At 61.1% G+C, this 44,593-nt stretch carries 44 protein-coding genes and 1 pseudogene; 17 read left to right on the forward strand and 28 right to left on the reverse strand.

Annotated elements, in window-relative coordinates; all coding sequences use genetic code 11:
• From HX786_RS19040 to HX786_RS19060, 5 genes are all read right to left on the reverse strand, one after another.
• The coding region (locus tag HX786_RS19040; RefSeq protein WP_102651177.1) for a hypothetical protein at positions 1-735 on the reverse strand (735 nt) is incomplete at its 3' end.
• Positions 736-1,072: 337 nt separating this feature from the next.
• Complete coding sequence (gene tcyN / locus HX786_RS19045) at positions 1,073-1,819, reverse strand: L-cystine ABC transporter ATP-binding protein TcyN (RefSeq protein WP_134325540.1); 747 nt, start codon at positions 1,817-1,819, stop codon at positions 1,073-1,075.
• Positions 1,820-1,822: 3 nt separating this feature from the next.
• Positions 1,823-2,488, reverse strand: coding sequence for a cystine ABC transporter permease (tcyL, locus tag HX786_RS19050; RefSeq protein WP_003211857.1), 666 nt, complete (start codon positions 2,486-2,488; stop codon positions 1,823-1,825).
• A complete protein-coding gene (gene tcyJ, locus HX786_RS19055) occupies positions 2,488-3,282 on the reverse strand; it encodes a cystine ABC transporter substrate-binding protein (RefSeq protein ID WP_003211859.1) in 795 nt (264 codons plus the stop codon). The genes tcyL and tcyJ overlap by 1 nt, the downstream gene beginning before the upstream one ends.
• Before the next feature lie 231 nt (positions 3,283-3,513).
• The gene (locus tag HX786_RS19060) at positions 3,514-4,506 is read right to left on the reverse strand and encodes a D-cysteine desulfhydrase (protein WP_003211860.1); all 993 of its coding nucleotides are present in this window, start codon (positions 4,504-4,506) and stop codon (positions 3,514-3,516) included.
• A gap of 166 nt (positions 4,507-4,672) precedes the next feature.
• On the opposite strand from HX786_RS19060, the gene epsC reads away from it, so the two are divergent.
• On the forward strand, positions 4,673-5,599 hold the full coding sequence (epsC, locus tag HX786_RS19065; protein WP_003211862.1) for a serine O-acetyltransferase EpsC: 927 nt from the start codon (positions 4,673-4,675) through the stop codon (positions 5,597-5,599).
• 449 nt (positions 5,600-6,048) lie between these two features.
• A complete protein-coding gene (gene betT, locus HX786_RS19070) occupies positions 6,049-8,010 on the forward strand; it encodes a choline transporter BetT (protein ID WP_003211865.1) in 1,962 nt (653 codons plus the stop codon).
• 3 nt (positions 8,011-8,013) lie between these two features.
• Here the strand turns inward: betT and HX786_RS19075 are convergent, their stop codons facing one another.
• The gene (locus HX786_RS19075) at positions 8,014-8,262 is read right to left on the reverse strand and encodes a hypothetical protein (protein ID WP_003211868.1); all 249 of its coding nucleotides are present in this window, start codon (positions 8,260-8,262) and stop codon (positions 8,014-8,016) included.
• A gap of 177 nt (positions 8,263-8,439) precedes the next feature.
• Positions 8,440-9,171, reverse strand: a complete 732-nt coding sequence (locus tag HX786_RS19080; RefSeq protein ID WP_008435807.1) for an SDR family oxidoreductase — start codon at positions 9,169-9,171, stop codon at positions 8,440-8,442.
• Between the two features lie 119 nt (positions 9,172-9,290).
• On the opposite strand from HX786_RS19080, the gene HX786_RS19085 reads away from it, so the two are divergent.
• From HX786_RS19085 to mgrA, 3 genes are all read left to right on the forward strand, one after another.
• Positions 9,291-10,181, forward strand: coding sequence for a LysR family transcriptional regulator (locus HX786_RS19085; RefSeq protein ID WP_102367887.1), 891 nt, complete (start codon positions 9,291-9,293; stop codon positions 10,179-10,181).
• A gap of 161 nt (positions 10,182-10,342) precedes the next feature.
• Positions 10,343-11,671: an OprD family outer membrane porin gene (locus HX786_RS19090; protein WP_080673292.1), complete on the forward strand. Its 1,329-nt coding sequence runs from the start codon at positions 10,343-10,345 to the stop codon at positions 11,669-11,671.
• A gap of 109 nt (positions 11,672-11,780) precedes the next feature.
• Complete coding sequence (mgrA, locus tag HX786_RS19095; RefSeq protein ID WP_003211877.1) at positions 11,781-12,818, forward strand: L-glyceraldehyde 3-phosphate reductase; 1,038 nt, start codon at positions 11,781-11,783, stop codon at positions 12,816-12,818.
• A 130-nt stretch (positions 12,819-12,948) separates the two neighbouring features.
• On the opposite strand, the gene tauD is transcribed toward mgrA, so the two are convergent.
• From tauD to HX786_RS19130, 7 genes are all read right to left on the reverse strand, one after another.
• Complete coding sequence (gene tauD / locus HX786_RS19100; RefSeq protein WP_003213162.1) at positions 12,949-13,785, reverse strand: taurine dioxygenase; 837 nt, start codon at positions 13,783-13,785, stop codon at positions 12,949-12,951.
• Positions 13,786-13,806: 21 nt separating this feature from the next.
• Complete coding sequence (tauC, locus tag HX786_RS19105) at positions 13,807-14,643, reverse strand: taurine ABC transporter permease TauC (protein ID WP_178912469.1); 837 nt, start codon at positions 14,641-14,643, stop codon at positions 13,807-13,809.
• The gene (gene tauB / locus HX786_RS19110) at positions 14,640-15,419 is read right to left on the reverse strand and encodes a taurine ABC transporter ATP-binding subunit (RefSeq protein ID WP_023659332.1); all 780 of its coding nucleotides are present in this window, start codon (positions 15,417-15,419) and stop codon (positions 14,640-14,642) included. Before tauB ends, tauC begins: the two co-directional genes overlap by 4 nt.
• Before the next feature lie 18 nt (positions 15,420-15,437).
• A complete protein-coding gene (gene tauA / locus HX786_RS19115; protein WP_003213167.1) occupies positions 15,438-16,415 on the reverse strand; it encodes a taurine ABC transporter substrate-binding protein in 978 nt (325 codons plus the stop codon).
• Positions 16,416-16,661: 246 nt separating this feature from the next.
• Complete coding sequence (gene gshA / locus HX786_RS19120) at positions 16,662-18,245, reverse strand: glutamate--cysteine ligase (RefSeq protein ID WP_178912470.1); 1,584 nt, start codon at positions 18,243-18,245, stop codon at positions 16,662-16,664.
• A 214-nt stretch (positions 18,246-18,459) separates the two neighbouring features.
• Positions 18,460-18,843: a PaaI family thioesterase gene (locus tag HX786_RS19125; RefSeq protein WP_003213170.1), complete on the reverse strand. Its 384-nt coding sequence runs from the start codon at positions 18,841-18,843 to the stop codon at positions 18,460-18,462.
• On the reverse strand, positions 18,843-21,167 hold the full coding sequence (locus HX786_RS19130) for a Tex family protein (protein ID WP_003213172.1): 2,325 nt from the start codon (positions 21,165-21,167) through the stop codon (positions 18,843-18,845). Before HX786_RS19130 ends, HX786_RS19125 begins: the two co-directional genes overlap by 1 nt.
• Positions 21,168-21,523: 356 nt before the next feature.
• On the opposite strand from HX786_RS19130, the gene ompR reads away from it, so the two are divergent.
• Together ompR and HX786_RS19140 are read left to right on the forward strand one after the other, a co-directional pair.
• The gene (gene ompR / locus HX786_RS19135; RefSeq protein ID WP_003213175.1) at positions 21,524-22,264 is read left to right on the forward strand and encodes a two-component system response regulator OmpR; all 741 of its coding nucleotides are present in this window, start codon (positions 21,524-21,526) and stop codon (positions 22,262-22,264) included.
• A gap of 116 nt (positions 22,265-22,380) precedes the next feature.
• The gene (locus HX786_RS19140) at positions 22,381-23,694 is read left to right on the forward strand and encodes an ATP-binding protein (protein ID WP_177049464.1); all 1,314 of its coding nucleotides are present in this window, start codon (positions 22,381-22,383) and stop codon (positions 23,692-23,694) included.
• Positions 23,695-23,818: 124 nt separating this feature from the next.
• On the opposite strand, the gene rimK is transcribed toward HX786_RS19140, so the two are convergent.
• The 3 genes from rimK to HX786_RS19155 are packed head-to-tail and all read right to left on the reverse strand — an operon-like array spanning position 23,819 to position 25,999.
• Positions 23,819-24,724, reverse strand: a complete 906-nt coding sequence (gene rimK / locus HX786_RS19145; protein WP_003213178.1) for a 30S ribosomal protein S6--L-glutamate ligase — start codon at positions 24,722-24,724, stop codon at positions 23,819-23,821.
• Positions 24,721-25,185, reverse strand: coding sequence for an ATP-dependent zinc protease (locus HX786_RS19150; protein WP_371132397.1), 465 nt, complete (start codon positions 25,183-25,185; stop codon positions 24,721-24,723). The genes rimK and HX786_RS19150 overlap by 4 nt, the downstream gene beginning before the upstream one ends.
• A gap of 34 nt (positions 25,186-25,219) precedes the next feature.
• Positions 25,220-25,999 (reverse strand): EAL domain-containing protein, encoded by a 780-nt coding sequence (locus HX786_RS19155; protein WP_134325546.1) that lies wholly within the window; start codon positions 25,997-25,999, stop codon positions 25,220-25,222.
• A gap of 116 nt (positions 26,000-26,115) precedes the next feature.
• On the opposite strand from HX786_RS19155, the gene HX786_RS19160 reads away from it, so the two are divergent.
• On the forward strand, positions 26,116-26,523 hold the full coding sequence (locus tag HX786_RS19160; RefSeq protein WP_003213184.1) for an RNA-binding S4 domain-containing protein: 408 nt from the start codon (positions 26,116-26,118) through the stop codon (positions 26,521-26,523).
• Between the two features lie 42 nt (positions 26,524-26,565).
• On the opposite strand, the gene HX786_RS19165 is transcribed toward HX786_RS19160, so the two are convergent.
• A complete protein-coding gene (locus HX786_RS19165; RefSeq protein ID WP_134325547.1) occupies positions 26,566-27,366 on the reverse strand; it encodes a phosphatase PAP2 family protein in 801 nt (266 codons plus the stop codon).
• Positions 27,367-27,491: 125 nt separating this feature from the next.
• Here HX786_RS19165 and hslO point away from each other — a divergent pair, with 125 nt between their 5' ends.
• Positions 27,492-28,394 carry an Hsp33 family molecular chaperone HslO gene (gene hslO, locus HX786_RS19170; protein WP_102367891.1) on the forward strand — a complete coding sequence of 301 codons (903 nt, stop codon included), beginning with the start codon at positions 27,492-27,494 and terminating at the stop codon, positions 28,392-28,394.
• Positions 28,395-28,573: 179 nt separating this feature from the next.
• Positions 28,574-30,115 carry a phosphoenolpyruvate carboxykinase gene (locus tag HX786_RS19175; RefSeq protein WP_003213191.1) on the forward strand — a complete coding sequence of 514 codons (1,542 nt, stop codon included), beginning with the start codon at positions 28,574-28,576 and terminating at the stop codon, positions 30,113-30,115.
• Between the two features lie 57 nt (positions 30,116-30,172).
• Here HX786_RS19175 and HX786_RS19180 read toward each other — a convergent pair whose 3' ends face one another.
• On the reverse strand, positions 30,173-31,024 hold the full coding sequence (locus tag HX786_RS19180; RefSeq protein WP_087692724.1) for a DMT family transporter: 852 nt from the start codon (positions 31,022-31,024) through the stop codon (positions 30,173-30,175).
• Positions 31,025-31,045: 21 nt separating this feature from the next.
• Here HX786_RS19180 and HX786_RS31950 point away from each other — a divergent pair.
• A pseudogene (locus tag HX786_RS31950) lies at positions 31,046-31,168 on the forward strand (outer membrane lipoprotein carrier protein LolA); the annotation flags it as partial.
• Here the strand turns inward: HX786_RS31950 and HX786_RS19185 are convergent.
• The 4 genes from HX786_RS19185 to HX786_RS19200 form a co-directional block, all read right to left on the reverse strand.
• Positions 31,146-31,499: a DUF1493 family protein gene (locus tag HX786_RS19185; protein ID WP_178912471.1), complete on the reverse strand. Its 354-nt coding sequence runs from the start codon at positions 31,497-31,499 to the stop codon at positions 31,146-31,148. The pseudogene HX786_RS31950 and the gene HX786_RS19185 sit on opposite strands and share 23 nt — an antisense overlap.
• A 169-nt stretch (positions 31,500-31,668) precedes the next feature.
• Complete coding sequence (locus HX786_RS19190; RefSeq protein ID WP_178912472.1) at positions 31,669-31,998, reverse strand: hypothetical protein; 330 nt, start codon at positions 31,996-31,998, stop codon at positions 31,669-31,671.
• A gap of 442 nt (positions 31,999-32,440) precedes the next feature.
• On the reverse strand, positions 32,441-33,034 hold the full coding sequence (locus HX786_RS19195) for a putative adenosine monophosphate-protein transferase Fic (RefSeq protein ID WP_008435782.1): 594 nt from the start codon (positions 33,032-33,034) through the stop codon (positions 32,441-32,443).
• The gene (locus HX786_RS19200; RefSeq protein ID WP_003213201.1) at positions 33,034-33,204 is read right to left on the reverse strand and encodes a YhfG family protein; all 171 of its coding nucleotides are present in this window, start codon (positions 33,202-33,204) and stop codon (positions 33,034-33,036) included. Before HX786_RS19200 ends, HX786_RS19195 begins: the two co-directional genes overlap by 1 nt.
• Before the next feature lie 209 nt (positions 33,205-33,413).
• Here HX786_RS19200 and HX786_RS19205 point away from each other — a divergent pair, with 209 nt between their 5' ends.
• The 3 genes from HX786_RS19205 (at position 33,414) to HX786_RS19215 (ending at position 36,815) form a co-directional block, all read left to right on the forward strand.
• On the forward strand, positions 33,414-35,351 hold the full coding sequence (locus HX786_RS19205; RefSeq protein WP_178912473.1) for an ATP-dependent DNA helicase RecQ: 1,938 nt from the start codon (positions 33,414-33,416) through the stop codon (positions 35,349-35,351).
• A 114-nt stretch (positions 35,352-35,465) separates the two neighbouring features.
• The gene (locus tag HX786_RS19210; protein ID WP_003213205.1) at positions 35,466-36,323 is read left to right on the forward strand and encodes a M15 family metallopeptidase; all 858 of its coding nucleotides are present in this window, start codon (positions 35,466-35,468) and stop codon (positions 36,321-36,323) included.
• A 60-nt stretch (positions 36,324-36,383) separates the two neighbouring features.
• Complete coding sequence (locus HX786_RS19215) at positions 36,384-36,815, forward strand: thioesterase family protein (RefSeq protein WP_003213207.1); 432 nt, start codon at positions 36,384-36,386, stop codon at positions 36,813-36,815.
• A gap of 165 nt (positions 36,816-36,980) precedes the next feature.
• Here HX786_RS19215 and HX786_RS19220 read toward each other — a convergent pair whose 3' ends face one another.
• The 4 genes from HX786_RS19220 to HX786_RS19235 all read right to left on the reverse strand — a co-directional run bounded on the left by HX786_RS19220 (position 36,981) and on the right by HX786_RS19235 (position 41,888).
• Positions 36,981-37,463: a glycine zipper domain-containing protein gene (locus tag HX786_RS19220; RefSeq protein ID WP_008435777.1), complete on the reverse strand. Its 483-nt coding sequence runs from the start codon at positions 37,461-37,463 to the stop codon at positions 36,981-36,983.
• A 257-nt stretch (positions 37,464-37,720) separates the two neighbouring features.
• Positions 37,721-40,069: an FdhF/YdeP family oxidoreductase gene (locus HX786_RS19225; protein WP_178912474.1), complete on the reverse strand. Its 2,349-nt coding sequence runs from the start codon at positions 40,067-40,069 to the stop codon at positions 37,721-37,723.
• Positions 40,066-40,905, reverse strand: coding sequence for a formate dehydrogenase accessory sulfurtransferase FdhD (fdhD, locus tag HX786_RS19230; RefSeq protein ID WP_178912475.1), 840 nt, complete (start codon positions 40,903-40,905; stop codon positions 40,066-40,068). Before fdhD ends, HX786_RS19225 begins: the two co-directional genes overlap by 4 nt.
• Positions 40,906-41,000: 95 nt before the next feature.
• A complete protein-coding gene (locus HX786_RS19235) occupies positions 41,001-41,888 on the reverse strand; it encodes a LysR family transcriptional regulator (protein WP_003213213.1) in 888 nt (295 codons plus the stop codon).
• Positions 41,889-42,018: 130 nt separating this feature from the next.
• Between HX786_RS19235 and lysM the strand changes: the two genes are divergently transcribed.
• The gene (gene lysM / locus HX786_RS19240; protein ID WP_003213215.1) at positions 42,019-42,459 is read left to right on the forward strand and encodes a peptidoglycan-binding protein LysM; all 441 of its coding nucleotides are present in this window, start codon (positions 42,019-42,021) and stop codon (positions 42,457-42,459) included.
• 120 nt (positions 42,460-42,579) lie between these two features.
• Here lysM and yrfG read toward each other — a convergent pair whose 3' ends face one another.
• Positions 42,580-43,242 (reverse strand): GMP/IMP nucleotidase, encoded by a 663-nt coding sequence (yrfG, locus tag HX786_RS19245; RefSeq protein WP_003213217.1) that lies wholly within the window; start codon positions 43,240-43,242, stop codon positions 42,580-42,582.
• A gap of 87 nt (positions 43,243-43,329) precedes the next feature.
• Between yrfG and nudE the strand changes: the two genes are divergently transcribed.
• Positions 43,330-43,896, forward strand: a complete 567-nt coding sequence (gene nudE / locus HX786_RS19250; protein WP_003213218.1) for an ADP compounds hydrolase NudE — start codon at positions 43,330-43,332, stop codon at positions 43,894-43,896.
• The coding region (cysQ, locus tag HX786_RS19255; protein WP_178912476.1) for a 3'(2'),5'-bisphosphate nucleotidase CysQ at positions 43,893-44,593 on the forward strand (701 nt) is incomplete at its 3' end. The genes nudE and cysQ, both read left to right, overlap by 4 nt.

A 44,593-nucleotide genomic window follows, 5' to 3' on the forward strand; every position in this document is an offset into this window, starting at 1 on the left:
GGCCCTGGCGGGGCTGGTCGGGGCCTGGGGAGCGAGCGCGGCGATGCGCAGGATGCGGGCTGGCGCCCAGCTTGAATTGTTGCCGACCCGGTCGAGAATGCAGTAGGTCACTTCGAGGCGATGGTCGTCCCCAGCCTCGACAATGATGGCCGACGGCACCCACACCTGCACCGCCTTGCCCACATCGCCAGCCTGGATGCTCGGCAGGTCCAGGCGCACGTCACCCCAGCGCAGGGTGATCTCGTCATCGGTCGCCATGTTCAGGTACGGCTCGATGGTCAGGGGCACGCCACGGCGGATCTGGCTGCTGTTGACGCCATGGCGACGGATGGTCTCGGGCAGGCTGACGGCGGCCAGGTTCTGGTTTTCATCAAGGCTCAGTGCCGAGGGCATGCCGCCGGGGTAGTCGGTCTTGACCTGCACCCGGGTGATGGCCGAGCGCGCCGGGCCGTGGCCGACCTGCATGACCCGGTAATGAATCCGTGCCGGGCCATTTTGCACAAAGCTCTCCGGCACTCGCAGGCTGGTGGGCATGCCGATCTTGCCGGCGGTGATGCGCCGGGAGGCGGCAAAGCAGTTGTTCCAGAACAACTCGATCAGGTCGCCCTCGTCCATGCCGCAGTAAGGCGCGATGTCGACCTGCAGGTTTGTCGCAGCGAGGGCATTGATGCCTTCTCGATGGGCCTGGGGCAAGGTCGGGGCAGTGAGCAGCGCCTGGGTGGAAATACGCTTCATAAATAATCTCCTTGGTGCAGCCAGCAGCAATCGTTCCGGACATCAGGCGCGGGCAGGCGACGTAGTCCGAAAGAAACGATTTAATAAAAAACCAGAATGGATCCAATCCTCTGGGGGTTAGATAAGAGGCTTGGTTAGTTGGCGTCAAGAGGCTGGGCGGGGCAAACAGGGGGTTATGGAATATTCAGAAGGGTCTTACTGGGAGGGCGCTGCAAGTGCGTGCTTCAGGGGGACTTTTACCCAATGAATAAAGGGTGTTTCCCCAAAAACACTAAAGAGGCGAGTTGCCTTTCGGCAACTCTATAAAGCGAAGCTTCTTACAATGAATCGGCGCAAGTTAGTTGTTGATGAACTTGCTGAGAAACTGCCGGGTACGTTCTTCTTTCGGGTTGGCAAACAGCGCCTTGGCTTCGCCTTGTTCAACAATGACGCCCTTGTCGAAGAAGATCACCCGGTTGGCCACATCCCGGGCGAAACTCATTTCGTGGGTCACGATGACCATGGTGCGGTTTTCTTCCGCGAGGCTGCGAATGGTCGCCAGTACTTCGCCTACCAGCTCCGGGTCCAGGGCCGAAGTCGGCTCATCGAACAGGATCACCTCCGGCTCCATCGCCAGGGCCCGGGCAATGGCCACCCGTTGCTGCTGCCCACCGGAGAGGCGGCGTGGGTAGGCGTCTTCCTTGCCTGCCAGGCCGACCCGGGCCAATAGCTTGCGGCCCAGGGCATCTGCGGCGGCCCGGGGCATCTTCTTGACCACGATCGGGCCTTCGATGACGTTCTCCAGGGCCGTGCGGTGCGGGAACAGGTTGAAGTTCTGGAACACAAAACCCACGTGCTGGCGCAGGCGCCGCACCAGGCTTTGCTGTTGGTTGAGCGGGCGGCTGCTGTCGATCTCGATGTCACCGACCTTGATTCGGCCACTGGTGGGTTCTTCGAGGAAATTCAGGCAGCGCAGCAAGGTGGTCTTGCCGGAACCGCTGGGGCCGATGATGGCGACGACTTCGCCTTCCTTGACCTCAAGGTCGATCCCGTTAAGCACCACCTGACCCTTGAATTGTTTGGTCAGTTTTTCAACCACGATCATGCTTCAAGACTCCAGGTCATGCCGGTTGACTCGTGCTTCCAGGCGGTTTTGCACGTGCGCCAGGACGCTGGCAAGAATCCAGTAGATCAAGGCGGCGGACAGATACATGGTGAAAATTTCGAAGGTACGGGCCGAGACCAATTGCGCCTGGCGGAACAGCTCCGGCACCTGGATGGTGGCGGCCAGGGCAGTGTCCTTGACCAGGGAAATAAAGCTGTTGCCCAGCGGCGGCAAGGCCGTGCGCATGGCCTGCGGCAGGATGGCCCGGCGCAGGGTCTGCGCACGGGTCATGCCGATACTGGCCGCAGCTTCCCACTGGCCGCGCTCGATGGAACCGATGGCGGCACGCAGGATTTCACAGGCATAAGCAGCCATGTTCAGCGAGAAGCCGATCATGGCCGCCGGGATCGGATCCAGCTCGATGCCCACTTGCGGCAAGCCGTAGTAGATCAGGAACAGCTGTACCAGCAAGGGCGTGCCGCGAAAGAACGACACGTAGACGCGGGCGGTCCAGCTCAACAGCTTGAAGCGCGACAGGCGCATCAAGGCCAGGCCGAAGCCCAGCAGCAAGCCGAAAAACATCCCGCCGAGGCTAAGGATGACCGTGAAGTACGCGCCCTTGAGCAGAAAGGGCGCGGAGTCCAGCGCGAGTTGGAAACCTGCTTCCATTATTGAGTAACGTCAGCGTTGAAGTACTTCTCGGACAGCTTCTTCAAGGTACCGTCGGCGCGCAGTTCGTCCAGAGCCTTGTTCACGGCGGCCAGCAGTTCAGGCTCGCCTTTGCGCAGGGCAATACCGGCTTCCTGACGGGAGAACGCAGCACCTGCAGCGGCGGTGTCCTTGGCTTTCTTGGCGTATTCCAGCGCGGCGAGGCGGTCGATCAGGATGGCGTCGACACGGCCGATGCGCAGGTCCTGGAACTTGGTTGGGTCATCGTTGTAGGTTTTGACGATGGCTTTCGGTTGGTTTTCCTTGAGCCATTGTTCGTAGTTGGTGCCCAGGCCCACACCGATTTTCTTGCCGGCCAGGTCGTCGGCGGTCTTGATGGTGTCGACGTTCTTCGCCAGGGTCAGCGCCTGGATCCCGGAAACGGTGTAAGGCTTGGAGAAGTCATACTTTTCCTTGCGCGCATCGGAGATGGTCACCTGGTTGACGACCGCGTCCAGGCGCTTGGATTCCAGGGCGGCGAGGATGCCATCCCACGGCGTGGCTTGCAGCTTGACCTTGACGCCCAGCTTCTTGGCCAGCGCTTCAGACAACTCGACCTCGAAACCGCTGAGCTTGCCGCTTTCGTCGACGAAGCTGAACGGCGGGTAGGTGCCTTCCAGGCCAATCTTGATTTCGCCGGCTTTCTTGATGTTGTCCAACTGCTCGCCGGCAACTGCCTGACCGAGCCACCCGGCGCCAAGCGCCAGCCCCAATGTGCCAACCAGTAACGTGCGACGGAATACGGAAATAGTCATGAAGAGCCCCTGTGTTTTTTATGTTGAGCGATGCAGGTGACGCGGTAGTCGTATCCTGCCTTAAAAGCGCGGTGTGTGGGAGCCGGGCTTGCCCGCGATTGCATCAACTCGGTGTTTTGGATCTGCCCAGTCATGCGTATCGCCATCAAGCTCGCCTACGGCGCGACTATAAAGCCGGTTTTTAAGACTTGAAAATAATATAAAATCAGATTGATATTTCTTTATGGAATATCAAAAGCTCGAATCATAAGCAAACAACGCCGGTGCGCCACCCGTGTGCAGGAAGATGATCGGCCCCTCTTCAAAGCGCTGGCGTCCAATGCCATCCAGCAACCCGGCCATGGCCTTGCCCGTGTAGACCGGGTCCAGCAGCAGGCCTTCCTGGCTCGCTACCAGCTTGATCGCCGCCAGCGTGCCGGCACTCGGCTCGCCATAACGGGGGGCGAAGTACTCGTCCCACAGGATCACCTTGAACGCGTCCGGCAGCGGCACGCCGAGCAGTTCGGCGGTACGTTCGGCCAGGCCCTGCACCTTGGGGCGCTGGGCTTCGTCGGTACGGGACACCGTGATGCCAATCACTTGCAGGTCGGGCAGCACTTCGGCCAGCGCCAGGGCCAGGCCGCTGTGGGTGCCGGCGCTGCCGGAGGCCAGGACCACGGTGGAGAACGGGATGCCGCTGTCTTCAATCTGCCCGGCCAGTTCCAGCCCGGCGCGCACGTAACCCAGGGCGCCGAGGGCGTTGGAGCCGCCGATGGGCACCAGGTACGGCTTCTTGCCGTTGCTGCGCAGGCGGTCGGCGAGGGCGTTGAGCTGGTCGTCGACGTTGTCCAGGTTCTCCACCAACTCGACCTTGGCGTCGAACAGCTCCAGCAACAGGCGGTTGCCGTTGGCCAGGTAGTTGGGGTCTTCGGTGCCCGTCGGGTTTTCCAGCAGGGCAACGCAGCCCAGGCCCAGCTTGGCGGCCAGCGCAGCGGTCTGGCGTACATGGTTGGACTGGATCGCGCCGGCGGTCACCAGGGTATCGGCACCCTGGGCCAGCGCATCGGCGGCAAGGTATTCGAGTTTGCGCAGCTTGTTGCCGCCCATCGCCAGCGGCGTGGTGTCGTCGCGTTTGACGTAGACGTCACGCCCCAGCCAGGCCGACAGCCGCTCGAGTTTTTCCAGGGCGGTGGCGCCGCCCAGCAGTTCCAGACGGTTAAAGCGGTCGAGCTGTTGTTTGATCATGGCTACGCACGGGTGGTCAGAGATGCTGGGACTATAGGCAGGCACTTTTGCGTCGGCAACCGCCAATCGCTTATGTCGACGGGTTATTAGCATTGCACTATTGGTTCTTAAGGACGCTCAGGTTCCTTGCCGTAAAGTGATGGGCATTTCGTCAGGAGTGAAGACCGTGAGTGAGCGTTCCAGTCATTGGCAATTACAGACCATCGTCAGCCAGCTGCGCAGCGCCCGGGACCAGTGGCGCACCCGCAACGGCCGGGTCAGCGGCGAGCAGGGCGGGCGCGAGCTGCCTTCACGGGAAGCCGTGGCGCAGATTCTCGAGGCGTTGTGTGGTGCGCTGTTCCCCATGCGTCTGGGGCCGGTGGACCTGCGTGAAGAAAGTGAAGACTTCTACGTCGGCCATACCCTGGATGTGGCGCTGAACGCGTTGCTCGCCCAGGCGCGCCTGGAGCTGCGGTATGCCGCGCGCCAAGGCGGCCAGGATGACAGTGAGGTCGACGCCCATGCCATCCACCTGATCCAGGATTTCGCCCTGGCGTTGCCAGGCTTGCGCAGCCTGTTGGACACCGACGTGCTCGCCGCCTACCACGGCGACCCGGCGGCGCGCAGCGTGGATGAAGTGCTGTTGTGCTACCCGGGGATTTTGGCGGTGATTCACCATCGCCTGGCGCACCACTTGTATCGGGCGGGGTTGCCGTTGCTGGCGCGCATCAGCGCGGAAATCGCGCACTCGGCGACCGGGATTGATATCCACCCGGGCGCGCAGATCGGCCCGAGCTTCTTTATCGACCACGGGACGGGTGTGGTGATTGGCGAGACGGCGATCATCGGCGAGCGGGTGCGGATCTACCAGGCCGTGACATTGGGCGCCAAGCGTTTCCCGGCGGATGAGGATGGGCAATTGCAGAAAGGCCATCCGCGGCATCCGATTGTCGAGGATGACGTGGTGATCTACGCCGGGGCGACGATCCTGGGGCGGATCACGATCGGCAAGGGCTCGACCATTGGCGGCAATGTGTGGCTGACGCGCAGTGTGCCGGCGGGGGCGAACCTGACCCAGGCGAATCTGCAGCATGATGATGGGACGCAGAAATAGAGCAGCGCCCTCTCTAACGATCACACAGATCCAATGTGGGAGCGGGCTTGCTCGCGAATGCGGTGTATCAGTCGCCAGAAGTGTTGGCTGACACGCCGCATTCGCGAGCAAGCCCGCTCCCACATTTTGTCTGCATTCCAAATTTGAGCCGCACTACTCAAATTCGAGCCGTATTTCACTCAGCAATCGCTGAACGTTTCGTCATCCCCATACGTCATACCTTTCCTTGAGCTAGTGTAGGAAACACCTACCACTCGGCCCTGCGATTAGTCCTCAAACCCCTATCCATGTTTAACTTGACTGTTCGTTCAAGTTAAATCGGTGGTTCGCTGCCCGCTCACAACAGGAGGCTTACCTTTGCTGAGTCCGTTTTTTACAGCCACATCCCATACCCTTGAGGTGCGCCCTACATGAGTGCATCGTCCACACCTTCCAGCGGTCTGGTCCGCATGAACCCGCCGGTGTTTTACTTCGCCGCGAGCTTCATCCTGCTGTTCGGCCTGACCGTCATCGCGATTCCAGAACAAGCCGGCGCCTGGCTGCTGGCCGCACAAAACTGGGCGGCCAACACGGTCGGCTGGTACTACATGCTGGCGATGACCCTGTATCTGGTCTTCGTGGTGGTCACCGCGTTATCGGGCTACGGCAAGATCAAACTCGGTGCCGACCACGACGAGCCCGAATTCAGTTACCTGTCCTGGGCCGGCATGCTGTTCGCCGCCGGGATCAGCATCACGCTGTTTTTCTTCTGCGTGTCCGAACCCCTGACTCACCTGGTGCAACCGCCCCAGGGCGAGGCCCTGAACGGTGACGCGGCGCGCCAGGCCATGCAGATCCTGTTTCTGCACTGGGGCCTGCATGGCTGGGGCGTGTTCGCCTTCGTCGGCATGGCCCTGGCGTACTTCGCCTACCGGCATAACCTGCCGCTGGCGTTGCGCTCGGCGCTGTACCCGCTGATCGGCAAGCGCATCAACGGCCCCATCGGTTATGCGGTGGACGGCTTCGGCATCATCGCCACGGTGTTCGGCCTCGGCGCCGACATGGGCTTTGGCGTGTTGCACCTCAACTCCGGGCTCGATTACCTGTTCGGCGTGGCCCACACCCAGTGGATCCAGGTCGGCCTCATCACCTTGATGATGGGCGCGGCGATCCTGGTGGCGGTCTCCGGTGTCGATAAAGGCGTGCGGGTGATGTCCGACATCAACATGCTGCTGGCCTGCGCGCTGCTGCTGTTCGTGTTGTTCGCCGGCCCTACCCAACACTTGCTCAACACCCTGATCCAGAACATCGGCGACTACCTCGGCGCCTTGCCGACCAAGAGTTTCGACCTCTACGCCTACGACAAACCGAGCGACTGGCTGGGCGGCTGGACCGTGTTCTATTGGGCCTGGTGGATCGCATGGTCGCCGTTCGTGGGCCTGTTTATCGCGCGCATTTCCCGCGGTCGTACCATCCGTGAATTCGTGTTCGGCGTGCTGTTGATCCCGCTGGGCTTCACCCTGGCGTGGATGTCGATCTTCGGCAACAGCGCCATCGACCAGGTGCTCAACCACGGCCTTACGGCGCTGGGACAGTCGGCCATTGATGACCCGTCGATGAGCCTCTACCTGCTGCTGGAAACCTACCCGTGGAGCAAGACCGTTATCGCGGTCACGGTGTTTATCAGCTTCGTGTTCTTCGTCACCTCGGCCGACTCCGGCACGGTGGTGCTCTCGACCTTGTCGGCCAAAGGCGGCAACGCCGATGAAGACGGGCCGAAGTGGCTGCGGGTGTTCTGGGGCGCGATGACCGCGTTGGTGACCAGCGCGCTGCTGTTTGCCGGCAGCATCGACTCGCTCAAGTCGGCCGTGGTCCTGACCTCGCTACCGTTCTCGATGATCCTGCTGCTGATGATGTGGGGGCTGCACAAGGCGTTCTACCTTGAGTCGCAGAAGCAGATTGCGCAGATGCATTCCCTCGCGCCGGTATCGGGCTCACGCAAGGGCACGGGCGGTTGGCGCCAGCGCCTGAGCCAGGCGGTGCATTTCCCGTCACGGGATGAGGTGTACCGTTTCCTCGAGACCACAGTGCGCCCGGCCATCGAAGAAGTGACGGCGGTGTTTGTCGAAAAAGGCCTCAACGTGGTCACCCAGCCTGACCCGGCCAATGACAGCGTCAGCCTGGAGATCGGCCACGGCGAGCAGCACCCGTTTGTGTATCAGGTGCAGATGCGCGGCTATTTCACCCCGTCATTCGCACGGGGCGGCATGGGTTCCAAGCAGCTCAACAACCGCCGCTACTACCGGGCGGAAGTGCACTTGAGCGAGGGCAGTCAGGACTACGACTTGGTGGGCTACACCAAGGAGCAGATCATCAACGACATCCTCGACCAGTACGAACGGCACATGCAGTTCCTGCACCTGGTTCGTTAAGGCTCAGGCCCTGATAAACAGGGCCAGTGCCACCAACGGCGCACCGAATACCCCGCTGCCGATCACCAGCTCCGAGACCAGGGGCTGGCCGGCAGTGACCACACCTACCGCGCCGTTCACCACCGACACCACCAGCCAGATCCCGACAAAGCTGTAGGCCAGAATGTGCCGGCTGACGCCCAGCTTTTGGCCGATGAACAGCATCAGCGCGAGGAGGATCAGGCCGGCGGTGATGACGAGGGCGGTGTGCATATCTGAAGTCTCCTGATACCCGCTGATTTTCCATGGACAGCAAACCTGTGGCGAGGGAGCTTGCTCCCGCTGGGCTGCGCAGCGGCCCCAAAAAAGATGGGAGCGCTGCGCACTCCAGCGGGAGCAAGCTCCCTCGCCACAATAGTAGTTTGCCGTTGAACGAGCGTTTGCCGGCCTTCAGACCAAACCACCATTGGCCCGCAGGATTTGCCCGTTCACCCAACCACCGGCCGGGCTCACCAGGAACGCCACCACGCGGGCGATATCTTCCGGTTGGCCCAGGCGTTCCAGCGGTGCCATCTTGGCCAGGCCCTGGATCTGCTCTTCGCTTTTGCCATGCAGGAACAGTTCGGTCGCCACCGGGCCCGGGGCAACGGCGTTGACGGTGATGCGCCGGCCGCGCATTTCCTTGGCGAACACCTGGGTCAGGGATTCCACCGCCGCCTTGCTGGCGATGTACACCGCATAACCGGGGAAGTTGAGGCCGACGGTGCTGCTGGAGAAATTGACGATGCGCCCGCCGTCGTTCAGGCGGGTGGCGGCTTCACGCAGGGCGTTGAAGGTGCCGCGGGTATGGATGTCGAAGTTCTGGTTGTAGAGCTCATCGCTGTGTTGGGCCAGCGGCAGCACCTTGAGAATCCCGGCGTTGTTGATCAGCACATCAACCTTGCCCAGCTGGGCTTCGGTCTCGTCGAACAGGCGCTTGACGTCGGCGGCGCTGGCCACGTCGCCCTGGATCGCTATGGCTTGGTGGCCGGCCTGGCGCAACTCCACTACCAGCCTTGACGCTTCGGTGGCGCTGTTGGCGTAGTTGATGGCGACGGCATAACCGTCGGCAGCCAGTTGTCTGGCAACCACGGCGCCGATGCCGCGTGAGGCGCCGGTAACGATAGCAACTTGGGTAGTCATGATCTGGTTTCCTTGGGGGAGTGGTTGGGTGTGGAAGCAGATTCACATGTTTACCCAGGCCGATAAATGCGCCAGAGTTGCCTTGACTGTTCAAGAATCGCCAACAATGGAGACGCGCCGTGGACCAGGTCAAAGCGATGAAAGTGTTCGTGAGGATTTACGAACGCAGCAGCTTCACGCTGGCGGCCGATGACCTGAACCTGCCGCGCGCCACCCTGACCCACACCCTCAACCAGTTCGAGGCCTGGCTGGGCACGCGGTTGCTTGAGCGCAGTACCCGCCGCGTCCGCCCCACGCTGGATGGCGAGGCCTATTACCTGCGCTGTGTGCAACTGCTGGCGGAGCTGGAAGAGGCGGAACTGGCCTTCCGTTCGGTGGCCCCCAAGGGCCGCCTGCGGGTGGATTTGCACGGCACCCTGGCCAAGTACTTCGTGATTCCGGCGCTGCCGCAATTCATGGCGCGCTACCCGGAAATCGAGCTGTCCATCAGCGAGGCGGACCGCTTCGTCGACCTGATCGCCGAAGGCGTGGATTGTGTGCTGCGGGCGGGCACCCTGGGGGATTCGGCGTTGATCGGTCGCCGGGTTGCGACGCTGCGCCAGGTGACCTGCGCGAGCCCGGCCTACCTGCGCAAATACGGCGAGCCGAAGCGCCTCGCCGACCTGGGCGAGCACCGTGCGGTGAACTATGTTTCACGCACCACCGCGAAGCTGTTCCCCTTCGAATTCATGGTCGACGGCGAGGTGCAGGAAGTGACGATCGAGGGGGCGCTGTCGGTGTTCGGCGCAGAGATTTATGCCGCCAGCGCAGTCGCCGGACTGGGCATTATCCAGTGCCCGCACTACCGCATCGCCGAGCTGATCAACCAAGGCGTGATGCAGGAAATCCTCATTGATACACCACCGCCGCCCATGCCGGTTTCGGTGCTCTACCCGCAAAACCGACACATGTCGCCGAGGGTGCGAGTGTTCGTCGATTGGCTCGCCGAAATCTTCGCCACTGCCCGCTAACCCGCGTCTTTACTGGGTTTCTTAAATTTAATTTCATCCGGGTAAAGGGTGTTTTGACTCCGAACTGTCACATGGCCATCGCCTAATTGTGTGAAGCGTTTGACGCTTTCATTTCAGAACAGTGACGGAGACCGGTACCAATGAAGACGTTATTAAGCCCCATGGTGGGTGCCGCCATGGCGAGCTTTATGCTGTCCGCCCACGCCGATTTTATCGATGACAGCCACGCCGACGTGACCCTGCTCAACCGCTACCTCAACCAGCAGGGGCGGGATGTGGTGAACAGCAATAACAAGGCCCACAGCATCCGCGATTGGGGCCAGGGTTTTGAGTTCAACTTCAAGTCCGGCTACACCGATGGGCCGGTGGGCTTTGGCCTGGACCTGCAGGCGTTCTACGGTTTGAAACTGGACTCCGGCGGCGACCTCAATGACAAGGATCACCAGGGCCGCTACCCCGGCAGCATGTTCCCGCTGGATAACGGCAAGTCGGCCGACCAGTTCGGCGTGCTCAGCCCGACCTTCAAGATGCGCTTCGCCCAGGATGAATTGCGCGTCGGTACGCTGTACGGCAACAACCCGGTGCTGGCCAACACCGACGGCCGCCTGTACCAGCAGACCAACACCGGCGTGCAGTTGGTTTCCAAGGACTTGACCGACTTCACCTTTACCGCCGGTGACATCCTCAAGACCAAGATCCGCAACGAAACCGGCGACCAGGGCATGATCACCGCCGGCGGCACCAAAGAGAGCGATCGCTTCCTCTACGGCGGCGCGGACTACAAAGGTTTGCCGGACACCACCGTCAGCCTGTGGTACTCCAACCTTGAGGATTACTACCAGCAGTTCTTCCTCGGTGCCAAGCGTCATGACGCCTTGCCTGTCGGCGCGATCGACACCGACGTGCGCCTGTACCGCAGCCTGGGTGTGGGTGAAAACGCCGCGGGCGACAAAGACTATTCCGCTGCGGGTCTCTACGGCGATGGCACCTCCAAGGGCCGCATCAACCAGTCCACCGTCAGCCTGTTGGAAAGCTACAGCCTGGACGGCCATACCGTCGGCCTGGGCATCCAGAAAAACAGCGGCGACAGCGACTTCCCGTACCTGGATTCCGGCCTGAACAGCGGTGCCAGCAACCAGGGCCCGGGCTCGGGCGCCGACACCCCGGCACTCACCAACATGCAACTGAACAAATTCCAGCATGCCGGCGAGCGCACCTGGCTGGCGCAGTACAAATATGACTTCGGCAAACTCGGCCTTAACGGCCTGACCTTCGCCACGTCCTACGCACACGGCGATGACATCCGCACCACCCAAGGCACTACCAGTGAATGGGAACGTAACGTCACCGTGGCTTACCAGGTGCCCACCGGCACCCTCAAAGGCCTCGGCGTAACCTGGCGAAATGCCCACGCCAGCCCGGATATCACCGGTGCCACGGTGCAAGATGAAAACCGCTTCTATGTAAGCTACGTCGTTCCACTCTGGTAGGACTTTGCTGTAAAAGGGATAGGCAGACTTAAGCGATTCAGCTGCTTAAAAGGCCCGGGAATATGCTTATTCCCGGGCCTTATTTGCCCCAAGTCCAAGAGAGGATTCGATGACTTACATTGCTGCCGAAAACCGCTATGAATCTATTCCTTACCGCCGCGTAGGTCGCAGCGGACTGGTGCTGCCGGCACTGTCCCTGGGGCTGTGGCACAACTTTGGCGACAGCACCCCGATCGATACCCAGCGCGCCTTGCTGCGCACCGCGTTCGACCTGGGTATCAACCACTTCGACCTGGCCAACAACTACGGCCCTCCATACGGCAGCGCCGAGATCAACTTCGGTCGTTTGCTGCGGGAAGACTTCAAGCATTACCGCGATGAACTGATCATCTCCAGCAAGGCGGGCTGGGACATGTGGCCGGGCCCTTATGGCCAGGGCGGCGGTTCGCGCAAGTACGTGCTGGCGAGCCTCGACCAGAGCCTGCAACGCCTGGGCGTCGACTACGTGGACATCTTCTACTCCCACCGTTTTGATGCCGACACCCCGCTGGAAGAAACCGCCAGCGCACTGGCCACCGCCGTGCAACAGGGCAAGGCGTTGTACATCGGGATCTCGTCCTACTCCGGCGTGAAAACCCGGGAAATTGCGGCGCTGCTCCAGGAGTGGAAAGTCCCGCTGCTGATCCACCAGCCGGCCTACAACCTGCTCAACCGCTGGGTGGAAAAAGACCTGCTGGACGTCACCGAAGAACTCGGTGCCGGGGTGATCGCGTTCACGCCATTGGCCCAGGGCCTGCTGACCGACAAATACCTCAACGGCGTACCGGCGGATGCGCGGGTCAATCGCCCGGGGGGTGGTTCGTTGCAGGCCAAGCACTTGTCCGAGGCCAACATCGCCCACGCCCGCGCGCTGAATGAAATTGCCAAGCGCCGTGGCCAGAGCCTGGCGCAGATGGCGTTGGCGTGGACGTTGCGTGATCCACGGGTCACCAGCGCCCTGATCGGCGCGAGCCGGCCGGAGCAGATCATTGAAAACGTCGGTGCGTTGCAGAACCTGAGCTTCAGTGCGCAGGAGCTGGCGGAGATTGACCGATTTGCCCAGGAAGGCGGGATTAACTTGTGGGAGAAGCCGTCTACGGCTGAATAAGCGGTAGAGCCCGATTCCGGCATCAACCTCTACCCAATGTGGGAGCGGGCTNNTCAGTCACTGGATATGTCGACTGATTCACCGCTTTCGCGAGCAAGCCCGCTCCCACATTTGATTTGTGGAGTGCCTGCTAGAACGGCACATCTCCAAGAATCGTCGCCCGATGCATCACCCGCCGTTGCGGCCGGTAATCATCCACCGCGTAATGCTGGGTCACGCGGTTATCCCAGAACGCCACGTCATTTTCCTGCCAACGCCAGCGAATGGTGAATTCCGGCCGTGTTGCATGGGCAAACAGCAGCTTCAACACCACGTCGCTTTCCGCCGGCTCCAGTTCGTTGATCTTGCTGGTGAACCCCTCGCTGACGAACAGCGATTTACGCCCGCTCACCGGGTGCGTACGAATCACCGGGTGAGACAGCGGTGGGTTCTTGCGCCGGGCTTCTTCCCAGCGCGCCAAATCTTCCGGCGTGTTGCCGTAACGCTCCAGCGGGAAGGAGCGGGTGAAGTCATGGGTTGCCGTCAAACCGTCCAACAGCTTCTTGAACGGCTCGGACAACGCCTCATACGCGGCAATCCCGCTGGCCCACAACGTATCGCCACCAAACTCCGGCAGCAGCTTGGCGCTCAGTACCGCACCGAGGGCCGGGGTGGGCAGGAAGGTCACATCGGTGTGCCAGATGGCGTTGTCGCGCACGTCGGTCACGGCGGTGTCGAGGATCAGCACTTCAGGCTGCTCCGGCACGTTGGGGTAGATCGGGTGAATGTGCAGGTCGCCGAAATTCGCCGCGAACCGCGCCTGTTGCTGCGGGTTGATCGGCTGGTTGCGGAAGAACAGCACCGAATGCTTGAGCAGCGCCTGTTCGATGGCGTCGCGGTCTTCAATGTTCAACGGTTGGGTGATGTCGACGCCACTGATCTGGGCGCCAAGGGCGGTGCTGAGAGGTGTTACGGTCAGGCTGCTCATGGGATTCTCGTCGAAAATTTTTCAGTGTGCCTGGCCATGCCACGGCACCAATTTGCGCTGCAGGGCACGCAAGCCCATTTCCATGGCGAAGGCGATCAGCGCGATCACCAGAATCCCCAGCAGCACCACGTCGGTGACCAGGAATTGCGCGGCGGACTGCACCATGAAGCCCAGGCCGCTGGTGGCCGCGATCAATTCTGCGGCTACCAGGGTCGACCAACCCACGCCCAGGCCAATTCGCACGCCGGTGAGGATGTCGGGCACGGCGCTCGGCAGGATCACATGGCGAATCAGTTGTGCCCGGGTAGCGCCCAACGACTGCGCGGCGCGCAGTTTGGCCGGATCGACGGTACGTACGCCGGTGGCGGTCGCGATGGCAATCGGCGCGAAAATCGCCAGGTAGATCAGCAGTACTTTGGACAGCTCGCCGATGCCGCACCAGATCACGATCAGCGGCAGGTAGGCCAGTGGTGGAATCGGCCGGTAGAACTCGATCAGCGGGTCGAGAATGCCCCGGGCGATGCGGTTGGAACCGATGGCAATCCCCACCGGCACAGCGGTCAGCACGGCAAAGCCGAGGCCCAGGCCGATGCGCTTGAGGCTCGCGCCCAGGTGCTGCCACAGGGTGGAATCCATGTAGCCGGTGGTCGCCAGCAGCCAGCCTTTTTGCAGCACGGCCGAAGGCGGTGGCAGGAACAGCGGCTCGATCAGCCCGCTGGCGGTCACGGCCCACCAGATGGCAACCAGGGTCACCAGGGTCAGCACGCTGATCCAGCGGGTGCTCAGGCTGCGGCGTACGGGCACGACGGGTTTGCTCGCCGGCTTGGTGGCCGTGGCCGGTAATTCGTAACTGCTCATGCGGACACCTGCCTTTGCGAGAACACCTTGCCCAGCACGTGTTCGCGGGTTTCGATAAAGCGCGGGTCGGACTTGATCGCGCGTGCCGACTCACCGGCGGCGTAGCGCTGGCCGAAGTCCAGGCTCAGGCGCTCGACGATCTGGCCGGGGTTGGGCGCCAGCAGAATCAAATCCGTGGCGAGGAACACCGCTTCTTCGATGTCGTGGGTAATCAGGAATACCGGTTTGGCCGTGCGCCGCCAGACTTGCAGCAACAGCTCCTGCATCTGTTCGCGGGTGAAGGCATCAAGGGCGCCGAAGGGTTCGTCCATCAGCAGTACGCGGGGGTCGGCAGCCAATGCACGGGCCAGTCCGACACGTTGCTTCTGGCCACCGGAGAGTTGCCAGATACGGCGGCTGTCGAAACCGGCGAGGTCCACCAGGGCGAGCATTTCCCGGGCGCGGATTTCCCGCTGGTCCTTGGGCACGCCTGCCAACTCCAGGCCGAAGCCGACGTTGGCCAGCACGTCCTGCCAGGGCAGCAGGGCGTCGTCCTGGAACACCACGCCGCGTTCGGCGCTCGGCCCCTTTACCGGCACACCGTCAAGGGTGATGCGCCCGGCGCTGGGTTCGACAAAGCCGGCAATCAGGTTCAACAGCGAAGTCTTGCCACTGCCGGAAGGGCCGAGGGCCACCAGCAATTGCTGGGGCCCAAGGCTCAGGGAAATATCTGCCAGTACTGGCTCCGGGCTGCCTGGGTACTGTGCGCTGATGCGCTCCAGTTGTAGCAAGGCCATCGCGGTTAACTCCTGGTATCAGTTAGTGATGAACTTCGGGCTGACGTACGGGGCGTAGTCCGGCAGTACGGCGTCGACCTTGCCTTGTTCCTTGAGGAACGCGGCGGTATCGGTGACAGCCTTGGTGGTCGGTGCGCCGAGCAGGGTGACCTGGTCAGCCGCCAGCGGGTAGACGTTGCCTTGCAGCAGCAGCGGAATGTCGCTGGCCTTGGCCCCGGAGAGCTTCACCAGTTTGTCGACGTTGCCTTTGTCAGCCAGCCAGGCTTGTGGGTCTTTGCGGTAAGCGGCATAGGCATCCAGGGTGACCTTGGCAAAAGCCGTGACGATTTCCGGGTGCTTCTCGGCGAAATCCTTGCGCACGATCCAGGCATCGAAGGTCGGCGCGCCGAACTTGGCCAGTTCGCCGGAGGTGATCAGCACCTTGCCGTTTTCCTTGGCTACGCCAAGCGCTGGGTCCCACACGTAGGTGGCGTCGATATCACCACGTTTCCAGGCGGCGATGATGGCCGGCGGGGCGAGGTTGAGGATGGTCACTTTGGACGGGTCGATGTTCCAGTGCTTCAACGCGGCCAGCAGGCTGTAGTGGCCGGTGGAAACGAATGGCACGGCGACTTTCTTGCCGATCAGGTCCTGCGGGCTGTTGATCCCGGAACCGTTGCGGGCCACCAGGGCCTCGGCCCCGCCGATCTGGGTGGCGATCAGGAAGGTTTCCACCGGAACCTTGCGGGTCACGGCAGCGGTCAGCGGGCTGGAGCCCAGGTAGCCGATCTGCACGTCGCCGGAGGCGATGGCGGCGATGATGTCGGCACCGTTGTCGAATTTGCGCCAGTCGATCTTGGCGTTGGTGGCTTTTTCGTAAGCGCCGTCGGCCTGGGCGACTTTCGCCGGGTCAACGGTGGTCTGGTAAGCGATGGTCACGTCGGCGGCCTGGGCAAACAGGCTGGCACCGGCCAGGGACAACGCCGCCAAGAGGCGAAGGGGGAAGTGCAGTTTCAAGGGGGAAGTCCTCATCAGGCGGCCGGAGGTCGGCGTGTGAGAAGACTAAATGATCTAAGAATCCGAAAATAAATAACATTTTCGAATTAGCTTATGAGGAGAAACTCGCGCGCCAGGCTAGAAGGCGCATAGGCCAAATGTGGGAGCGGGCTTGCTCGCGAAAGCGGTGAATCAGTCACCGAATACATCGACTGATACAACGCTTTCGCGAGCAAGCCCGCTCCCACAGGGGTCTGTGTCAGGCTTTTAGTTGCTGATGGCGAGGATGCTCGCCTGGTACGACCCGACAAACACGTCAAAATCACCCACTTCGTTCTGCTCAAGCTCCGCCTGCTGCGCCAGCGAACTGCGCGCCAGCTCCTCAAAACGTGCCTGTTCCTCTGCCTTCAACGGCTCGCTGCGGAAGTACTCCGCATGCACCTGGCTCTGATGCAGCGAGAACTGCGCAAAGCTCTCTTTACGCTCGCTCATCGCCGCCAGCACCTGGGCCGACGGGGTCAGGGACGAATCCTTGACCTTCGCCAGCTGCGCGTCCAGCGCCTGGCTGTGTTCATTGATGCCCAGGCTCTGGTCCAGCATCGCCGCCAGCGGAGCAATCTGCTCCAGCAGCTCTGCCGCCCATTCCTTCATGTCCACCGATTCGCCACGGCGCTGCAATTGCAGGCCCGGACGGCGGCCTTCCTTGACCACGCTGAGGAAGTTGGAGGTGGCGTTGCCGCACTCATTGTCGGCGAACAGCGGGCTGTCATTCAGCGCGCAATACAGCAGGAACGCATCGAGGAAGCGCGACTCTTGCAAGTCGATGCCCATCGGCAGGAACGGGTTGATGTCCAGGCAGCGCACTTCAATGTACTGGATGCCACGGGCCATCAGCGCCTGGATCGGCCGTTCGCCGGTGTAGGTCACGCGCTTGGGCCGGATGTTGGAGTAGTACTCGTTTTCGATCTGCAGGATGTTGGTGTTGAGCTGAACCCACTCACCGTCCTTATGGGTACCGACTTCGACGTACGGTGCGTAGGGCGTTGCCACAGCTTCGCGCAGGCTGTCGGTGTAGCTCGCCAGGTCGTTGTAGCACGGCGTCAGGCCGGCCTGGGCGTTGCTCTGGTAACCCAGGTCGCTCATGCGCAGGCTGGTGGCGTACGGCAGGTACAGGGTGTCGGCGTCCAGCACTTCGAGCTGGTGCGAACGACCGCGCAGGAAACCCGCGTCCAGGGCCGGCGAGGCGCCGAACAGGTACATCAGCAGCCAGCTGTAGCGGCGGAAGTTACGGATCAGCGCGATATAGGCCGTGGACTGGTAATCCCGGTCGGTGCCCACAAAGCCTTCGGCTTCCTTGAGCAACGGCCAGAGGTCTTCCGGCAGGGAAAAGTTGTAGTGGATCCCGGCGATGCACTGCATGGTCTTGCCGTACCGCAGGGCCAGGCCCTTGCGATACACGTACTTGAGCTGTCCGATGTTGGAGGTGCCGTAGTAGGCAATCGGAATATCTTCCTCGGCCGGCAACGGGCACGGCATCGATGGACTCCACAGGTACTCGCTGCCGAGCTTGCTGTAGGCAAAACGGTGGATCTTGTCGAGGCTGCTCAGGGTATCGGCCGGGTTGGGCAACGCCGGCGTGATGAACTCAAGCAGCGACTCGGAATAGTCGGTGGTGATCTGTTCGTGGGTCAGTGCAGCGCCCAGGGCCTCGGGATGCGGCGTTTGTGCCAGTCGGCCTTCACCGGTGACGCGCAGGCATTCGCGCTCGATGCCGTGCAGGCATTGCTCGAGCAAAGAGAGGTGTTCGTGCTTGCCGAGCAGGGCCAGGCGGCGGTTGAGAAGTTCGCTCAAGTTGGATTCCTTCACGCGTCAGTCGCCCCAATATGGGGGTGGTCAGGACGGTCTACAAGGGTGAAGTGGAAACTGGCGTTATCGCCTGGTTTTTGAGCCGGATTGACCCACTCTGAAAGAGCCGCCCTCGTCCCTGAATCTGGCTATCGCGCACGAGGAAAAGTTCGGCGCAACTTTCGAAGCGCCGAAATTAACTCAAATCGATGACAGGGAGCTATAGGACAGCGAAGGTGCCTTGTGCTTTTGCGACCAGTTTTTCGTCCTGGTACACGTCCGCCTCGACCACCAGCGTGCGCCGACCCGGGTGAATCACTCGGGCGGTGCACAGCACATCGCCGTCGGAAACGGCGCGGATGTAGTTGATCTTGCATTCGATGGTCGCGCTCTGCTGGTCGAAACCATGGGAGCTGGAACACGCCAGCCCCATGGCAATGTCCACCAGGCTGAAGATCGCCCCGCCATGGAGCTTGCCAGCGCGGTTGCGCAACTGCGGTTCCAGGGTCAAGGCCACCTCGGCAACACCGGTTTCCAGGCGCTGCAGGCGGCAGCCAATGAGTTCGCTGAAAGCGCTGTGGGTCAAGCCGGCTGGCAGTTCCATTAACGTTTCTTCAGTTGTTTGGCGTTGGCGAACAGCGAAGCCATGGCGTTGTTGGCCGGGGCTGGCGCAGCGGTTTCCTTGCGGGGGGCGGCGCCTTGGGACTGGCGTGGCGCCGAGCCCGGGCGTGCGCCGCGGGCACCGTCGATTTTCTCGCCCGGGGTGTCGCTCATGCGCATCGACAGGCCGACGCGTTTGCGCGGGATGTCGACTTCCATGACCTTGACCTTGACCACATCACCGGCTTTCACCGCTTCACGCGGGTCCTTGATGAACTTCTCCGAAAGCGCAGAGATGTGCACCAAACCGTCCTGATGCACGCCGATATCCACAAACGCGCCGAAGTTGGTCACGTTGGTCACCACGCCTTCGAGGATCATCCCCAGTTGCAGGTCCTTGAGGTCTTCGACGCCTTCCTGGAATTCGGCGGTCTTGAACTCGGGACGCGGGTCGCGGCCAGGTTTTTCCAGCTCTTGCAGGATGTCGGTGATGGTCGGCACGCCGAAGGTTTCGTCGGTGTACTTCTTCGGGTCCAGGCGCTTGAGGAACGCGGCGTCGCCGATCAGCGAGCGGATGTCGCGGTCGGTTTCAGCGGCGATGCGTTGTACCAGCGGGTAGGCTTCCGGGTGGACAGCCGAGGAATCCAGCGGGTTGTCACCGTTCATGACGCGCAGGAAGCCGGCGGCTTGCTCGAAGGTTTTTTCGCCAAGGCGTGCGACTTTTTTCAGCGCTGCACGGGTCTTGAACGCACCGTTTTCGTCGCGGTGGGTCACGATGTTCTGCGCCAGGGTGGCGTTGAGGCCGGAGATGCGGGCCAGTAGCGCAACCGAAGCGGTGTTTACGTCCACGCCCACGGCGTTCACGCAGTCTTCAACCACGGCGTCCAGGCCGCGAGCCAGTTTCAGCTGCGACACGTCGTGCTGGTACTGGCCGACGCCGATGGATTTCGGGTCGATCTTCACCAGCTCGGCCAGTGGGTCCTGCAGGCGGCGAGCAATGGACACGGCGCCACGGATCGACACGTCGAGGTCCGGGAATTCCTTGGAGGCCAATTCAGACGCGGAGTACACCGAAGCGCCGGCCTCGGAGACCATCACCTTGGTCATCTGCATGCCTGGATATTTTTTGATCAGCTCGGCGGCCAGCTTGTCGGTTTCGCGGCTGGCGGTACCATTACCGATGGCGATCAGGTCCACCGAGTGCTTGGCGCACAGGGCGGCCAGGATCGCGATGGTTTGGTCCCACTTGTTGTGCGGCACGTGGGGGTAAACCGTGGCATGGTCGAGCAGCTTGCCGGTGGCGTCGACCACGGCAACCTTGCAGCCGGTACGCAAGCCCGGGTCGAGGCCCAGGGTTGCGCGTGGGCCGGCGGGTGCGGCCAGCAGCAGGTCGTGCAGGTTGTGGGCGAATACGCTGATGGCTTCGGTTTCGGCGCCGTCGCGCAACTCGCCCAGCAGGTCGGTTTCCAGGTGGGTGTAGAGCTTGACCTTCCAGGTCCAGCGCACGACTTCACTGAGCCACTTGTCCGCAGGACGATTCTGATTCTGGATGCCGAACTGTTGACCGATCATGCCTTCGCACGGGTGCATGGTGCCTGGCAGCTCGTCGCCGACTTTCAGCGCGGAGCTCAGGATGCCTTCGTTGCGGCCGCGGAAAATCGCCAGTGCACGGTGGGACGGCATGCTTTTCAGCGGCTCGTCGTGTTCGAAATAATCGCGGAACTTGGCGCCTTCCTCTTCCTTGCCGGCGATCACGCGGGCACTCAGGGTGGCTTCCTGCTTCAGGTAGTTGCGCAGTTTTTCCAGCAGGTTGGCGTCTTCGGCGAAGCGCTCCATGAGGATGTACTTGGCGCCTTCGAGGGCGGCCTTGACGTCGGCCACGCCTTTTTCGGCATCGACAAAGCGTGCAGCTTCGGCTTCCGGGGCCAGGGACGGGTCGTTGAACAGACCGTCGGCCAGCTCGCCGAGGCCGGCTTCCAGGGCGATCTGGCCCTTGGTGCGGCGCTTCTGCTTGTACGGCAGGTACAAGTCTTCGAGGCGGGTCTTGGTGTCGGCGAGCTTGATGTCGCGTTCCAGCTGCGGGGTCAGCTTGCCTTGCTCTTCAATGCTGGCGAGGATGCTGATACGCCGTTCGTCGAGTTCTCGCAGGTAGCGCAGGCGCTCTTCCAGATGCCGCAACTGGATATCATCGAGGCTGCCGGTGACTTCTTTACGGTAACGGGCGATGAAGGGCACTGTGGAGCCTTCATCCAGTAGAGCGACGGCCGCTTCGACCTGTTGTGGGCGTACGCCGAGTTCCTCGGCGATGCGGCTGTTGATGCTGTCCATAAAACCACCTGAAATTCTGAAAGCAGGCTCGCAGGCCCGGAAAACAAGGCTCGTGAGGCTGGTTGAGCGGCCCGTCTGGCGCCGCTGCCTGGGTCAAGAGGCAGCCTATTGACCCTCGAAATCGAAAAAATCACTACAAGCGGGTGAAAAAATCCCCTGGCAGTAAACGGTAACGAACTGACGTTGCCCTGCACAAAGGCGCCGCATTATAACCAGCGTTCTGCCCTTGGGGGGATTGCCGCCAAGGTTGTAGGGCGCGGGTTCGCTGGCGGTAGAGGAAAAATCTGCTAACAATGCACACGGTGCGTATAACGGCAGCTACGCCATAATGCGCGCCGAGATAAGAGGAGCATCTAATGAGCAGCACTGCACAAACTGCTGAAGGCGAAAAAATTCTCATCGTTGATGACGATCCGGGGCTGAGCAGCCTGCTGGAGCGTTTCTTCAACTCCAAGGGCTACCGTGCCCGCGCGGTGCCAAACACCGAACAGATGGACCGCCTGTTGGGACGTGAAGTCTTCAACCTGGTGGTGCTGGACCTGATGCTGCCCGGCGAAGACGGCCTGACCGCCTGCAAACGCCTGCGCGGCGCCAACAATCAGATCCCGATCATCATGCTGACCGCCAAGGGCGATGAGCTGAGCCGCATCAAGGGCCTGGAACTGGGCGCCGACGATTACCTGGCCAAGCCGTTCAACCCGGACGAGCTGATGGCACGGGTCAAGGCCGTACTGCGTCGCCAGGCCGCCCCGGTACCGGGCGCTCCAGGCAGCGAAGACGAAAGCGTGACCTTCGGCGACTACGAGTTGTCGCTGGCCACCCGTGAGCTCAAGCGTGGCGATGAAGTGCACATGCTGACCACCGGCGAATTCGCCGTGCTCAAGGCACTGGTGATGAACGCTCGCCAGCCGCTGACCCGCGACAAGCTGATGAACCTGGCCCGTGGCCGCGAGTGGGACGCCCTCGAGCGCTCCATCGACGTACAGATCTCCCGTCTGCGCCGGATGATCGAGCCCGATCCATCCAAGCCGCGTTATATTCAGACGGTGTGGGGTGTGGGTTACGTGTTTGTGCCGGATGGCACTGCAACAAAGTGACCGATGATTTGCAGAGGCGGGCGTGCCGGTGATGACTCGATAAGAGTCAGCCGGTTGCCCGGCGTTTGCAATTCTGCGAGCTTGGCTCGCTCCTGCAAGGTGTTCAGCTGTCTTTTATGAAAACCCCGTTGTGGTTCCCGCAGAGTTTCTTCTCACGCACCCTTTGGCTGGTGCTCATCGTCGTACTGTTTTCCAAGGCCCTGACACTGGTTTATCTGTTGATGAACGAAGACGTGCTGGTGGACCGGCAGTACAGCCACGGTGTCGCGCTGACCTTGCGCGCCTATTGGGCCGCAGACCCCGAGAACCGCGAGAAGATCGCCAAGGCCGCTACCCTGGTCCGGGTCGCGGGCGCGGGCGTGCCCGAGGGCGAGCAACATTGGCCCTACAGCGAAATCTACCAGCGCCAGATGCAGGCCGAACTGGGTGACGACACCGAGGTGCGGCTGCGCATGCATGTGTCGCCGGCGCTGTGGGTGCGAGCGCCGAGCCTGGGGGAGGACTGGCTGAAAGTGCCGCTGTATCCGCATCCCTTGCGGGGGCAGAAGATCTGGAACGTGCTGGGCTGGTTCCTGGCGATTGGCTTACTTTCCACCGCGTCTGCCTGGATTTTCGTGCGCCAGCTCAACCAGCCGCTCAAGCGCCTGGTGTTTGCGGCACGCCAGCTGGGCCAGGGCCGCAGTGTGCGCCTGCCCATCAGCGATACGCCGAGTGAAATGACCGAGGTGTACAGCGCGTTCAACCAGATGGCCGAGGATGTCGAACAGGCGGGGCGCGAGCGCGAGCTGATGCTGGCGGGGGTGTCCCATGACCTGCGCACGCCGCTGACGCGTCTGCGGCTTTCCCTGGAACTGATGGGTAACCACACCGACCTTACCGACGACATGGTTCGAGACATCGAGGACATGGACGCGATTCTCGACCAGTTCCTGGCGTTTATCCGCGATGGCCGGGACGAGGTGGTGGAAGAGGTCGACCTGACGGACCTGGTTCGCGAGGTGGTTGCGCCTTACAACCAGAATGGCGAGCAGGTGCGCATGCGCCTGGAGCCGATCCAGCCGTTCGCGTTGCGTCGGGTTTCGATGAAGCGCCTGCTGAATAACCTGATTGGTAACGCGCTGCATCACGCCGGTTCCGATGTGGAAGTAGCAGCCTACGTTTCCGGGGATACCAGCGCGCCTTACGTGGTTCTGAGTGTCATGGACCGTGGGGCCGGCATCGATCCGGCGGAACTGGAAGGTATCTTCAACCCGTTCACCCGAGGCGACCGTGCCCGGGGTGGCAAAGGCACGGGCCTGGGGCTGGCGATCGTGCGGCGGATTGCTTCGATGCATGGCGGCAATGTCGAATTGCGCAACCGGCCGGATGGCGGCCTGGAAGCGCGAGTGCGCTTGCCGTTGGGGCTGATGTTGCCCAGGGACGCGGTCTAAATGTGGGAGCGGGCTTGCTCGCGAAGGCGGTGGGTCAGTCCATAGAAATATCGACTGATCCACTGCCTTCGCGAGCAAGCCCGCTCCCACACTGGTTTTGCGGTGCTTTATAGGTCGGGTGTATTCAGCCCTTGCCTTTGGTCCTGGTCATATTCGGCCCACCACTCTTCTCCAGATGCTGAATGATGATCCCCGCCACATCCTTGCCGGTGGTGGTCTCAATTCCTTCCAGGCCCGGTGACGAGTTCACCTCCATCACCAGCGGCCCGTGGTTGGAGCGCAATATATCCACACCCGCCACGCTCAACCCCATGACCTTGGCTGCCCGCAGGGCGGTCATGCGTTCTTCCGGGGTGATCTTGATCAGGCTGGCACTGCCGCCACGGTGCAGGTTGGACCGAAACTCACCCGGCTTGGCCTGGCGCTTCATCGCGGCAATCACCTTGTCGCCCACCACGAAGCAGCGGATATCCGCACCGCCGGCTTCCTTGATGTACTCCTGCACCATGATGTTCTGCTTGAGGCCCATGAACGCCTCGATCACCGACTCGGCCGCAGTCGCGGTTTCACACAGCACCACGCCGATGCCCTGGGTGCCTTCCAGCACCTTGATCACCAGCGGCGCGCCGTTGACCATCTCGATCAGGTCGGGAATGTCATCCGGGGAGTGCGCAAAGCCGGTGACCGGCAAGCCAATGCCACGGCGCGACAGCAACTGCAGCGAGCGCAGCTTGTCCCGCGAACGGGCGATAGCCACCGATTCATTGAGGGGAGACACCCCCATCATTTCAAACTGGCGCAGTACCGCGCAGCCATAGAACGTCACGGAAGCACCGATACGCGGGATCACCGCATCGAAGCCTTCCAGCGGTTTGCCCCGGTAGTGGATCTGCGGCTTATGACTGGCAATGTTCATATAGGCGCGCAACGTATCGATCACCACCATCTCATGGCCACGTTCGGTGCCGGCCTCGACCAGGCGACGGGTGGAATACAGACGCGGGTTACGCGACAGCACAGCGATCTTCATGCAGCACCTGTGGCAGAGGTAGTAGAGACCGGGAACACCGGCTTGTCTTGAACGTATTTGACGCCGGGACTGACCACCAGTTGGCCGTCAATCAGGGCCTTGGAGCCCAGCAACAGGCGGTAACGCATGGCCTTGCGGCAGGCGAGGGTGAATTCCACCCGCCATACCCGATCGCCCAGGGCCAGGGTGGTGCTGATCACATACCGCACCTGGGCCTGGCCGTTGGAGCTTTTAATGGTTTTCATCGCCACCAGCGGTGCTTCGCAGCGCCGGTGACGCAGTTGCACCACGCTGCCCAGGTGCGCGGTGAAGCGCACCCACTTTGCACCGTCGCGCTCAAATGGCTCGATCTCGGTGGCATGCAGGCTTGAGGTACTGGCGCCGGTGTCGATCTTGGCGCGCAGGCCTGCCACTCCCAAGTCGGGAAGTGCCACCCACTCACGCAGACCCACAACGGTCAAATGGTCAAATGTCTTCAATATGAATAACCGGCAATTAATTCGCCCAGGCGGCGGGTGATACCTCGGCCAGGGCTTTGAATGCAGGCTTGGCGAACCAGTAGCCCTGCATCAGAAATATTCCACAGTCGGCGAGAAAGTCCCGCTCGCCGGCACTTTCGATGCCCTCGGCGATGACAGTAACGCCCAACTGCTCACAGATTGTGACAATCCCCCGGACGATCACCTGACGGACACGATCACGGTCGACATCGCGGATCAGCGCCATGTCGAGTTTGATCAGGTCAGGTTGGAAATCGGCCAGCAGATTCAGCCCCGAATAGCCCGCCCCGAAATCGTCGATGGCGGTCTTGAAGCCGAATTCGCGGTATTCACGCAGAATATTCGTCAAATGGCGATAGTTATCTACATGCTCGCTTTCCAGGGTCTCGAAAATCAGCCGATCCAACGGAAAATTATGCGCGCGGGCCGCCTCCAGGGTGCTGCGGATGCACAGTTCTGGTCGATAGACCGCATTGGGCATGAAGTTGATTGAAAGGTGCGTCTGCATGTTGAGTGTCGAAGCGGTGGCGATCGCGCGGGTGCGGCATTGCTGGTCGAAACGGTAGCGATTGCTGTCGTTGACCTGATCCAGCACCGACATCGCGCCCTCACCATTCACGCCGCGCACCAAGGCTTCATGGGCAAAGATCGACTGGTTACGCAGGTCCACGATAGGCTGATACGCAAAGGCGAACTCAAAGCCCAGCGGCTCACTTTGCTGGCAGCCCGCACAGGCTTGTTTGGGCGAGGTCAGTGAAATGGGAAAGTCGGTCACACGTTAACCTCGCGAAAACAGGATGCTACCTGGCGTATCTTAGGTGAGCTCAAGGGTTTATGCGTTGAAGGGTTTCAACGGTAAAGTTGCGACATTTTTCAGAGCGAGGAATTCAAGTGGCTCAGAAGCAGGAAGAGGAAGAAAAAGTCCGTTTGGACAAGTGGTTGTGGGCGGCGCGTTTCTTCAAGACCCGTGCCTTGGCCAAGGCGGCGATCGAGAGTGGCAAGGTGCATTGGCGCGGCGAGCGTTGCAAGCCCGGCAAGGAGCCACGCATCGGCGATGAGTTTCAGATCCGTGCCGGGTTTGATGAGCGAACCGTCGTAGTCCAGGCCCTTTCAATTGTGCGAAGGGGCGCTCCCGAGGCGCAGGCGTTGTATACCGAGACCGAAGCCAGCATCGCCAAGCGCGAAAACGCGGCGGCCATGCGCAAGGCCGGCTCCCTGGGCATGACCACCGACGGCAAGCCAAGCAAGAAACAGCGGCGCGACCTGTTCAAGTTTCGCGGCAGTGGCAATGATGATTAATCGGCAGACCGCAGGAGCCAGGCCGGCTCCTGCTATTCCAATTCAAACGCTGCGAATCACGCTCAAGCGATTAACCAGCGGTACTCGCCGAAACAACTCAAACACCGGGCCCGTCACTCGCACCAGCCCCCGCGAAACCTTCGCTGCAAAGGGCGTGTAGTAACCCCAGCCCAACGCCAACAGCGCCAGCAACACCCCACCGATATAATCGTCCTGCCCCCAATGCGCACCGGCTACCAGCCGCGGCATCATGAACAGCAGCGCCAAGCCCCAGATCACCAGCACCTGCCCGATCCGCTTGGCAAACACGGTCATGAACATCCCCCAGATCAACAATACCGATGCATGATCCCCCGGGAAGCTCTGGCTGGAGCGGTCCTTCAACTCCCATGTCTTCTCCAGGCCCGGGAAATAGTCGCTCATCTGAATCGCGCCGCTGATCACCATCGACGGGCTATGGTGTTGCCAGCCCATTTGCGCCGCCAGCTTGGAAAACAGCATGCGGATAAACAGCAACAGCAGCAAAATGCCCAGGAAGCCGAAAAACGCCTGGCGCACTTCAATCGCCTTGAACACCCAGTCGCCACGGATCAACAGCGTCAGCAGAATCACCCCGACCACCGCGTCAAACGGCCGCAAACTGGCCACCGCCCACACATGCAGCCACGCGGAGCTGCTTGCCAGCGGGTCATTGAGCAGATGAAACAGCCACTCGTCGAAAACCGTGCAGAGCGCCTGGCCCGCCGGCCAGAGCCAAAAACACAGCAGCCCCACAGCGAGTAAATTACACAGGGCCAATCGCCCGAGGTCCCACCTGGCTTGGAACAAACCCGGATTGTTCATAAACTGTTTCCTCTTTGCTTTAAAGCGCTTCGTTTTCCCGCAGAAGGCCGCACCAAAACGGTGCTAAAGCGTGTAATTCTATAAACCTTGTCATCTTTTTGTCATCAATTCAGATACCCAGACCTATGACTGATCTACCGGATACCGACTTCACCCAACGCTTCATCTTCGACGACAGCGACGCCCGCGGCGAACTGGTCGCCCTGGAGCGCAGCTATGCCGAAGTCCTCGCCAAGCACCCCTATCCGGAGCCGGTCGCGCAATTGCTCGGCGAACTGATGGCGGCTGCCTCGCTGCTGGTGGGCACCCTGAAGTTCGATGGCTTGCTGATCCTGCAGGCCCGTTCCGAAGGCCCGATCCCGCTGCTGATGATCGAATGCTCCAGCGAGCGCGAAATCCGTGGGCTGGCCCGCTACGACGCGGACCGCATCGCCGCCGATGCGACCCTGGCTGACCTGATGCCAGACGGCGTGCTGGCCCTGACCGTCGATCCGACGGTAGGCCAGCGTTACCAGGGCATCGTCGACCTCGATGGCGAAACCCTGTCCGACTGCTTCACCAATTATTTCGTGATGTCCCAGCAAGTGGGCACCCGCTTCTGGCTCAACGCCGACGGCAAGCGCGCCCGTGGCCTGCTGCTGCAACAACTGCCGGCTGACCGCATCAAGGACGAAGAAGACCGCGCCGACAGCTGGGCCCACATCACCGCCCTGGCCGGCACCCTGAAAGCCGAAGAGTTGCTGGGCCTGGATAACGAAACCATCCTGCACCGCCTCTACCACGAAGAGGCCGTGCGCCTGTTCGACGTGCAGTCGCTGCGCTTCCACTGCAGCTGCTCCCGCGAGCGCTCGGCCACTGCCCTGGTCAGCCTGGGCCTGGAAGATGCGCAGGACCTGGTGGTGGAGCACGGTGGCAACATCGAGATCGACTGCCAGTTCTGCAACCAGCGCTACCTGTTCGACGCTGCCGATATTGCTCAATTATTCGCCGGCGCGGGCGTAGACACCCCTTCAGGCACCCGCCACTAAAACGTTTAAGCACAGGTAAATCACCTGACAAACGCCGGATTTCCGCCGTTCTGACCGGAGGGCCCTACTCTTTTTGGGCTTTTCTGGCATAATCCGGCCCACTTTTTTCGCGGTAGTAGTGCGCAACTTTCTACTACAAAACGTTTGGAGCACTCGGCCACTGGCCGACGGGGAACCTCATGACGCAAGCCAATAACGCCGTATACACCGATCTGAGTGTTGACGATCTGGTCAAAGAAGCCCTGCAGCGCGGTGAAGGCGTGCTTGCCGATACCGGTGCGCTGGTCGTAGAAACCGGTCACCGTACCGGCCGTTCGCCAGTCGACCGCTTCATCGTTGAAGAGCCTTCCACCCAGGCTGCCATTGCCTGGGGCCCGATCAACCGCAAGTTCCCGGCCGACAAGTTCGATGCCCTGTGGGCTCGCGTCGAGGCATTCAACAACGCGCAAGAGCATTTCGTTTCCCACGTTCACGTAGGGGCTGCAGAAGACCACTACCTGGCCGTGAAAATGACCACCCAGACTGCCTGGCAGAACCTGTTCGGTCGTTGCCTGTTCATCAACCCGGCCCAGTACAACCCGGCCGGTCGTGAAGAGTGGCAAGTGCTCAACGTGGCCAACTTCGAATGCGTGCCAGAGCGTGACGGCACCAACTCCGACGGTTGCGTGATCCTCAACTTCGCCCAGAAAAAAGTCCTGATCGCCGGCATGCGTTACGCCGGTGAGATGAAAAAAGCCATGTTCTCGGTGCAGAACTTCCTGCTGCCGGCCTCCGACGTGCTGCCGATGCACTGCGCAGCCAACATCGGCGAAGCCGGCGACGTGACCCTGTTCTTCGGTCTGTCGGGCACCGGTAAAACCACCCTGTCCGCCGACGAAAGCCGCTACCTGATCGGCGACGACGAACACGGCTGGGGCGAAGGTGTGGTGTTCAACATCGAAGGCGGTTGCTATGCCAAGTGCATCGACCTGTCCGAGAAGAACGAGCCGGTGATCTGGAAAGCCATCAAGCACGGCACCGTGCTCGAAAACGTGGTGATCGACGATGCCAAGCACGCCGACTACACCAACGTCAGCCTGACCCAGAACAGCCGCGCCGCCTACCCGCTGGAGCACGTGGCCAAGCGTTCCGAGAAAAACCTCGGTGGCGAGCCAAACGCTGTGATCTTCCTGACCTGCGACCTGACCGGCGTACTGCCGCCCGTGTCGATCCTCAGCGAAGAACAAGCGGCCTACCACTTCCTGTCCGGCTACACCGCTCTGGTGGGCTCGACCGAAATGGGTTCGGGCGGCGGCATCAAGTCGACCTTCTCCACCTGCTTCGGCGCGCCATTCTTCCCACGCCCGGCTGGTGAATACGCAGAACTGCTGATCAAGCGCGTGCGTGGCTTCGGCTCCAAGGTCTACCTGGTCAACACCGGCTGGACCGGCGGCGGCTACGGCGTTGGCAAGCGCTTCAACATCCCGACCACCCGTGGCGTGATTGCAGCGATCCAGAGCGGTGCGTTGATTGGTGCCGAGACCGAGCACCTGGATACCATCAACCTGGACGTGCCATTGGCCGTACCGGGCGTCGAGACTGGCCTGTTGAACCCGCGTAACACCTGGGCTGACAAGGCTGCCTACGATGAAGCGGCGAAAGCGCTGGCGGGTCTGTTCATCGAGAACTTCAAGAAGTTTGAAGTGAGCGATGCGATCAAGGCTGCGGGTCCGAAGTTGTAAGATTCGGCCGTTGTGAAAAAGCCGCCCCTAGTGGGCGGCTTTTTTGTGGGCGAAGGATCAGTCGACGAGGTGCAGAACCACGGCTCCCACTAACACCAGCACCACACCGGTCACTTGCACCGCTGACAGCCGCTCCTTGAAAAACACAAACCCCAGAATCGCGGCGATCCCACCGGACAGGGTGCTGATCACCGTCACCACGGAAACCGACCCCGCCATTGCGCCCCACGAGAACGCCGAGAACCCACCCAGGTTCATCAGGCTCGCGCTGGTCAGCGTTGCGCAGTTTTTCAGCGGTGGGATTTTCAGGCCGTCTTTGATCTTAAGCACCATCAACACCAGGACGCACAGGCCAACCAAATACCCAAGCCAAAGCATCGTGACCGGGCCAAGCGTCGGCAGGGTGTAGCGGCCCTGCACCCAAAAGCTTGTGCCGTAGAGCAACGCTGCGAGCATCGCGTAGGCGATTGAGCGGCTGGAACTGTTGTGAGGGACGCCATTGTCCTTGTGAATGCTGGACAGGATCACGCCAATTACGCAGAGAGCGATGCAGCCGAGTTGGATCAGGCTGATGTGTTCGCCGCTGGCCCATGACAGCAAAGTAGTCACGACACCGTAGGACGTCACCAGCGGCGCGACAATCGCCGCTTTGCCCAGCGAGAAGGCCTTGGACAGCGCAAGGGCGCCGGAGACGGTCAGCAGGGCTGCTGCGGCTCCCAGGAGCCACACACTCAAAGGCGCCGCGAGGGATTTGACGAGGAAGGCCGGGAATATGACCAGCAGCAGGGTCATGATCAGGAAGCCCAGCGCCTGGCCGAAGTACACCGCGCGTTTGACGCCGACAGCTCGGGCGTTGAGGCCCACGAGGAAGTCCGTGCCGCCCCAGAGCAGGGCGGCCAGCAGGCCCATTATTACGTCCATGTAAGGTCCTTGGTTGTAGGTGCGAGCTTGCTCGCGAAGGTCGTTAACGATAATGCGGGCTTTCAGGGGGAACGCGGCGCTCTCAGGTTTTTCGCGAGCAAGCTCGCTCCTACAGGTTTTCCAGGGTTTGCGTGTCCCAGCGTTGGGCCTTGATAGCCAGGTAAAGCATGCCGATGGTCAGCGGGATTTTGTCGCCGCGGCCTTTGGCTCTGTGCTTCAGGAAGACATCGAAGACGGGAGGTTGGAAATAACGATAAGCGTCGTAGTCGTTCAAGTCGACAGCGAAGCCTTGCTCCAGAGCTTCCATCAATTGATTGGCTTCGGCGCCGTCGCAACCCAGGTCCAGGTTGATGGCCGTTTCAAGGCGCAGCGTCTTATGTTCAGGCAGGCCAATTTCTTCATGCAGCAGTTGCAGGAGCTGCTGCATCGCGATGTCTTCGGGGAAGTTGGGGGCCAGGTTCATGGTGGTTACGCGAGAGTGGGTGGAGGCGACCGACTTTATCGATGGCACCGCGATCCTTCAAACGAAACTGGTCAAATGTGGGAGCCGGGCTTGCCCGCGATGGCGGTGTTTCAGTGGTAAAGGTGTTGTCTGACACTCCGCTATCGCAGGCAAGCCAGCTCCCACATTTTTAGCTGTGTGGCTGCTCAGGTGGTGTTCGCTTTATGGCGTCGGTGGTGGTGAGTCGCATCATGCCGGTTTGGGCGACTTCCAGTAGATCGCAACCGTCCTGGACGAGCAGATACAGGGCGTTGGTGATATGCGAAATATCTTTGAGGTCGGCCTGTTCGAAGGTCAGGCAGGAGAAGGTTTCCAGGAGATCGGCTGCGGCGCGGATGCGTTGGTGGGCTGCGGACTGGATATCTTCGGCGGCGGCTTCGGTGTCGATGAGCAGGGGGTGGGTATCGGTGAAGTTGGTGCCAAGTGGAAGGTAGCGGTTTTTCGCTTCAGGTGTTTGCATTTGAAGGTACTCGGTTTGCTGTTAAGTAACCGTCGTCACCGTGGCCAAACGATGGGTGGCGGACTGTGCGCAGGTTGGCCAACCGGAAACAGCAATCCGGCACGTCCGAGGACGTCCTACACACAGCCGCCATAACATTGCGCTGAGAGGACGATAGACGTCCGCCAGACAAGTGATGGCACTTATGTGTGCTGTTTTCGAGTGACCAAACCCGGTCGCTGAATTTGCAACGACGGGGCGAACCTTGGCGGGAGTGTGGGGCGAGAGCAATAAACAGATCGTTACCAGCTTTAACGGATACTGATCGTTCCCACGCTCCGCGTGGGAATGCATCCCGTGACGCTCCGCGTCACCAGTGTTCATGGCTTGGGTCGTGCGCGGATGACGGGACGCGGAGCGTCCCTGGCGGCATTCCCACGCGGAGCGTAGGGAACGATCGGGGCTAGCGCGGGGTGCTGATACACCGCTCGAAAATCGCCTCCAACCCCCGATAATCACACGCCACCGCATCAATGTTCGCCGGTATCCACGCTGCGTTCTTCACCAGCCACCAGTTCACTGAAAACCCGGCATTCACGATGATCTGCTCGAACAGAATCCGCTGCGCCCGGCCGTTCCCTTCGCGAAACGGGTGGATCACGTTGAGGTCGCCATAAGCTTCGGCGACTTGCGTCACCAACTCCGCCTGCGTCACCCCGACAAACCAGTTCGCCTGCGCCATGTGCTGGATGATCTTGCTCGCCTCAGGCGGGATACGCTCCGGTGTGCAGAACAGCGTGTCGCCTTTCTGGATGTTGACCGTACGCAGTTCCCCGGCCCATTCGTAAATGTCCGCGAACAGGGTGCGGTGGATGTGTTGCAGGCGTTCCAGGTCGTAGGGCGGGGGATACAGCGGAAGGCTGCCGACAGCGATTTCAGACAGTTCCCGCTCGGCCTGGTGCAGGCGTTCTTCGTCGAACAAATCGAGGCGGTTACGCAGGACGCTGCTACCGGGGTAGCAGTACGGGTCCTGGCCCACGCCATATTTGTCGAGCATCAGCGTGGGGTGTTGCGGTACTTGGCGAGGACGGCTTCGCGGGTCGGCAGGGGTTTGTCGACGTCGGCGGGCTGGGTGTCGAACCCTTCCAGGCGCAGGCTGGCCAGGTAGTTGGAACGACGGATCTTGTCGTAGTGATCCTGCTTTTGCTCAAACGTCAGTTCGGCCATGACAGCGTCCTCTCGGTGCGAAGGTTGATTGTAGCGCAATGAGTTTCGAGATGCGTCCCGCGTAAGGTTGGAACGATTCTTACGGGTGCCTACTCCACTTCCCAGGCTGTGTATCATCCAGACTCTTTTTTCCTTGCGACCTTTCTCGATTCGCTGAATGCGCTGGTCTATGTTTTGGGCTCGTTCAGCGGTCAATGGAGTGACAGCTTATGCACAACACCCTCCAACAGGTCTTTGGTTATCCACAGTTTCGTTTGGGCCAGGAGGCGGTGGTCAGTGCCGTGCTGGCCGGCCGTTCGGCGGCGGCGATTTTTCCCACCGGTTCCGGCAAGTCCCTGTGTTATCAACTTTCCGCCGTGTTGCTGCCGCACCTGACGCTGGTGGTTTCGCCGTTGCTGGCGCTGATGCAGGACCAGTTGGGTTTCCTGCAGCGCCACGGTATCTCGGCGGGCAGCATCGACTCGGCCCAGAGCCGCGATGATGCCAATGACGTCATGGCCCGGGCGCGTTCGGGCGAGCTGAAAATCCTGATGGTTTCCGTGGAGCGCTTGAAGAACGAGCGCTTTCGCAACTTCCTGCAAAGCGTGCCGATCTCGCTGCTGGTGGTGGATGAGGCTCACTGCATTTCCGAATGGGGCCATAACTTTCGCCCGGACTACCTGAAGCTGCCGGATTACCAACGCCAGTTCCGCATCCCCCAGGCGCTGCTGCTGACCGCCACGGCGACGCCCAAGGTGATCGCCGACATGCAGGCCAAGTTCGCCATTGCACCTGACGATGTGATCACCACCGGCTTCTATCGCTCCAACCTCAACCTGCTGGTTGAGCCCGTCAGTGGCCAGGACAAGCGACGACGGCTGGTGACGTGGATGCAGGAGCGAGCCAATCAGCCAAGCATCGTCTACGTAACGCTGCAAAAAACCGCGGAGCAGATTGCCGAGCATTTGAATCGCAATGGAATCCAGGCCGAGGCTTATCACGCGGGCCTGGCTCACGATAAGCGGGAGGCCATTCAGAAGCGATTCATGGGCGGTCAGTCCAACTGCATCGTCGCCACCATTGCCTTCGGCATGGGCATCGACAAAAGCGATATCCGCAACGTGGTGCACTTCGACCTGCCCAAATCCATCGAGAACTACAGCCAGGAAATCGGCCGTGCCGGGCGTGACGGGCAGCCGTCTGAGTGTCTGGTTCTGGCCAACCGCGACAGCCTGAATATCCTGGAAAACTTTGTGTACGGCGATACGCCGGAACAGGAAGGTATTCGCCGAGTCCTGGAGGAAATACAGGCGGTCCGTGCCGATGGACAGTGGGAGTTTATGCTCCGCTCACTGTCGGACCACAGCAACATCCGTGAACTACCGCTGAAGACCTTGCTCGTGCAGCTTGAACTCAAGGGTGTGATTGCGCCGCGCTACGCGTTTTATGCCGAATACCGCTTCAAGTATTTGATTGAACCAGAGGCATTGCTGGCGCGTTTTGCCGGCGAGCGGCAGCAGTTTGTCGCAGCGATTATCCAGGTCTGCAAACGGGCGAAAACCTGGGCGACGGTGGACTTCGACGCGCTGTATCAACAGCACCAGGCCGAGCGCAGCCGGGTAGTGAAGGCCCTGGATTACTTTCAGGAACAAGGCCTGATCGAGATGGAAAGCCGGCAGATGACCGAGGTTTACGCCCTGCTGTATACCGACTTCGATCCACAGGCGCTGAGCACGGAGTTATACACAGGCTTCAAGCAGCATGAGGTGACGGAGGTGGCGCGAATTCACGCCATGCTGGATCTGTTCGCGACACAGGAGTGCCTGGGTTACCGCCTGGCGCACTATTTCGGCGATGAAAACGCGCCCCGGCAGTGCGGGCACTGCTCGGTGTGCCACGGTCACGTCGCCCACTTGCCGGCGCCGCCGAGCTTGCCGCCGCTTGTGGATAAAAACTTTCTCGCGCTGTGCGGTGAATTTATCCACAGCCACCATGAGTACAGCGGCGACTTGCCAAGCGCGGAGCGGCTGACACGGTTTTTATGCGGTCTCAGCGTGCCGTTGTTTACCAAGCTGAAGGCACGAGGGATTCCAGGTTTCGCGGTACTGGAGGAGTATCCCTATGCAGAGGTTCGTGAATGGGCGGAGGCAGGGTTGGAGGCACTCTGATTTCCGGTCTTGAGGGTCGCGCTTTCCCTTCCAGTGGCAGACGCCGCCGACAGCCGGACCGTGCCCGCAGGTGAGAAGGTTTGACGCTTCACTTCTTCTGCAAAGGAATTGCCCATGGCTTTTGGTTTTTCTCGTGGTGTTGTCCCCGGCGTCTTGCTGTTCGCCGGGTTGCTGGTCGCACAAGGCACGCTGGCCTCGGTCATCCCGTTGAGCGTGAATGACTGTCGGCAGATGCAGCTTCGCAACACCATCACCGCCGCCAATCCATTGCCCTGCGCACGCCTGGCGCGGGTGACGTTCAGCTATGTGGACTTTGGCGGAGTGCTGCATAACAACGGGCAGCTCGTGGTGCTGGATGCCATCGCACCCCATGTGGAGGAGATCTTCAGGCAGTTGCTGCAACGTCGGTTCCCGGTGCATCAGGCGGTCAGGCTGGAAACCTATCGAGGCAACGACAAGGTCTCGATGGCCCGCAACAATACCAGTGGTTTTAATGGACGCCAGGTCAGTGGCGCTTCGGGGTGGTCGCTGCACGCCTATGGCGCCGCAATTGACCTTAACCCTCTGCAAAACCCATTCGTTTTGTTCGGGCGTAACCCGCGAGGTGAATTCACCGGCCAGGCCACTGTTGAGCCCAGGGCAAGTACCGCAAATGCCGTTAACCGCCTGGATGCCCGCCCCGGCAAGCCGGCGCGCCCTGGCCGGGCAGAAGAGGTGATTGACCTGTTCGCCGAACACGGTTTTTTGACCTGGGGTGGTTATTGGGATTTTCCGCTGGATTACCAACACTTCCAGATCGGCCGGCGTTCGTTCGTGGAGTATCTGGCGCGGGTCACGCCGCAGCAGGCCAGCGCTGCAGTCGAGACCTATATCACCGCCTATCGCCAGTGCCTGCAGCAATCGGCCGAGACGGATCAAGCGCTCAAGCGTATGGCGTGCGTCCAGCAAACGATTGAGCAAAGCCCAACCTAGGCTTGCGGGTAGTGCTTGAACCCAGTATCAAGAGAGCCTCCTCCTGCCCGGGTTTTACCGATGACCAACGCCATGCCACAACGCGCCGATTACCGCCACTTCCAGCCGATCATCACGCGCTGGCACGACAACGATGTATATGGCCATGTGAATAACGTCACCTACTACAGCTTCTTCGACACCGCGGTGAATACCTACCTGATCGAGCAGGGCGGGTTGGATATTCATGACGGCGAAGTGGTTGGGTTTGTGGTGAGTTCGGCGTGCGACTACTTCGCCTCGATTGCCTTTCCGGACCGCATCGAGATCGGCCTGCGGGTGGGTAAGTTGGGCAACAGTTCGGTGCAGTATGAGTTGGCGGTGTTCAAGGCGGGAGAAGAAGATGCCTGTGCTGCGGGGAGGTTTGTGCATGTGTTTGTGGATCGGGCGTCGAACCAGCCGGTGACGATCCCGGGGATGTTGCGCGAGGCGTTACAGCGATTGGTGATCTGAATACGATCTGCGAAGCAATGAAAGTCAAATGTGGGAGCGGGCTTGCTCGCGAAGGCGGTGGATCAGTCGCCGGATGTATTGGCTGATACAACGCCTTCGCGAGCAAGTCGAATCGTCGCACCGCCGCTCCCACATTAAACCCGCGTTGTTCTTTCGATTCGCGTGTTACCGGTGGTGGCGATAGTGATGCTTGTTTTTGCGATGCCCATAAGCATGGCCGCGCCCGCGATGGTCATCGCGGTCATAGCGGCGGTTATCACGCCCACGGTAACGACGATCATCGTCATCGCTCTTGTTGCCCATGTAGTTGCCCAGTGCGCCACCGGCGCCACCGCCGGCTGCTGCGCCGATCAGGCTGCCGGTGCTGCCGCCGACACTGCGACCCACCACGTTGCCGCCGGCCGCGCCCAATGCGCCGCCAATGGCTGCTTCACCGCGGCTGCGCTTGTCTGCGCCGACCGCACTGCCGCCCGCGCCACCAAGAGCCGCACCGATGGCTGAACCAGTGTTACCGCCCAACTGCTGACCTACGACAGAACCTAGAACCCCGCCCAATGCGCCGCCCACACCGGCTTCGGTGGTGCCACCGGCCATGGCTGCGCCACTGACCAGGCCAAGGGACAACAAGAGAATCGAGGAGAACTTCATAGAGGAATCTCAAGAGGATGACGGCGCGATCCTGAGGTTGTATCGAGACGGTGACAATCGAAACCCGACCAGTGGTATGGGTTGTATACAATTCTCTAAGTTGCTGTTTTGTATGGGGAACTTAAGTGAGTTTTGCGAGTCTTTAGTTACTTCGGAACGGCCGCTTTTATGCAAAAGCGGCCTTTTTTGTGCCCGTAAGAAACTCGGGTGCTGTCTGTGGCGAGGGAGCTTGCTCCCTCGCCACAATGAGGTGTCGCTTAGGCCGACTTCGCCATGATCAAGCCGGTTGCACTCGCTGCTTCCAGGCGGATCGCTACAAACTTCGACGTTGGCGTATGGCTGCCATCCCCCGTGCTTTCCAGCGGCACCAGCGGATTCACTTCCGGGTAATAAGCCGCAGCCTGCCCCGCCGGAATATCAAATGCCAGCAAGGTAAAGCCCTTCACCCGACGCTCACGGCCGTCGTCCCAGATCGACACGATGTCAGCCTTCTGCCCCGGCTTGAAGCCCAGGCGGATGATGTCGGCTTCGTTGACGAACAACACATCCCGCTGGCCCTTGACCCCGCGATAGCGGTCGTCCAGGCCATAGATGGTGGTGTTGTACTGATCGTGGGAGCGCATCGACTGCATGATCAGGTCCGGCAATTGCCCGGTGTTGCGGGTGCGTTCGTGCACCAGGTCCTTGGGCAGGATGTTCGGGCGGAAGTTGGCGCGGCCCGACGGGGTGTTCCAGCGACGGGCGCCAGCCGAGTTGCCCAGGTAGAAACCGCCCGGGTTTTTCAGGCGCTCGTTGAAGTCCTTGAAGCCCGGAATGGTGTCGGCGATCAGGTCGCGAATACGGTCGTAATCGGCCACCAGCCAGTTCCAGTCCACCGGCTTGCTGCCCAGGGTGGCGGCGGCAATGCCCGCCAGAATCGCAGGCTCGGATTTCATCTGTTTCGACAGCGGCTGCAGCTGGCCGTTGGAGGCGTGGACCATGCTGAACGAGTCTTCAACGGTCACGGCTTGCGGGCCTTCGGCCTGGATGTCGATGTCGGTGCGGCCCAGGCATGGCAGGATCAGCGCGTCCTTGCCATGCATCAGGTGGCTGCGGTTGAGCTTGGTGCTGATCTGTACGGTCAGGTCGCAATTGCGCAGTGCTTCAAAGGTGCGTGGGCTGTCCGGCGTGGCTTGGGCGAAGTTGCCGCCCAGGCCGATAAATACCTTGGAGCGGCCTTCGAGCATGGCGTGAATCGCTTCCACCACGTTGTGGCCGTTATCGCGCGGCACCTGGAACTGGAAACGACGCTCCAGGGCATCGAGGAACGCCACCGGCGGGCGTTCGTTGATGCCCATGGTGCGGTCGCCCTGCACGTTACTGTGGCCACGCACCGGGCACAGGCCCGCGCCCGGGCGGCCGATGTTGCCGCGCAGCAGCATCAGGTTGGCGATTTCCTGGATGGTCGGCACCGAGTGGCGATGCTGGGTGATGCCCATCGCCCAGCACATGATCACGTTCTTGCCTTTGGCGTACATGCGCGCCGCTTGCTCGATCTCCACCAGGGTCAGGCCGGACTGCTCGACGATTTCATCCCATGAGGTGTCGTCGATCTCGCCCAGGTAATCCAGCACGTTGGTGGTGTGTTCGTTGAGGAAGTCGTGGTCGAACACGGCCTCCTTGCCTTCGGCCTGGGCCTGGCGTTCCCACAGCAGCAGGAACTTGGCCATGCCCCGCAGGATGGCCATGTCGCCTCCCAGCGCCGGGCGGAAGTAGGCGGTGTTGGTTGGCTTGTCGCCGTTGGTGAGCATTTCCAGCGGGTGTTGCGGGTGCTGGAAGCGTTCCAGGCCACGCTCTTTCAGCGGGTTGATGCACACCACCTGGGCGCCGCGTTTTACCGCTTCGCGCAGTGGCTCCAGCATGCGTGGGTGGTTGGTGCCGGGGTTCTGGCCCCAGACGAAAATCGCGTCCGCATGCTCGAAGTCATCGAAGGTCACGGTGCCTTTGCCCACGCCCACGCTTTGCGCCAGGGCGACGCCGCTGGCTTCGTGGCACATGTTCGAGCAGTCCGGAAAGTTGTTGGTGCCGTAGGCGCGCACAAACAGTTGATACAGGTAAGCCGCTTCGTTGCTGGCCCGGCCCGAGGTATAGAACTCGGCCATGTCCGGGTTTGGCAGCGCATTGAGGTGCTTGCCGATCAAGTCGAAAGCCGATTCCCAGCTGATGGGTTTGTAACGGTCGGTTTCGGCGTCGTAGCTCATCGGCTCGGTCAGGCGGCCCTGATACTCAAGCCAGTAGTCGCTCTGCTCCAGCAGCGCGCTGACGCTGTGCTTGGCGAAGAATGCCGCGTCGACCCGGCGCTTGGTGGCTTCCCAGTTGACCGCCTTGGCGCCGTTCTCGCAGAACTTGACCATGCCGCTTTCCGGCGAGTCGCCCCAGGCGCAGCCCGGGCAGTCGAAGCCGCCGTTCTGGTTGGTCTTGAGCATCATGCGGATGTTTTTCAGCGCGTTGTCGCTGGTCAGCCAGGCTTGCGCCACGCTGATCAGTGCGCCCCAACCACCCGCCGGGCCTTTATAGGGCTTGTAGCGCGGGGTGGGTTTGTCGTCGGCTTGATGATGATTACTCACGCTTGATTCTCCATCGCAGGGCTATAGACCCGCGGCGCACTTTTCTGCGGCAGGTGGATGAGATTGAGGTTGTGCCGGCGAGCCCATTGCAGGGCCAGACCGGTGGGCGACGACAGGCTGACCAGGGTCTGGATGCCTGCACGCAAGACTTTCTGGATCAGTTCGAGGCTGCAGCGACTGGTGACAATCGCCAGGCCGCCGTCGGTCGGAATCTTTTGGCGGATCAGCGCACCGATCAGCTTGTCGAGGGCGTTATGCCGGCCGATGTCTTCACGGCCCAGCAACAATTCGCCCTGGTTGTTCATGAACACCGCCGCATGCACCGCGCCGCTGTACTGGCCCAGCGGTTGGAACGCGCTGATGCGCTGGCGCAGGCCATCCAGCCATTCGGCAGGCGGCAACGGCGCGCCGGGCAACACCTTGAGGTTGGGCAGCGCCTGCTCCACGGCTTCTACGCCGCACAGCCCACAGCCACTGGTGCCGGCGAGTTGCCGGCGCTGCTGCTTCATATTCCAGAACGCGCGGCTGGAAATCTGCACCTGAGCGTATTGGGTCGAGCCCGAACCGCTGATTTTCAGGTCATAAATGTCGCTAACGTCTTCGATAATGCCGCTACCGATGCTGAATCCGACGATAAAGTCTTCAAGGTCGGTCGGCGTCACCAGCATCACCGCCTGGCTGATGTCGTTATAGGCAATCGCCAACGCAACTTCCTCGGCAAGCGCGGTGCGGGCCGATTCGGTGTGTTCGAGATTACAAAACTGGTAGCTCTGGCTGGCGGCGGGCGCGGGCGTTTCGAGGGCGGGCGCCGCGCAGACTGGGCGCTGGGCGTTCATTGGGCATTACCACCGGGAGTATTCAGCTGTAAGACTAGGCGCGACAAAGGGTCGCGTCTAATCGTCAGTACTGATCTACCGATAGATGCCGTCGATCAAGTCTCGATCAGCGATTTCTGATACAGCGCAAAACACGCTTCCGCCAAGGCCGAACGGGGTGCACTGCGGCGCATGATCAACCCCAGGCGAGCCAAAGTGTGAGCATCTTCAATGGGTTGCAGGCGCAGGTGCTCGGTGAGGGCGTCGAGGCCGCCGTCCAGTGGCATCACCGCGCAACACAGGCCGCCGTGCACCGCTTGTAACAATTGATGGACGGCATCGGTCTGCAACAGTGGCTGCGGGTTGAGGCCACGGCTGTGGAAATTGTGGTCGATGGACTGGCGAAAGTGCATGCCGCTGGTGAGCATGCCCAAGGGCAGTTCGATCAGCGCCTCCCAACTCAGGGGCTTGTCGCCGAAGCTGAAGAACCGTTGGTCGTACAGCAGGCCCATGCGGGTTTCGCCCAGGGCCAGGGAGTCGAAACGCTCGGCGTCCAGGCGCTCGAGGTACGACACGCCGAGGTCCAGGCGGTTGCTGGCGAGCTGTTCAAGGATTTGCTCGGAGCTTAACGCGGACAACTCAAAGCGCAGGCTGGGGTGTTCCTTGTGCAGCTTCTGCATCAACGCCAGCGGATCGAAGCTCGACAACGGCACCACCCCCAGGCGCAACGTGCCTACCAGGTTGCCGCGACACGCAGCGGCCTCGGCCTGCAAGCCGTCATAGGCCGCCAGCACCGTGCGTGCCCAGGCCAGCACGCGTTCGCCGGGGGCGGTAAAGCCTTCGAAGCGCTGCCCGCGATTGACCAGCGGCAACTGCAGCTCTTCCTCCAGGCTGCGCAGGCGCATCGACAGGGTCGGCTGGGTGATATGGCAGCGCGCCGCCGCCTGGCCGAAGTGACGGGTTTCGTCGAGGGCGATGAGGAATTTCAGCTGTTTGATGTCCATCTTCGCTCCGGGCTTATTCCAATGCGGTGGGATTCTAGCGTGTTTGGGTCTTTGGTCAGGCTGGAACCCAATTCTGTAGGACTGGTCTAGTCTTTGGCATCTGGAAATTAAATCCCAAGGAGAGCGCACCATGAGTCTTTTAAGCTTTGTTAAGGAAGCAGGCGAGAAGTTGATTGACCTGTTGACACCGGGTAATGCCAACGCGAGCGAGCAGTTAAAAGAGCACGTGGCCAAGGTTGGATTGGGTAACCCCAATGTGCAAACCACCGTCGACGGTGACAAGGTGACCGTGACAGGTGAAGTCGCCAGCCAGGAAGAGAAAGAGAAGATATTGCTGGCGCTGGGCAACATCGCCGGCGTTGCGAGTGTTGATGACCAGATCACCGTTTCCGGTCCTGCTGTCGCGGCGGCCCGCTTTGTCGTGGTGAAAAAGGGCGACACCCTGAGCGCTATTTCGCTGGCGGTGTATGGCAACGCCAACCAGTACAACAAAATCTTCGAAGCCAACAAGCCGCTGCTGTCTCATCCGGACAAAATCTACCCAGGGCAGACGCTGCGTATTCCTGAGTAATCCGCGGACCCAATGTGGGAGCGGGCTTGCTCGCGAATGCGGTGTGTCAGTCAATATATTCAGTGGCTGACACACCGTATTCGCGAGCAAGCCCGCTCCCACATTGGACCTTCAGTGTTGTTACAAACCTACGATCAAGTCCCGGTAATCCCCAACCGCTGCAAACTCCGCCGTGTCCTTGGGCCCCTTCCGGCTGTCCGGTTCCTTCACCGCCAGCAAGTGCCCCACGCCAAAATCCCGGGCGCTACGCAGGATCGGCAAGGTATCGTCGATAAACAGGCTGCGGGCCGGGTCGAAGGCGATGTCGGCGTGCAGGGCGTCCCAGAACTGCGGGTTTTCCTTGGCAAAACCATAGTCATGGGAGCTGATCAGTCGCTCGAAATAAGGCGCCAACTCGATGCGTTCCAGCTTCAACGACAGCGAATCCCGATGGGCGTTGGTGATCAGGATCACCCGCTTGCCCGCCTGTTTGATCGCCGCCAGGAAGGTGTCGGCATCCGGGCGCAAGGCAATCAGGTGCGCGGTTTCCAGCTTGAGCTCGCGTACCGGGATCTTGAGTTCGGCGCTCCAGAAATCCAGGCAATACCATTGCAACTGTCCGGCGTTACGCTCGAACAGCGGCTGCAGCTCCATCTCGGCCATGGCCCGGCTCACACCATGCAACTCGGCATAGCGCTGGGGCAGGTGCTCCATCCAGAAATGGTTGTCGAAGTGCAGGTCGAGCAAGGTGCCGTCCATGTCCAGCAGGACGGTGTCGATGGCGTGCCAGGGCAATGGAGGCATAAAGAACACTCATGTAAGAAAAGATATCCGACACAGACAATCGGAAAAGCCACGGTATAGTAACCCGATCACGCCAAGGAGCCGCTCATGCGCCAGAAACCCACCGTCCTCGCCCGCGAAATAGTCGCCAGTAGCCGTTTGTTCCGCGTGGAGGAAGTGCAATTGCGCTTTTCCAATGGCGTGGAGCGGACCTACGAGCGCCTGGTGGGCAGGGGGGCCGGTTATGGCGCGGTGATGATCGTGGCGATGATCGACTCGGACCATGCGTTGCTGATCGAAGAATATTGCGGCGGCACCGACGAGTATGAACTGTCACTGCCCAAGGGCCTGATCGAACCGGGCGAAGACGTGTTGGCGGCAGCCGACCGTGAGCTCAAGGAAGAAGCCGGTTTCGGCGCCCGCCAGTTGGAGCACATCACCGAGCTGTCGCTGTCCCCCGGCTACATGAGCCAGAAAATCCAGGTGGTGCTGGCCACCGAACTGTATGAAGAGCGCCTGGAAGGCGACGAGCCCGAGCCGATGCGCGTCGACCGGGTCAACCTGCGGGAGCTCTCGCAGTTGGCGCAGAACGAGCAGTTCAGCGAGGGCCGCGCGTTGGCCGCGCTGTACCTGGTACGCGACCTGTTGACTCAACGTGGAGCGTTCCAGCCATGAGCGAACTGTTCCTGGGTCACCCGTTTATTGCCCCCGCGATCGAATTGGCCCGCCAGGCTGGCGAGGTCATCCTGCCGTATTGGCGCGCCGATGTTGCCGTCACCACCAAGACCGATGATTCACCGGTCACTGCCGCCGACTTGGCTGCCCATCACTTGATCCTCGCCGGGCTGACTGCGTTGGACCCGAGCATTCCGGTGCTCTCGGAGGAAGACGCCGACATTGACCAGAGCGTGCGCGCCGGTTGGCAGCGCTGGTGGCTGGTGGACCCGCTGGATGGCACCAAGGAATTCATCTCCGGCAGCGAGGAGTTCACCGTCAACATCGCGCTGATCGAAAAAGGCCGCGTGGTGTTCGGTGTGGTGTCGATGCCTACCAGCGGTCGGTGCTACTTCGGGGGTGCCGGGCTGGGTGCCTGGCGTTCCGATGTAGGTGCTGCGCCCAAGCAAATCCAGGTGCGCCAGACCCCGGCGAGCGGTGAAGCATTTACTGTGGTTGCCAGTCGTCGCCATACGAGCCCTGAACAGGATCGCCTGCTCGCTGGCTTGAGTGCCGGATTGGGCGAGTTGAAGCTGGCCAATATCGGCAGTTCTTTGAAGTTTTGCCTGTTGGCTGAGGGCAGCGCCGATTGCTACCCGCGCCTGGCGCCCACCTCGCAGTGGGACACGGCGGCCGCGCAAGGGGTGCTGGAAGGGGC

The organism is Pseudomonas sp. 21615526 (genome assembly GCF_013386245.1).
In the GTDB taxonomy this organism is placed as follows: Bacteria; Pseudomonadota; Gammaproteobacteria; order Pseudomonadales; family Pseudomonadaceae; genus Aquipseudomonas.

Coding starts and splice junctions, on each gene's coding strand:
- ompR (WP_003213175.1), top strand. CDS start 21,524: ATGAGCAGCACTGCACAAACTGCTGAAGGCGAAAAAATTCTCATCGTT.
- mgrA (WP_003211877.1), top strand. CDS start 11,781: ATGACTTACATTGCTGCCGAAAACCGCTATGAATCTATTCCTTACCGC.
- HX786_RS19060 (WP_003211860.1), bottom strand. CDS start 4,506: ATGATCAAACAACAGCTCGACCGCTTTAACCGTCTGGAACTGCTGGGC.
- lysM (WP_003213215.1), top strand. CDS start 42,019: ATGAGTCTTTTAAGCTTTGTTAAGGAAGCAGGCGAGAAGTTGATTGAC.
- HX786_RS19130 (WP_003213172.1), bottom strand. CDS start 21,167: ATGGACAGCATCAACAGCCGCATCGCCGAGGAACTCGGCGTACGCCCA.
- hslO (WP_102367891.1), top strand. CDS start 27,492: ATGACTGATCTACCGGATACCGACTTCACCCAACGCTTCATCTTCGAC.
- HX786_RS19200 (WP_003213201.1), bottom strand. CDS start 33,204: ATGGCCGAACTGACGTTTGAGCAAAAGCAGGATCACTACGACAAGATC.
- tauC (WP_178912469.1), bottom strand. CDS start 14,643: ATGAGCAGTTACGAATTACCGGCCACGGCCACCAAGCCGGCGAGCAAA.
- HX786_RS19190 (WP_178912472.1), bottom strand. CDS start 31,998: ATGCAAACACCTGAAGCGAAAAACCGCTACCTTCCACTTGGCACCAAC.
- yrfG (WP_003213217.1), bottom strand. CDS start 43,242: ATGCCTCCATTGCCCTGGCACGCCATCGACACCGTCCTGCTGGACATG.
- HX786_RS19195 (WP_008435782.1), bottom strand. CDS start 33,034: ATGCTCGACAAATATGGCGTGGGCCAGGACCCGTACTGCTACCCCGGT.
- fdhD (WP_178912475.1), bottom strand. CDS start 40,905: ATGAACGCCCAGCGCCCAGTCTGCGCGGCGCCCGCCCTCGAAACGCCC.
- betT (WP_003211865.1), top strand. CDS start 6,049: ATGAACCCGCCGGTGTTTTACTTCGCCGCGAGCTTCATCCTGCTGTTC.
- rimK (WP_003213178.1), bottom strand. CDS start 24,724: ATGAAGATCGCTGTGCTGTCGCGTAACCCGCGTCTGTATTCCACCCGT.
- HX786_RS19165 (WP_134325547.1), bottom strand. CDS start 27,366: ATGAACAATCCGGGTTTGTTCCAAGCCAGGTGGGACCTCGGGCGATTG.
- HX786_RS19175 (WP_003213191.1), top strand. CDS start 28,574: ATGACGCAAGCCAATAACGCCGTATACACCGATCTGAGTGTTGACGAT.
- HX786_RS19220 (WP_008435777.1), bottom strand. CDS start 37,463: ATGAAGTTCTCCTCGATTCTCTTGTTGTCCCTTGGCCTGGTCAGTGGC.
- tcyL (WP_003211857.1), bottom strand. CDS start 2,488: ATGGAAGCAGGTTTCCAACTCGCGCTGGACTCCGCGCCCTTTCTGCTC.
- HX786_RS19215 (WP_003213207.1), top strand. CDS start 36,384: ATGACCAACGCCATGCCACAACGCGCCGATTACCGCCACTTCCAGCCG.
- tauB (WP_023659332.1), bottom strand. CDS start 15,419: ATGGCCTTGCTACAACTGGAGCGCATCAGCGCACAGTACCCAGGCAGC.
- HX786_RS19075 (WP_003211868.1), bottom strand. CDS start 8,262: ATGCACACCGCCCTCGTCATCACCGCCGGCCTGATCCTCCTCGCGCTG.
- HX786_RS19185 (WP_178912471.1), bottom strand. CDS start 31,499: ATGAACCTGGCCCCCAACTTCCCCGAAGACATCGCGATGCAGCAGCTC.
- nudE (WP_003213218.1), top strand. CDS start 43,330: ATGCGCCAGAAACCCACCGTCCTCGCCCGCGAAATAGTCGCCAGTAGC.
- HX786_RS19210 (WP_003213205.1), top strand. CDS start 35,466: ATGGCTTTTGGTTTTTCTCGTGGTGTTGTCCCCGGCGTCTTGCTGTTC.
- tauD (WP_003213162.1), bottom strand. CDS start 13,785: ATGAGCAGCCTGACCGTAACACCTCTCAGCACCGCCCTTGGCGCCCAG.
- HX786_RS19180 (WP_087692724.1), bottom strand. CDS start 31,024: ATGGGCCTGCTGGCCGCCCTGCTCTGGGGCGGCACGGACTTCCTCGTG.
- tcyN (WP_134325540.1), bottom strand. CDS start 1,819: ATGATCGTGGTTGAAAAACTGACCAAACAATTCAAGGGTCAGGTGGTG.
- HX786_RS19235 (WP_003213213.1), bottom strand. CDS start 41,888: ATGGACATCAAACAGCTGAAATTCCTCATCGCCCTCGACGAAACCCGT.
- tcyJ (WP_003211859.1), bottom strand. CDS start 3,282: ATGACTATTTCCGTATTCCGTCGCACGTTACTGGTTGGCACATTGGGG.
- HX786_RS19205 (WP_178912473.1), top strand. CDS start 33,414: ATGCACAACACCCTCCAACAGGTCTTTGGTTATCCACAGTTTCGTTTG.
- HX786_RS19090 (WP_080673292.1), top strand. CDS start 10,343: ATGGTGGGTGCCGCCATGGCGAGCTTTATGCTGTCCGCCCACGCCGAT.
- HX786_RS19080 (WP_008435807.1), bottom strand. CDS start 9,171: ATGACTACCCAAGTTGCTATCGTTACCGGCGCCTCACGCGGCATCGGC.
- HX786_RS19140 (WP_177049464.1), top strand. CDS start 22,381: ATGAAAACCCCGTTGTGGTTCCCGCAGAGTTTCTTCTCACGCACCCTT.
- HX786_RS19125 (WP_003213170.1), bottom strand. CDS start 18,843: ATGGAACTGCCAGCCGGCTTGACCCACAGCGCTTTCAGCGAACTCATT.